Annotated in this window: 39 protein-coding genes and 6 pseudogenes; 17 read left to right on the top strand and 28 right to left on the bottom strand. The window is 69.1% G+C overall.

Annotation, left to right across the window (positions count from 1 at the left end; translation table 11 throughout):
- Positions 1 to 120 (bottom strand): annotated as a pseudogene (locus tag ACFY2Z_RS38470) (DNA-directed RNA polymerase subunit alpha); the annotation flags it as partial.
- Between the two features lie 218 nt (positions 121 to 338).
- On the opposite strand from ACFY2Z_RS38470, the gene ACFY2Z_RS38465 reads away from it, so the two are divergent.
- Both ACFY2Z_RS38465 and ACFY2Z_RS38460 read left to right on the top strand, forming a co-directional pair.
- Positions 339 to 560, top strand: coding sequence for a hypothetical protein (locus ACFY2Z_RS38465; RefSeq protein WP_390748642.1), 222 nt, complete (start codon positions 339 to 341; stop codon positions 558 to 560).
- A 759-nt stretch (positions 561 to 1,319) separates the two neighbouring features.
- Positions 1,320 to 2,027 carry a DUF6597 domain-containing transcriptional factor gene (locus ACFY2Z_RS38460; protein WP_390748641.1) on the top strand — a complete coding sequence of 236 codons (708 nt, stop codon included), beginning with the start codon at positions 1,320 to 1,322 and terminating at the stop codon, positions 2,025 to 2,027.
- A 1-nt stretch (position 2,028) separates the two neighbouring features.
- On the opposite strand, the gene ACFY2Z_RS38455 is transcribed toward ACFY2Z_RS38460, so the two are convergent.
- The 3 genes from ACFY2Z_RS38455 to ACFY2Z_RS38445 form a co-directional block, all read right to left on the bottom strand.
- The gene (locus ACFY2Z_RS38455; protein ID WP_390748646.1) at positions 2,029 to 2,433 is read right to left on the bottom strand and encodes a VOC family protein; all 405 of its coding nucleotides are present in this window, start codon (positions 2,431 to 2,433) and stop codon (positions 2,029 to 2,031) included.
- 773 nt (positions 2,434 to 3,206) lie between these two features.
- Positions 3,207 to 3,704 carry a hypothetical protein gene (locus ACFY2Z_RS38450; RefSeq protein ID WP_390748640.1) on the bottom strand — a complete coding sequence of 166 codons (498 nt, stop codon included), beginning with the start codon at positions 3,702 to 3,704 and terminating at the stop codon, positions 3,207 to 3,209.
- 131 nt (positions 3,705 to 3,835) lie between these two features.
- Positions 3,836 to 5,143 carry a NucA/NucB deoxyribonuclease domain-containing protein gene (locus ACFY2Z_RS38445; RefSeq protein ID WP_390748639.1) on the bottom strand — a complete coding sequence of 436 codons (1,308 nt, stop codon included), beginning with the start codon at positions 5,141 to 5,143 and terminating at the stop codon, positions 3,836 to 3,838.
- 410 nt (positions 5,144 to 5,553) lie between these two features.
- Between ACFY2Z_RS38445 and ACFY2Z_RS38440 the strand changes: the two genes are divergently transcribed.
- Positions 5,554 to 6,666: an aminotransferase class V-fold PLP-dependent enzyme gene (locus tag ACFY2Z_RS38440; RefSeq protein WP_390748638.1), complete on the top strand. Its 1,113-nt coding sequence runs from the start codon at positions 5,554 to 5,556 to the stop codon at positions 6,664 to 6,666.
- Between the two features lie 331 nt (positions 6,667 to 6,997).
- On the opposite strand, the pseudogene ACFY2Z_RS38435 reads toward ACFY2Z_RS38440, so the two are convergent.
- Positions 6,998 to 7,230 (bottom strand): annotated as a pseudogene (locus tag ACFY2Z_RS38435) (hypothetical protein); the annotation flags it as partial.
- A 540-nt stretch (positions 7,231 to 7,770) separates the two neighbouring features.
- Here ACFY2Z_RS38435 and ACFY2Z_RS38430 point away from each other — a divergent pair.
- The 5 genes from ACFY2Z_RS38430 to ACFY2Z_RS38410 all read left to right on the top strand — a co-directional run bounded on the left by ACFY2Z_RS38430 (position 7,771) and on the right by ACFY2Z_RS38410 (position 12,280).
- Positions 7,771 to 8,709, top strand: coding sequence for an ATP-binding cassette domain-containing protein (locus ACFY2Z_RS38430; RefSeq protein ID WP_390748637.1), 939 nt, complete (start codon positions 7,771 to 7,773; stop codon positions 8,707 to 8,709).
- The gene (locus ACFY2Z_RS38425) at positions 8,706 to 9,557 is read left to right on the top strand and encodes an ABC transporter permease (protein ID WP_390748636.1); all 852 of its coding nucleotides are present in this window, start codon (positions 8,706 to 8,708) and stop codon (positions 9,555 to 9,557) included. The genes ACFY2Z_RS38430 and ACFY2Z_RS38425 overlap by 4 nt, the downstream gene beginning before the upstream one ends.
- Before the next feature lie 59 nt (positions 9,558 to 9,616).
- Positions 9,617 to 10,885: a histidine kinase gene (locus ACFY2Z_RS38420; protein WP_390748645.1), complete on the top strand. Its 1,269-nt coding sequence runs from the start codon at positions 9,617 to 9,619 to the stop codon at positions 10,883 to 10,885.
- Positions 10,882 to 11,550, top strand: coding sequence for a response regulator (locus tag ACFY2Z_RS38415; RefSeq protein WP_390748635.1), 669 nt, complete (start codon positions 10,882 to 10,884; stop codon positions 11,548 to 11,550). Before ACFY2Z_RS38420 ends, ACFY2Z_RS38415 begins: the two co-directional genes overlap by 4 nt.
- 193 nt (positions 11,551 to 11,743) lie before the next feature.
- On the top strand, positions 11,744 to 12,280 hold the full coding sequence (locus ACFY2Z_RS38410; RefSeq protein WP_390748634.1) for a hypothetical protein: 537 nt from the start codon (positions 11,744 to 11,746) through the stop codon (positions 12,278 to 12,280).
- Between the two features lie 165 nt (positions 12,281 to 12,445).
- Here ACFY2Z_RS38410 and ACFY2Z_RS38405 read toward each other — a convergent pair whose 3' ends face one another.
- From ACFY2Z_RS38405 to ACFY2Z_RS38390, 4 genes and pseudogenes are all read right to left on the bottom strand, one after another.
- Positions 12,446 to 13,033 (bottom strand): PH domain-containing protein, encoded by a 588-nt coding sequence (locus tag ACFY2Z_RS38405; RefSeq protein WP_390748633.1) that lies wholly within the window; start codon positions 13,031 to 13,033, stop codon positions 12,446 to 12,448.
- Between the two features lie 240 nt (positions 13,034 to 13,273).
- The gene (locus ACFY2Z_RS38400; protein ID WP_390748632.1) at positions 13,274 to 13,816 is read right to left on the bottom strand and encodes a GNAT family N-acetyltransferase; all 543 of its coding nucleotides are present in this window, start codon (positions 13,814 to 13,816) and stop codon (positions 13,274 to 13,276) included.
- 590 nt (positions 13,817 to 14,406) lie between these two features.
- Positions 14,407 to 14,784, bottom strand: a pseudogene (locus ACFY2Z_RS38395) (LysR substrate-binding domain-containing protein); the annotation flags it as partial.
- Positions 14,785 to 14,918: 134 nt separating this feature from the next.
- Positions 14,919 to 15,761, bottom strand: a complete 843-nt coding sequence (locus tag ACFY2Z_RS38390) for an MBL fold metallo-hydrolase (protein ID WP_390748631.1) — start codon at positions 15,759 to 15,761, stop codon at positions 14,919 to 14,921.
- Positions 15,762 to 16,070: 309 nt separating this feature from the next.
- Between ACFY2Z_RS38390 and ligA the strand changes: the two genes are divergently transcribed.
- Together ligA and ACFY2Z_RS38380 are read left to right on the top strand one after the other, a co-directional pair.
- Positions 16,071 to 18,161 (top strand): NAD-dependent DNA ligase LigA, encoded by a 2,091-nt coding sequence (ligA, locus tag ACFY2Z_RS38385; protein WP_390748630.1) that lies wholly within the window; start codon positions 16,071 to 16,073, stop codon positions 18,159 to 18,161.
- Positions 18,162 to 18,485: 324 nt separating this feature from the next.
- Positions 18,486 to 19,364, top strand: coding sequence for an NAD-dependent epimerase/dehydratase family protein (locus ACFY2Z_RS38380; RefSeq protein WP_390748629.1), 879 nt, complete (start codon positions 18,486 to 18,488; stop codon positions 19,362 to 19,364).
- Positions 19,365 to 19,572: 208 nt separating this feature from the next.
- Here ACFY2Z_RS38380 and ACFY2Z_RS38375 read toward each other — a convergent pair whose 3' ends face one another.
- The 9 genes and pseudogenes from ACFY2Z_RS38375 to ACFY2Z_RS38335 form a co-directional block, all read right to left on the bottom strand.
- Entirely contained in the window at positions 19,573 to 20,292 is a 720-nt protein-coding gene (locus ACFY2Z_RS38375) for a hypothetical protein (RefSeq protein ID WP_390748628.1), read from the bottom strand.
- 3 nt (positions 20,293 to 20,295) lie between these two features.
- Complete coding sequence (locus ACFY2Z_RS38370) at positions 20,296 to 20,787, bottom strand: SigE family RNA polymerase sigma factor (RefSeq protein WP_390748627.1); 492 nt, start codon at positions 20,785 to 20,787, stop codon at positions 20,296 to 20,298.
- Between the two features lie 691 nt (positions 20,788 to 21,478).
- Positions 21,479 to 21,635: pseudogene (locus tag ACFY2Z_RS38365) on the bottom strand (transposase); the annotation flags it as partial.
- Between the two features lie 54 nt (positions 21,636 to 21,689).
- Positions 21,690 to 22,936: pseudogene (locus ACFY2Z_RS38360) on the bottom strand (PP2C family protein-serine/threonine phosphatase).
- Positions 22,937 to 23,252: 316 nt separating this feature from the next.
- Positions 23,253 to 23,735, bottom strand: a complete 483-nt coding sequence (locus ACFY2Z_RS38355) for an iron chaperone (protein ID WP_390748626.1) — start codon at positions 23,733 to 23,735, stop codon at positions 23,253 to 23,255.
- Positions 23,736 to 23,794: 59 nt separating this feature from the next.
- A complete protein-coding gene (locus ACFY2Z_RS38350; RefSeq protein WP_390748625.1) occupies positions 23,795 to 24,445 on the bottom strand; it encodes a glyoxalase in 651 nt (216 codons plus the stop codon).
- Between the two features lie 144 nt (positions 24,446 to 24,589).
- Positions 24,590 to 25,792: a cytochrome P450 gene (locus tag ACFY2Z_RS38345; RefSeq protein WP_390748624.1), complete on the bottom strand. Its 1,203-nt coding sequence runs from the start codon at positions 25,790 to 25,792 to the stop codon at positions 24,590 to 24,592.
- Positions 25,793 to 26,270: 478 nt separating this feature from the next.
- On the bottom strand, positions 26,271 to 26,459 hold the full coding sequence (locus ACFY2Z_RS38340; RefSeq protein ID WP_390748623.1) for a ferredoxin: 189 nt from the start codon (positions 26,457 to 26,459) through the stop codon (positions 26,271 to 26,273).
- Positions 26,456 to 26,761, bottom strand: a complete 306-nt coding sequence (locus tag ACFY2Z_RS38335) for an SDR family oxidoreductase (RefSeq protein WP_390748644.1) — start codon at positions 26,759 to 26,761, stop codon at positions 26,456 to 26,458. The genes ACFY2Z_RS38340 and ACFY2Z_RS38335 overlap by 4 nt, the downstream gene beginning before the upstream one ends.
- 56 nt (positions 26,762 to 26,817) lie before the next feature.
- Between ACFY2Z_RS38335 and ACFY2Z_RS38330 the strand changes: the two genes are divergently transcribed.
- Positions 26,818 to 27,639 (top strand): zinc-binding dehydrogenase, encoded by an 822-nt coding sequence (locus ACFY2Z_RS38330; protein ID WP_390748643.1) that lies wholly within the window; start codon positions 26,818 to 26,820, stop codon positions 27,637 to 27,639.
- Between the two features lie 209 nt (positions 27,640 to 27,848).
- Positions 27,849 to 28,151, top strand: coding sequence for a sulfurtransferase TusA family protein (locus ACFY2Z_RS38325; protein ID WP_390748622.1), 303 nt, complete (start codon positions 27,849 to 27,851; stop codon positions 28,149 to 28,151).
- Positions 28,152 to 29,193: 1,042 nt separating this feature from the next.
- Here ACFY2Z_RS38325 and ACFY2Z_RS38320 read toward each other — a convergent pair.
- The 7 genes and pseudogenes from ACFY2Z_RS38320 to ACFY2Z_RS38290 form a co-directional block, all read right to left on the bottom strand.
- A pseudogene (locus ACFY2Z_RS38320) lies at positions 29,194 to 29,379 on the bottom strand (glutamate synthase-related protein); the annotation flags it as partial.
- A gap of 46 nt (positions 29,380 to 29,425) precedes the next feature.
- A complete protein-coding gene (locus tag ACFY2Z_RS38315; protein ID WP_390748647.1) occupies positions 29,426 to 29,797 on the bottom strand; it encodes a hypothetical protein in 372 nt (123 codons plus the stop codon).
- 486 nt (positions 29,798 to 30,283) lie between these two features.
- Complete coding sequence (locus ACFY2Z_RS38310) at positions 30,284 to 30,487, bottom strand: hypothetical protein (RefSeq protein ID WP_390748621.1); 204 nt, start codon at positions 30,485 to 30,487, stop codon at positions 30,284 to 30,286.
- A 429-nt stretch (positions 30,488 to 30,916) separates the two neighbouring features.
- Positions 30,917 to 31,816 carry a virginiamycin B lyase gene (locus ACFY2Z_RS38305; protein WP_390748620.1) on the bottom strand — a complete coding sequence of 300 codons (900 nt, stop codon included), beginning with the start codon at positions 31,814 to 31,816 and terminating at the stop codon, positions 30,917 to 30,919.
- A 688-nt stretch (positions 31,817 to 32,504) separates the two neighbouring features.
- Positions 32,505 to 33,035: a hypothetical protein gene (locus ACFY2Z_RS38300; protein ID WP_390748619.1), complete on the bottom strand. Its 531-nt coding sequence runs from the start codon at positions 33,033 to 33,035 to the stop codon at positions 32,505 to 32,507.
- A 41-nt stretch (positions 33,036 to 33,076) separates the two neighbouring features.
- Entirely contained in the window at positions 33,077 to 34,399 is a 1,323-nt protein-coding gene (locus ACFY2Z_RS38295; protein WP_390748618.1) for a peptidase S8, read from the bottom strand.
- Between the two features lie 528 nt (positions 34,400 to 34,927).
- Positions 34,928 to 36,943, bottom strand: coding sequence for a BTAD domain-containing putative transcriptional regulator (locus ACFY2Z_RS38290; RefSeq protein WP_390748617.1), 2,016 nt, complete (start codon positions 36,941 to 36,943; stop codon positions 34,928 to 34,930).
- Positions 36,944 to 37,145: 202 nt separating this feature from the next.
- Here ACFY2Z_RS38290 and ACFY2Z_RS38285 point away from each other — a divergent pair, with 202 nt between their 5' ends.
- The 4 genes from ACFY2Z_RS38285 (at position 37,146) to ACFY2Z_RS38270 (ending at position 40,344) form a co-directional block, all read left to right on the top strand.
- Positions 37,146 to 38,024 carry an alpha/beta fold hydrolase gene (locus ACFY2Z_RS38285; RefSeq protein ID WP_390748616.1) on the top strand — a complete coding sequence of 293 codons (879 nt, stop codon included), beginning with the start codon at positions 37,146 to 37,148 and terminating at the stop codon, positions 38,022 to 38,024.
- A gap of 326 nt (positions 38,025 to 38,350) precedes the next feature.
- Positions 38,351 to 38,821, top strand: a complete 471-nt coding sequence (locus ACFY2Z_RS38280) for a hypothetical protein (protein ID WP_390748615.1) — start codon at positions 38,351 to 38,353, stop codon at positions 38,819 to 38,821.
- A 58-nt stretch (positions 38,822 to 38,879) separates the two neighbouring features.
- Positions 38,880 to 39,311, top strand: coding sequence for a hypothetical protein (locus ACFY2Z_RS38275; protein ID WP_390748614.1), 432 nt, complete (start codon positions 38,880 to 38,882; stop codon positions 39,309 to 39,311).
- A gap of 310 nt (positions 39,312 to 39,621) precedes the next feature.
- On the top strand, positions 39,622 to 40,344 hold the full coding sequence (locus ACFY2Z_RS38270; RefSeq protein ID WP_390748613.1) for an FAD binding domain-containing protein: 723 nt from the start codon (positions 39,622 to 39,624) through the stop codon (positions 40,342 to 40,344).
- 100 nt (positions 40,345 to 40,444) lie between these two features.
- On the opposite strand, the gene ACFY2Z_RS38265 is transcribed toward ACFY2Z_RS38270, so the two are convergent.
- The 3 genes from ACFY2Z_RS38265 to ACFY2Z_RS38255 all read right to left on the bottom strand — a co-directional run bounded on the left by ACFY2Z_RS38265 (position 40,445) and on the right by ACFY2Z_RS38255 (position 44,502).
- Positions 40,445 to 41,893, bottom strand: a complete 1,449-nt coding sequence (locus tag ACFY2Z_RS38265) for a multicopper oxidase family protein (RefSeq protein ID WP_390748612.1) — start codon at positions 41,891 to 41,893, stop codon at positions 40,445 to 40,447.
- 162 nt (positions 41,894 to 42,055) lie between these two features.
- Positions 42,056 to 43,672 (bottom strand): FAD-dependent oxidoreductase, encoded by a 1,617-nt coding sequence (locus ACFY2Z_RS38260; protein ID WP_390748611.1) that lies wholly within the window; start codon positions 43,670 to 43,672, stop codon positions 42,056 to 42,058.
- A gap of 209 nt (positions 43,673 to 43,881) precedes the next feature.
- Positions 43,882 to 44,502, bottom strand: coding sequence for a TetR/AcrR family transcriptional regulator (locus ACFY2Z_RS38255; protein ID WP_390748610.1), 621 nt, complete (start codon positions 44,500 to 44,502; stop codon positions 43,882 to 43,884).
- 80 nt (positions 44,503 to 44,582) lie between these two features.
- Between ACFY2Z_RS38255 and ACFY2Z_RS38250 the strand changes: the two genes are divergently transcribed.
- Entirely contained in the window at positions 44,583 to 45,524 is a 942-nt protein-coding gene (locus ACFY2Z_RS38250) for an aldo/keto reductase (RefSeq protein ID WP_390748609.1), read from the top strand.
- The last annotated feature ends 91 nt before the right edge of the window (positions 45,525 to 45,615 follow it).

The raw sequence follows: 45,615 nt of genomic DNA, 5'->3' as shown, positions 1-45,615 counted from the left end.
ACGACGCAGGGAGTTGCCGAGGGTGTAGCCGAAGCCCGGCTCCAGCGGCTCGATCACGAACCGGGAGCGGAACTCGTCGACGACCTCTTCGGTCAGTGACGGACGCTGAGCAATCAGCACGAGTGTATTGCCTCCAGTGTTTGGCGCCCGCTATGTGACGCCGTAGACACCACGAAGGGTACGGGCGGTTCGGCCTCCTGTGCGTCCGAACCGCCCGACCCTGCCCGTCTGCCGACCGGTCGGCAGACTCAGCTCTTGCAGGGTGGAGTCTAACGATCAGATACTCATGCCCCTGAGAGGCAGCCACCATCACAGTCCATAGGTGCATACTGGGGGCGATGACAAAGCCTGCTGCACCGAAGCGTCATTTGCCTACCAGCCCCTTCAAGGCCCCGGTCCCACCGACTCCCAAGCACTTCGCCGTGGGCGACCAGGTCACCCACGACGTGTACGGCCTCGGCCGGGTAATCGGCATCGAGGATGGAATCGCGGCGCTCGTGGACTTCGGCTCGGCGCAAATGCGGATCCTGAGCCCGTACACCAAGATGACCAAGCTGTAGGGCCGCTGTGCCCGGTCACGGCACGCCAGGCCCCCTCGGGGACCTGTAACGAAAGAGAGCCTCTCATCGATCCGACGTCGCTGTTCTCCGCCCTGGAAGGGCAACCCCGCTGCTCCACCGCAGCATCGCCGCCTCCGACGACAAACCCCTTCCATGCCCCGGACTTCGGGGAGGACGAGACCTTCCCGCTCGACGATGCACAGGTACCAGCCTTGGGCATGCGTGCCGGGCAACCCAAGGCAGCCTGAAGGCTGCGCCACGACTGGGGGATCAAGCTGAGTCCAGGTCGGTGCCGACGGCGCCGGCCGAACGAAGCGCTCCCCGAGATCTCCCCTGAGGATGCGGGGGTGTCGCCGCCACCACCACAGGTCTGGGACGGGCAACCTGTGGAACAAACTGGCCGAGAGCTCGGCCGTCGTCATCGACGGTCGCGGTCTTGAAGCGGTCGTCGAGGGCTTTGATCTGTGGGGACCACAGCTGGACGATGTAGTCGTCCAGCAGGATCCATGCCTCGTGGAGCCAGTTCCGGCGCAGCCGGCGATGCCCACGACGGTGATCAAGAGGAACCGATCTTGCCGTGGCTGGTGTGATCACGACCTCGGAGCCGTCCCCATCCGGTGACAACGACGGTCGGGAGGGACATGCGTTCCAACGGGGTGACGCGCGTCAAAGCGCACGGTCCCAAGCTCTCCTCGACCGCGGCAAGTTGAAGTATCGGCTCCCAGAGGCATCGCACTAGCGTGCCGTAGCCTTCGTGGCATGTCCGCCGAGTATGCAGAGCGTGCGTCCCGGCTGCCGGGGGCGGTTGTGTGGACGCGGGGAGCCGCCAGGTGTCCGGGAGCCGGTGAGGGGACGGCTGTACTGCCCGATGGCTGCATGGATCTGCTGTGGACCGAGGGCAGGCTCCTGGTTGCCGGGCCCGACACCCGCGCGTACCGCCCCGGCCCCGGTGGGCAGGGTCCGTGGGCGGGCGTCCGCTTCTTCCCCGGCACCGCCCCCGCCCTGCTCGGTGTGCCCGCTCACGAGCTGCGCGACCGACGCGTGGACCTTGTGGACCTCTGGCCCGGTGCCTACTCGCGCCGACTTACGGAACGGGTCGACGAGGCACCGGACCCGGCCACTGCCCTCGAAGATCTGGCGCTGCGTCTTGCGGCCGACGCGGAACCCTTCGACCCGCTCCTGCGGGCGGTCGTGGCATCGCTGACGGCCGGCCGCTCCGTCACGACGACCGCCGAATCGGTGAGCCTGGGCGCGCGTCAGCTGCACCGCCGCTCCCTGACCGCGTTCGGCTACGGTCCCAAGGCCCTGGCCCGGGTCCTGCGTCTGCAACGCGCCCTGGCCCTGGCCCGCGCCGGCGTCCCTTTTGCGAAGACGGCGTCCCTGGCAGGCTTCGCGGACCAGGCTCATCTGTCGCGCGAGGTGCGGGAGCTGGCGGGAGCACCGCTGAGCGAGCTGATGGGACGGTAGCTCAGGCGCTGTCGTCCGCCTGCGGCGCGAACAGGTCGATGCCGTTGCCGTCCGGATCGTTCACCACGGCGTACCGCTGGCCCCAGACGGCGTCCCACGGCTTCAACTCGCCGTGATACCCGGCGCCGACCAGGTCGTCGTACACGGCGTCGACGCGTGCGGGGCTCGCGCACCTGAACGCCAGCCCCACCCGGCCGCCGCCGACCGGCGGACGCCACGACGGGTGGAACGAGCGGACGGTGTCCTCGGTGTCGAGAGCAAGGCGTAGCCCGCCCGGCAGTACGGCCTCGACGTGCGGCTGGTCCTCGGAGCCTTCGGGGAACGCGATTCCAAGGCGCCGGTAGAAGGCGAGCGACGCGGCCAGATCGGAGACGACGATGCCGACGACATCGAATCGGGGTGACAGTTCGGTGTTCATGGCCGGCAGCGTAGGCGCAGGGCGGGCGTCGGGTCTTGAAGGAAACGGACACCCCGCCGGGCACACGGGGGCTACCGGTGACATGCGGCCTGTGGGGTGACGGGATGCAGGCGCGGGGTCAGGAGCTGTGCGAGCGCCCGGCGGACGGCTTGATGGACGGCGGTGCCTCCTGCACACCACCATGCGACTTGTGCGCGTGCTCGGCCCCGGACCGCTCGAGGCTCGGGTCTATGGCCCGGTCCTGCCCGCCGACGAAAACGTGGACCGGCTTGCCCCGCGAGGCCGCTTCGGTGAAGTTGTCGATGAACGCCGACCGGTCCGGTCGTAGAGCTCCCGGCCGTGGAGCGGGACTGACGCCCTTGACGACCACCGGCCTCCACGGGAGAGGACCGGCCCGGGTGACGTTCACCGTCGGCTTCGGGGCCTCGGTGACGACCGTGGCCCTACATCCCGGCCGAATCCTGAGACGTCTGATCACCAGCCAGCCCAACCGCACCTTCCTGCACAACTGGCCCCAGGCGCCGTGCGTGCCCGCCGAGCGTCGTCCGACGCCTTCGACCGGTGCGGCGTTCTCTTTGACACCGCGATGCCCGTCACTCTCGACGACGCGATCGCGCCAAGCGGATCAAAGAGGAGACCTCGCGGTGCCGGCCGGCTTCGCCCGCGCCGGGGACTACCACCGACGCAGCGGCGATCCGCTGCGAGCAGGGCGGGTGAGGTGCTCCCGCCCCCGCGTCCGCCGGGGTTCGGCTCCCGCTCGGCTAACGGTCAGGCCAGAGCCGTACCATCCACCGCTCGACCCCCTGTGGGAACGTGCCGGTGTCGATGGCGTCCAATTCGACGGCGCGGGCCTCGGTGCGGCCCTGGCACCAGACCCCGAGCCGGTACGGGCCCGGCGGGACGGTCAGTTGATGCGGGGCGGGCAGCGCGTTCACGCCGGAGGCGAGGGTGAGCCGGCCGGCCTCCACCGTGAGTCGCTCCTCGGTGTGCACCTCCCACTCGCCCTCGGGCTCCGGCGGCGAGAAGGACCAGTGCTCCAGCTCCACATGCGGCTCGTTGTCCTCCAACTCGCTGCGGAACACGGCGAGTACGACGCCGGCGCCCACGGCGACCAGGCGCCGGTCCGGCGCCGGCGGACGCGTGACGGAGGTGACGGGCGCGGCGGCGTCGACCAGGTTGAACAGGTGGTCCTCGGTGAGGACCAGCCCGTCGGCCCCGGCGATCCGGGACGGCTGCGGGGGCGTCGGGGAGGCAGGCATCGCAGGGCCTTTCTGTGAGGGGCAAAAGTACGGCAGCGGCGCCCGGAAGCCTCCGGGCGCCACCATTCCAGCATCGCCCGGGCACGTGACCGGTCGGCTTTTCCCGGTCCGTGCCCGGCGCGGTGCCGGGGTCAGGGCTGGACGGACACGTAGAAGGGGTCGTGGATGTCGTTGCTGCCCAGGATGCGCTGGTCGGCGTAGAAGTCGCCCAGCTCCCGGCCCGCCTGCTGGTTGTCGTCGCTGTCGATCGGCTTGACGACGTAGTTGCGGAAGCCGCCGATGTCGACCGCCCCCTCCTGCGTAGAGGCGAAGGGGTACTCGTCGCAGTCGGTGTTCGGCGCGGGGTACTTCCCGGGGAAGTACGTGCGGCACGCGGCCCGCGCCGTGTTGCGGTGGGCAGTGATGTTGTCGCGGTCGCGGTGCAGCGGCCGGCCGCTGGCCGGGGAGCCCGGGATGCTCTTGAACGGCATCCCCAGCAGGGCGGACGGCGGCTGTGTGGACAGCGGAGTGTTCTGGGCTTCCCAGATGTTCTGGGCGGACTCGGGTGTGGTGCCTCGGTGGATCACCAGGGTCTGTGGAGCGACCCAGGGGAAGACGCACCCGATGCTGCCACCCGCCTGGATGATGTAGCTCGCGGAGTCACAGCGCAGACCGCTGTCGGGGCCGTCCCGGGTGACCGGGCCGTTCTCGCCGCCGGCGACGGTGATGTGCCAGTTCAGATGGGCGTTGCTGACCTGGTCGGCGCCGGCGCCGGCGGGCTGCTCGAAGGAGTAGTAGAGGAATTCGTCACCGAGCACCCACTGCTCGACCGGTTCCGTGGTCGGCGAGCCCGAGACGGTGTTACAGGGGCCGGATCCGGCGGACGCGGTGCAGGTGGTGTCGACGGTGAGGGTGATCTCGCTCATGTCACCGTCCTGGACCCAGTTGCCCAGGAACTGCACGATGTAGGCGTCACGTGCGCCGTTGCCGGTGTACTGGATGTCGACGAGGTCCGCGTCGGCGGTGCCGACCTGGTCGCAGCCGAACAGCCAGTCGCACACCACGTGCCAGGCGTGCAGATGGTAGGCCTGGCAGGAGGCGAAGCGGTCCTTGCCGTAGCCGTTGCCACTGCGTGAGGAGCTCTGCGCCAGGCACTCGTTCGGGGTGAGGGAGGACACAGGAGTGGTCCGCGCCCCGTCCTTGTGCGCTCCGGACAGGGACGGGGGCTTGATGGGTTTGTCGCCGCCGCGAACGGACTTCGCGGTCTCCGGCGTCACCTTGAGGTACACCTTGCTGGTCTTCTTGTGGTGCTCCGAAGGGCTGGGCGATGGTCCGGCGCCCTGGGCGGTGCCGGTGGCGAGGAAGAGAAGCGCCGCCAGCGCCGCGACCAGCGCCGCGCCCCACCTCCCGGTGCGTCGCGGCCGTTCGCGATTCGTGCCGTGGTTTGCGGTTCTTAACACGCGATTCCCTCTGGTTCGGCCGAGTTGCTATCGATCCCACAGGTATCACCGGCCAGGACGCGCACGCCGCGAACATGACATATTCATCGCCGCACCCGCACATCGGATCCCGTTCGTCGCCAGGCATCCGCATACGGACGATCACGGTCCAGTGCCCTGAACTCCGAGATGATGCGAAGGCGAACCGGCTCGGCAACAGCGCTCAGGAGCCCGCCAAGGTCCACCGCCTGTTCCGATTGCCGGGGGAAAACAGTACGACGCCGCGCGGCATCGGCCACCATCGCCCACGGAACCTGACCCGACAGTCACCGTGGTCTGCCCACCGACCACCCCGGACCACTGGACCTGCCCCACACGGCCCACACGGCCGGCATCCCACGACCCGCACCGCCCCGGAAGGACGAGCCCCATTGCTCACGTCGTACGCAGCCCACTTCGACACGCCCGCCGGGTATCTCGACTTCGCGCGGTTCGGCCCGCCGTCCCGGGACGCCGTCGCCGCCACCGCACGCGCCATGGAGGAGTCCGCCCGCGCCGGACACACCACCGTGGACGATCTGATGCGCGCGGAGAGGGCCGCGCGGGCCACGGCCGCCCGGCTCGCCGGCACCGACGCTCCACACACCGTGCTGCTCCCGAACGCCTCCACCGGCCTGTTCCACGCCGCGCTCGGCATCCAGGACGGCGTGGTCCTCGCGCCGCGCACCGACTTCCCCGCGAACCACTACCCGTGGCGCCGTGCTGCGGAGCTGGGCCGGGTCACGCCGCGGTGGCTCGACCCGGTACCGGGCGGCGGTGTCACCCCCGACCTCGTCCGCGCCGCGCTGACCGCCGACGTTGTCGCCGTGTCCGTCAGCGCCGTCGACTTCCGTACGGGGTTCCGTGTCGATCTGGCGGCGCTGCGGGAGGCGATCGGACCGGACCGACTGTTGATCGTGGACGCGATCCAGGCGTTCGGCGTGGCCACGATGGCCTGGGACGCGGCCGACGTGGTGGTCGCGGGCGGTCAGAAGTGGCTGCGCGCGGGATGGGCCACCGGCTTCGCGACACTGTCCGACCATGCGCTGGAATCCCTCCAGCCGGTCCTCACCGGCTGGACGGGCGTCGAAGACGCCGGCGTCTTCGACGGAACCGGGCATCTGCCCGCCCCGGATGCCCGTCAGTGGTCGATCACCAATCTGAGCCCGGTGACAGCCGCCTCGTTCGCCGCCGCGCTGGATCTCGTGGAACGGCACACGGTCGCGGCGATCGAGACCGCCATCGCCGCCCGGATCACCGAACTCAGCGAGATCGTCAGGGCGTGCGGCGGCCGCGTGCTCTCCCCCACCGATTCGGCACACCGCGCTGGCATCCTCTCCTTCACGATGCCGGACCACGATCCGTCGCTCGTCGCCAAGGCGTTGCACGCCGAGGGGGTCACGCCGACGGTGCGCACCGACTCGCTCCGGCTGTCCCCGCACGCCTCGACCCCGCCGGAGGCGTCCCAACGGGTCGCCGCCGCGCTCTCGTCGCTCGGGAGTTGATCCCGGCCGTCCAGCAACTCGACGATGGCCTCGTCGTGAAGGAGCGCATCGACGATGCCCTGCCGCCGGCGCCGCCCTGCGGTCGAAGATGACTGCGACCAGGACTTCTTCCGTAGAGTTCAGGCGGCGCCCCGGTACGGGGCGCGGTTGCCGATGTACTTGGTCCGGGTGCAACCCATGCGGCTGATGCCGACGAAACGCACGCGCACCCTCACGTCCGTGCCCTGCTGGAATCTCGATCAGTGACAGCTGAGCGTGCGACCCACCCGCCGGTCCGTCTGGGAAAGGCCAGCTCGCGAGGGCTGGCCGAACCTGCCGACACCGCCAGTCACATCAGATGGAGGGCGCGCCGCTGGACGTCGAGCTGCCGGTCTGCGTGCTGAGCGATCAACCACGCCGCGCGTGCGGCCTCCTCGCCGACCAGTTCCGCCGTCGGCCAGCCGTACTCGTCCATGATCTCGCCGCGTCGGTCGCCGTGCCGAGCGGTCAGCCGCCGCCACGCCAGCTCTCGGCCGGATCATCGCTGTTCGCGCGGAAAGAGCACTGGTGATCGGCCGCAGCCATGTCCGTGAGCACCACCTGCGCCGCTGGCCGGCGGTGCGCGAGAGCTAGCCATGGCAGCAGGGCCCCGGACGGCGGCGGGGACGAATCGGTGACCCCGTCGCGTGACAGCGCGGCGGAGTACATCCGCGCCTTCGACGCAGCGGTGGACCCCACCCGCGCTCAGGGCCTGCTCGCGGCCCTGGAACTGCAGGTTCGTCTCCACCGGGTCTCCGGTGATCACCTCCCGCGGCCGGACGTTCTCGGTGTCGCCGCCCTTCCGGCAGATCGTCGTGGCCAGGTTCGCCTGCGTCACCGCCGCAGAGAGCGCACCCGGTGTCCATGTCAGGTCCTTGAGGGGCTCGCCCTGCTCGTCCCGGCAGTGACAGCCGCCCGCGCGCGGCTGCTGCTGCACCGCCTCGCCGCCGACCCCGTAGTACCCCGGTACTACCCGCCCATCGCTGTTCAGCCCCCGGTACTACCGGATCCGGCAGATCGCGGACTTAGCGTGACGGAGGAGGCGTCAGGCGTTTCGGGCGCCGGAGTCCGAAAGAGAGAATGCTAATGATCGAGGCACAGCAGCTCACCAAGCGGTACGGGGAGAAGACAGCCGTCGACGGGCTGGACTTCACCGTGAAGCCGGGCACGGTGACCGGATTCCTGGGGCCCAACGGTGCGGGGAAGTCCACGACGATGCGCATGATCGTCGGGCTGGACGCGCCGACGAGCGGCTCCGTCACGGTGAACGGACAGCGCTATGCCCGACACCAGGCGCCGCTGCAGGAGGTGGGGGCGCTGCTGGAGGCGAAATCGATCCACCCGGGCCGTTCTGCCTACAACCACCTCCGGGCGCTCGCGCTGACCCATGGCATTCCGCGCCGTCGGGTCGACGAAGTCGTCGAACTGGCCGGTCTCGGCAGCGTCGCGAAGAAGCGGGCCGGTGCCTTCTCCCTCGGCATGGGCCAGCGGCTCGGCATCGCGGCGGCCCTGCTCGGCGATCCGCAGACCGTGATGCTGGACGAGCCTGTCAACGGACTGGACCCCGAGGGTGTCCTCTGGATTCGGAACCTGCTCACCTCCTTGGCAGCCGAGGGCCGCACGGTGTTCGTCTCCTCGCATCTGATGAGCGAGGTGTCACTCGTCGCGGATCACCTGATCGTCGTCGGACGTGGCCGGCTGCTGGCCGACACGACCGTGCAGGACCTGGTCCGTGAGGCGGGCGGCGACACCGTGAGGGTCGCGACGGACGACCCCGCACGGATGCGGGACGTGCTGGCTGGGCCGGGCGTGGAGATCACCGGCCGCATCGGCTCCGAGGAACTGCAGGTGACCGGCGTGTCCGCCCGCGAGATCGGGCTGAAGGCGGCCGAGCACGGAATCCCCCTGTTCGAGCTGACCACGAAGGCGGTGTCGCTGGAGGAGGCATTCATGGAACTGACCAGGGACGCCGTGGAGTACCACGGTTCCACGACCGGCACCAAGACCCCCGGGAGCGCGGCATGAGCACCCTCACGGCAACCCCCGAGACCCCTGAGACCGACCAGGCCGCGCCGCCCCGGCCCGCCTACCGGGTGACCGGACGGCGCGTACTGTCCTCGGAGTGGGCCAAACTCTGGTCCCTGCGCTCCACCTGGATCACCCTCGGCCTGGGCCTGCTGTTCCTCGTCGCCTTCGGCGTCATCGCCGCGAGCCACTACAAGTCCAATCTCGACTCCGGTCGGCACATGGACCGCGACTTCGCCACCGCGACGGCTGTGAGCTTGTCCCTCTTCGGCACGAACTTCGCGCAGTTGGCGCTCGGTGTGCTCGGCGTACTGGTCACGGCGGGCGAGTACTCCACCGGCATGATCCGTTCGACCCTGGCCGCGGTGCCGCGCCGACTGCCCGTGCTGTGGTCCAAGGCAGCGGTGTACGGGCTGGTCGCGCTAGTGATCGCCACCGTCGGCGCGTTCGTCGCCTTCCTCGTCGGCAGCCAGATCGTCTCCGGCACGCCCGCCGCCATGGGCCTCGGCCACGCCGGCGTCGTCCGCAGTCTCCTGGGCGCCGGGCTCTACCTGGGCCTCGTCGGCGTGATCGGCACCGCTCTGGGCGCGCTGCTGCGGTCCGTGGCCGGCGGTATCTCGGTCCTGGTCGCCGCCCTCATGCTCGTACCCGGACTGGTCTCCCTGCTGCCCAGCTCGTGGCAGGGCAACATCGACCCCTACCTGCCGAGCCACGCGGGAGAGTCGATCTTCGCCCTGACCCACGACTCGACCACCCTGTCGCCGGGCGGCGGACTCCTGGTCTTCCTCGGCTGGACGGCCCTGGCGCTGGCCGGGGCGGCGTACCGGCTGCTGCGCAGCGACGTCTGAGCAGCAGCCACCCGCATCATGGGTTGGTGACATCCGTGACCACCGAAGATCTCAGCGGGATGGGGCCGCTGGTCGCCCGGCTCGGCCGGGTCGGCCAGCGGCTCAAGCATGCCGACCGGGCCCGCCCATGGGTGCTGGACACCGCGGTGGTGATCCTGGTCTTCCTGCTGTTCGGCCTGCCGGACCTGCTGCACGCCGTCGGCGTGATCGGCGGGGACGGCGACGGCCCGCGCCGCTTCCGCGTGGCGTTCACCCGGTTGCCCGTGACGGGCATGCTGGCCCTCCAGGCCGGGCTGGTGCTTCCGCTGCTGTGGCGACGCCGGGCGCCCGCCGCCGCCTTCGGCGCCGTCACAGCCGTGTTCGTCCTTCAGTGGGCGCTCGGCGCCGCACTTCGTGCGGACGTCGCCCTCTTCGTCGCCCTGTACAGCCTGACCCTGCACGGGCGGCTGCGGCAGCTGCCGTGGGCTTGTGCGGTCACGATGGGTGCGCTGGGCCTTGTCGCGGCGCGGGTGTCGACGGCGGTGTCGGTCTGGGACGCGTTGTTCTTCCTGCTCAGCACGGCAACGGCGGCTCTTGCGCTCGGCCTGATGATTCGGATCCGGCGGGCTCAGCTGGCCGGGCTGCGGGACCGTGCGGCCCGGCTGGAGATCGAACGCGATCAGCGTGGCAGGCTCGCCGTCGCGGCCGAGCGGACGCGGGTTGCCCGGGAGATGCACGACATCGTCGGCCACAACCTGTCCGTCATCATCACGCTCGCCGACGCGGGAGCCTATGCCGCCGACGTCGCTCCGGAACGCGGCCAGGAGTCCCTGCACCTCATCGGAGACACCGGCCGCCAGGCCCTCGGCGAACTGCGCCGGGTGCTCGGCGTGCTGCGCGAGGCGGACGGTCCGCCGACCGAGCCGGAGCTGAGCCCGCAGCCTGGCCTCACGGACATCGACGCGCTGTGCGAGGGAGTGCGCGCCGCCGGTCTGGAGGTCGTCTACCGTACGGCCGGAGACATCGACGCTCTCGACAGCGGGGTGCAGCTGACGGTCTACCGCATCGTGCAGGAGGCCCTGACGAACACCCTGAAACACGCCGGCGCCGGTGCGCGTGCGAACCTGGCGATCGTCGCGGAGGGCACGCGGCTGACCATGACCGTCCAGGACTCCGGCCCGCCCACCCAGGGAGCCGGTCCCCGCACGGCGAATGAGGAAGGACACGGCCTGGTGGGCATGCGAGAACGAGCGGCGCTCTACGGCGGGCACGTCAGCGCGGGCCCCTCAGGCGCCGGCTGGACGGTACGGGTCGACCTCGACCTCACTCCCCGGGAGGGTGCCTCGTGACCACTGTGCTCGTTGTGGACGACCAGCCGCTCCAGCGGTACGGCTTCCGCATGCTCCTCGACTCCGTGCCCGAGACTGAGGTGATCGGCGAGGCCGCGCACGGGGCGGAGGCGGTGCGCAAGGCCGCGGAACTCCGCCCCGACGTCGTCCTCATGGACGTACGCATGCCGGGCATGGACGGTATCGAGGCCACCCGCAGGATCGTCGCCGCCGGCGACCGCTCCCGCGTACTCGTCCTGACCACTTTCGACATCGACGAGTACGTGTATGCAGCCCTCCGCGCCGGAGCCAGCGGCTTCCTCCTCAAGGATGCCCGCCCCGAGGAACTCCTGGCAGGCATCCGCGCGGTGGCCGTCGGAGATGCCGTGATCGCCCCCGCGCTCACCCGGCGTCTCCTCCACGAATTCGCCCGTCTCGTGCCGACCGGCGGTGACGGCTCCGCCGAGGACCCGAGACTGAGCTCCCTCACCGACCGTGAACGCGAGATCCTCGTCGCCATCGGCAAGGGCTGGAGCAACGGCGAGATCGCCAGCCGATTCGTCCTGTCGGAGTCCACGGTGAAGACCCATGTCGGCCGCGTTCTGTCCAAGATCGGCGCCCGCGACCGCATCCAGGCAGTGATCTTCGCCTACGACCACGGTCTGGCCAGGCCCCATGCGAGCTGAGCCGGGCGCGGCCGGGCGGCGCGGTTGTTCGATACGAAGGGCTCGCCCTGTCCCGGTCCACCACGTAGGGAAGGTTGAGGGGCCACTACCGCCAAAAGGCGCACCATCGGGATTCGCCAGACTCCCGTCCGATCAACGGTCTACGGTACGGACATGCCGCGCTGCCCGCCGCGGTCATTTGAGGAGGAGTCCTGTGTCGTCACCCTGTGACCCCGAGTACGCTCCCGTCGGTGATGTAGGCGCAGCGCTCATGATGATCGACTCTCGGCTGAAAGCCGTCTACGACAGCAAGTCCGGGACCGACCCCGAACAGCAGAAGATGGTCGCCCAGTTCGCCGCCTCCTTGGGTCCTGCGGGAGTCGATGCGCTGTTGGACGGCGCGTGCACGCTTATTTACATGTTCATGAAGTGGCTGCGGACGGCCTGCGAGGAACACGACAAGGACGTTATCGAGTACGTGGTGCCGGCCCTTGTGGCCACGATGCGCATGATGCCCAAGACCTTCCGTCCCGAGGTCGTCCCCACCATGGCCGGCCTGCTCATCGCCGCAGCCACCGGCCTGAGCCCCAATTTGTGGCGCGCACAGTACGGACGCTGGACCGAGGCCGAAATGAATCCCCTGGAAGCCACGGCCGTCCTGCTCGCGGAGCACATCAACCGGATTTCCGGCGACCATGACTTCGCCACCCGCTTGATCGCCGAGGCTCTGTCCAGCTCCGAGCAAGACTGACGTGAAGCATCGTCACGCGAGCATGGGCGCCGACTCCTTTGTCCCGAACACGCCCGCCGCACTCGAGTGACCCTTCGGGACGGAGCTTCTGACCGGTGCGCTCAATCCTCTGTGGCGGGAACCCGTGTCCGTCTGTTCGTCGGGACCACACGTCTTCGCGTGCGGTCAGCCCACGGCGAGCAACACCAGCATCAGCACCAGGCCGGCCGCCGCCGGGCCGAGGATCTCGTACGCCCAGCGCACCTCGGGCTGCCCCTGTCCCTCCTTGGTCATGGCCCCTGACTCCTGGAGCGCACGCAGGCTGTCCATGGTTCTGTCGGACCTCGGCCTCAGACGTTCTGCCCCCGCGTTCGGTCGGTCGGGCCGTCCCGCGTCGAAGAGGCCGCGGCGGTCCGGGACGGAGCCACCCGGAAGCAGCGAGGACTCGGCCATCCTGACCCGCTCGCGGTTGACTTGCCTGAGGCCACGCGAGGAGACCGGGATGGCCCACAACTGGTATTTGGTGCCGATCCGGTCGAAGACCTCATTGGAGTGACCAGACCGCAGACCGGAGACGGCGTCCCAGGGCAGTGTGATGGTGCGGAATGGGTTGCGGATGCGCAACCGGTGGTCGTTGGCGAAGACCGCGGGCCGCAAGGTGAAGGCGATGAGCGGCGGAACCACCAGCAGCATCCCCGCCAGCGCTTTCCAGGGCATGCCCCCCTCGGTGCTGACGAACGCGTCGATGCCGAGCCACAGGACGACGACAAGCAATACCGCTCCTGTGGCGATGCCGGCGGGCGACCGGAAGACGTGGTCGGTGGAGCCGGGCTGCGCGGCGCGAGGTGGTGACTGCGGGTCAGGTGTCGAATGCGTGCGATTGTGCCTGACAGGGCGCAGCCTGAACACAGTGCGGCAACCGTGCGCGGTGGCGAAAAGGTAGCCGCCACGACTGCACGGCACGGTAGTTGCCCCGGACGAAAACAGCCCTCGGCAACAGCTACGGACCACGGGTCAGGGGCGGTTCAGACCCCACGTCTGCAGGGCGTAGGGCCGCCCCTTCTCCTCACCTGTGATCAGCGGCACGTCGAGCAACCGGAAGCCCGCCTTGGTGGCCACGGCGACGCTGGCGGCGTTCTCGGCCTCCAGCTCCAGAATCACTTGTCCCGCGCCCAACTGCTCGAAGGCGTACGCAGCCATCACCCGTACCGCCCGCGCCGCCAGCCCCTGGCCGCGATGCGCCGGGCCGACCGCGTAGCCGAGCTCCGTGCCTTCGGGGGCACGTCGCAGCATCACCTCACCTAGCGGTGTGCCGCCGTCGACGGTGACAGCAAGCAGGATGGCCGTGCCCTCCGTCCGAAGCTGCCGGTCCCGGTCCAGCCGCACGCGAGCGGCCGCTTCGTCGAAGGGAGAGACGATCGGTGTCCAGTACGCGATGTCGGGGTGGTCAAACAGCCCCGGCATCACGGCCAGGTCCGCCTCCGTCCAGTCACGGAGGACGAGACCCTCCCCCGAGAGCTCGATCCGCTCGGGAAAGGACGACGTGGAGCTGTTCATGGTGAGTGACCTCCCTGGCCTGTACGGAACGAGGCAGGATAACCGGGCGCAGGCGAAGGCACGCCAGTGCTCTCGGGGTCCCTCGCAGCCCAACCGTGGTGGTGTCCGCCGGCACCGCCAGGCGCCCGCGGGCCACCCGCGGACATCGTCCGCGCCGACGACCGGCCCCTCGCCAAAGTGACCACCGGGCTGGAACTCGGCCGGAGCTCGCGGAGGTCGCGCTCGAAGACCGTCCTTCTCGTCACGGGACCGCACGCTGACCCGCACCGTCGACGAGGCGATCGGCTGGGTGTTCAGCCTGCCTGTCCTACTCCAGGCTCGCCCAGCTCAGTGTGAGTAGTTGCGTACAGGAAGTCCCGGTAAGATTGATCATGGTCGGCCGGCGCACCGGGAGTGGCTGCCGCTGGGATTCGCGGAAAGCTTGCCGGAAGGGCGACGGCGCCATCTACGGGCCGGTCGCGCCCGTGGGGATTCTGACTGGGTAGTAGGCCGAGGCGTACGGACGGTTCGTGGAGAAGCCGACCTGCCGTTTTGTCCGTGCCGCGCCTCCCGGCCGGGGCGTATGCGCGTTTCATCGGCTGGTCCGGCGGCTAAGGAGCGGGTGTGTAACCGCGGGTGCGGACGAGGTCGTGGGTGAGCTGGGTGAAGGCGCGGGTGGCGGCGCTGCGGTAGGCGCCCTCGCGGTGCAGGAAGGTGACGGTGCGGGTGGGCAGGGGCGGGTGGAGGGGGACGGGGGTGAGGTGGGGGTGGTCGTGGGTGATGGCGTCGGGCAGGACGGTGGCCAGGGCGCTGCGTTGGACGATCTCGGTGAGGGCCTGGATGGAGTTGACCTCGACCGTGATGCGTGGGGCGGCCTGGTGGCGGGTGAGGTAGGCGTTGATGTGGCTACGGGTGGCGAAGTCGCCACTGAGCAGCGCGAGTTGTTCGTCCTTGAGGGCGTGGACCGGTAGGGGTTCGGGGCCGGCACGGCCGGCACCGACAGCACGCTTCGCGGGTGGGCCTGTGATCGACACGGGCTCCCGGGGGCGGAGCCCCTCACACAGCCGTGCCGCCGCGGGCCCGAACGCTCCGGCCGGGCACCCGCTCCCCGCCCGCCCGAGGGCTACCGCGTCGCCGTGAACTTGTAACGGTCGCCGTGCGCCAGATAGTGGAACTTGACGGGCGTAGAGGATGCGGCGGCGGCGTTTTTGAAATCGTCGAGCCCGGAGTGGAACACCGAGAAGTCGTTGTAGTGGATCGGGATCGCGGTGTGCGGCCTGACGATCTCCGCGCAGCGAACGGCCTGGGCCCCGGTCATGGTCACCGTGGTGAGGAACAGCGTGGTCCCACCGGCGTGGAACATGCCCAGGTCGATGCCGGGGTAGTGGCGGGGGATGTCGTACAGCCGGTTGTGCAGCATGGTGTCGCCACTGATGTAGACCCGGAACAGCCGCTGGTCGCCGTTGCAGAAGTCCAGCAGGTTGCCGTTGACAGGCATGAGCATGTCCGCCATCTCGAAATCGCTGGTGTGCTCGGCTGGCATGGCCGTCACCACGAGCCGAGCGTCACCCCTTTGGACCGTCTGGCTCTCCCAGGTGTCGAGCGCGTGGCCGTTGGTGAAGCCCAGCGGGTGCAGCTCCTCGATCGCGTGCTTGGTGCTGACGACCGGGATCTCCTTGTTCAGGTCCCGAGCCGCGACATGGTCGAAGTGGTCGGCGTGATAGTGCGACAGGACGATCAGGTCCAGCGGGGGCAGATCGGCGACCTGACAGTCCGGCTCCATCTCGCGCCGGGCGTAGATGCCGTGGCCGAGGTGGAGATGGTCACCCTTGTGCAGGAACGCGGGGTCGGTCAGGATCGTGAACCCCGCGAAACGGATCAACGTCGTGGCGTTGCCGATGAAGTACACCTCACCAGAGTCGAAGTCGGGTTGCTCCCCCTGCGGGAGCGTGAGTGTCGCATTCATCGGAGACCTCCTGTATCAGAGGAACGGATGCGGCCAGGTGAAGACGGCCCGGGCTGTTCACTGTTCCCGGCGTAGGCTGCGCCCTGACACAGGGGTGCCGAAATGTACCATTTCGGATGGCGGACCTTGCGCTGCAGCGCCGCATCCACCCGGCGGGCTGCCTTCGCGACTGCGGCATGCAGCCGCCGCTCCGCGACCGCCCTTGCACCTGCGTCTTCCCGTAGGAAGTGAGACGTCTTTCCCTGGACCGCAGACGTGCGCAATGCGCGCACCGGGGCGTTGTCAGTGGTGGCAGGCAGGATGGCGGACATGACGACACCCGTTGCACAGATCGTGGATGCCGCCGCCTACGCGCAGGCGGTCGAGGAGGCCGTGAAGGCCGCGGCGGCGTACTACGCGGGCGGTACCTCGCCCCTGGACGACGATGCCTACGATCGGCTCGTACGGGGAATCGCCGGGTGGGAGGCCGATCATCCCGACCAGGTGTTGCCCGAGTCGCCGACCGGGAAGGTCGCCGGCGGAGCAGCCGAGGGCGACGTGCCGCACACGGTGGCGATGCTGAGTCTGGACAACGTGTTCTCGCCGGAGCAGTTCACCGCCTGGACGGCCTCGCTGGCACGCCGGATCGGCCATGAGGCCGAACGCTTCAGCGTCGAGCCGAAGCTCGACGGGCTGGCCGTCGCCGCCCGCTACACCCAGGGCCGGCTGGCCCGGCTGATCACCCGTGGCGACGGGACGGCCGGGGAGGACGTCTCACACGCGATAGGCACCATCGAAGGCCTCCCGGACGAGCTGGCCGAGCCGGTCACGGTGGAAGTACGCGGCGAAGTACTGATGACCACCGCCCAGTTCGAGCACGCCAACGAGGTGCGCATCGCACACGGCGGGCAGCCGTTTGCAAATCCGCGCAACGCCGCAGCGGGCACGCTGCGTGCCAAGGACCGTGCGTACACGGTGCCGATGACGTTCTTCGGTTACGGCCTGCTGCCACTGCCCGACACCGACGACGTCCTGGCCGAGAGCCTGGGCGCCCTCGCACACAGCGAGCTGATGACCCTGGCTGCCAAGCTCGGTGTGAACACGACCGCCACCACCCGGGTGTCCGGCGTCACAGCCGTCTCCACCGACGAGGTACTCACCCGTATCAAGGAGATCGCCGCGCTGCGTGCCGAGTTGCCGTTCGGTATCGACGGCATCGTCGTCAAGGCCGATCTCGCCGCCGATCAGCAGGCCGCGGGATTCGGATCGCGAGCCCCGCGCTGGGCGATCGCCTACAAACTGCCCGCCGTCGAGAAGATCACCCGGCTGCTGGCGGTGGAGTGGAACGTGGGCCGCACCGGCATCATCGCCCCACGCGGCGTCCTGGAACCGGTCGAGATCGACGGCTCCACCATCACCTATGCCACGCTGCACAACCCGGCCGACATCACCCGCCGCGACCTGCGCCTGGGCGACCACGTGATGGTCCACCGCGCCGGCGACGTCATCCCCCGCATCGAAGCCCCCGTCGCCCACCTGCGCACGGGGGAAGAGAAGCCGATCGAGTTCCCTGAAGTGTGCCCGCGCTGCGGATCGTTGATCGACACCAGCCAGGAGCGCTGGCGTTGCGAACAGGGCCGCAACTGCCACCTGGTGGCCTCCCTCTCCTACGCGACAGGCCGAGACCAGCTCGACGTCGAGGGCCTGGGCACCACCCGCGTCATCCAGCTCGTCGAGGCGGGCCTAGTCACCGATCTCGCCGACCTGTTCACCCTCACCCGCGACCAGCTTCTCTCCCTGGAGCGGATGGGCGCCACCAGCACCGACAACCTCCTCGCCGCGCTGGCCGCCGCCAAGACACAGGCACTGTCGCGGGTGCTGTGCGCACTCGGCGTCCGCGGCACCGGCCGCTCCATGTCCCGACGCATCGCCCGGCACTTCGCCACCATGGACAACATCCGGGCTGCGGATGCCGAAACACTCCAGCAGGTAGAAGGCATCGGCCCCGAGAAGGCGCCGTCCATCGTCGCCGAGCTCGCCGAGCTCGCCCCGCTGATCGACAAACTCGTCGCAGCCGGGGTGAACATGAGCGAACCCGGCGCCACTCCCCCGCCGGAGACCGCCACAGGCACGGGCACCATCAGTGCCACGACCACCGCCCCAGCCGCCGGCCCGCTCGCCGGGATGACGGTTGTGGTCACCGGCGCAATGACCGGGCCGCTGGAACGGCTCAGCCGCAACCAGATGAACGAGCTGATCGAACGGGCCGGCGGCCGCTCCTCCTCCAGCGTGTCCAAGAAGACCACCCTGGTTGTCGCCGGCGACAACGCCGGGTCCAAACGCGCCAAAGCCGAAGACCTCGGCATCCGCCTCGCCACCCCCGACGAGTTCGCCGCACTCGTGGCCGACCACCTCGGCTGACTTGCTGATGAGCGGCGGAGGGAGGAGGTCCCTCACTGGCGTTGCGGGCCGGCTCCTGCCTCACCTGGGTCTACGGAGAGCCCCTGACATCCGTTCCCGCACGACCGCCTGCGCCGACCCGAGTCCCCTCGCCTGCACATGACCGTGGACCGGTCGGGCATGGCGAGAAAATGCCTCAGGAATCCCGAAGTTACGTCAGCCGAGGGCAAGACACGCTGACGAGGCAGAACTCCGCGGCCAGCAGGCCGGCCGACCAACGAGGCCTGGATCGCTTCCGATCTAAGCCGGACTCACACCAACGAACCCCCTGGAACTGGAGCTCCCATGCGTGTCTTCGTCGCTGGCGCCACCGGCGCCGTCGGCAGTCTGCTCGTCCCGATGCTTGTTGCGGCTGGGCACGAGGTCACCGGGACATCACGGACCCTGGCCGGGATCGAGCGGATCCGAAGCCTCGGAGCAACGGGGGTCCAGGCGGACGCGCTCGACGCGGAGACACTGCGCCAGGCGGTCAGCGCGGCAGCACCGGACATGGTGATCCACCAGCTCACCGACCTCTCCGGCGCGGACGGGGCCGCCAACGGGCGAATGCGCCGCGAGGGCACCCGGAACCTGGTGGAGGCCGCGAAGGCGGCTGGGGTCGGCCGGATCGTCGCGCAGTCGATCTCCTGGGCGTACGCGCCGGGCGAAGGCCCAGCCGAGGAGGTGGTACCGCTCGACGGCACGACCGCTCAACCCCGAGCCCGGATGGTGTCCGCCGTCAGGGTCTTGGAGGAGACGGCGGCCGAGTTGGAGACGGCGGTCGTACTGCGCTACGGCCTGCTGTACGGTCCCGGCACCTGGTACGCACCGGGCGGCGCTTTCGCCGCGGCCCTGACGGGCGACCGGGCGGCGCGGTTCCTGGGCAGCACCGTGGCGAACGACGCGGTGAGCTCCTTCGTCCACGTCGCCGACGCAGCACGCGCGGCGCTGGCCGCGCTGGACTGGCCGGGCGGACCGGTCAACATCGTGGACGACGAGCCCGCCCCGGCCCACGAGTGGCTTCCGGCCCTGGCCAAAGCCCTCAAGGTGCCAGCACCCGGCCCGGTGACGGGTCGGCAGGAGTGGGAGCGCGGAGCTCTCAACGCGCTTGCTCGTAGCAGGGGCTGGCAGCCCGAATGGCCGACCTGGCGGACCGGTTTCGACGCTCAACACGACAACCTGTGAGAGCTCCGGAGCCAGGAACTGAACCACCGCCGCGGAAATGGCCAAGAGAACCGACACGCCTCATCCTGTTAGCCCTAAGGTCTGTCCAGAGGATCTTTGAACCGCCTCGTGATCAACGGCATCCTCTTCCGGAAGCCGCTCGCTTGCGTTCCTCGTCACGCCGGGGTCTGTGAGGCGACGTGGTCAGAGCCACGCCCCTGGGCGGCGTTCAGCGGCCCGCGAGGCGCTGCACCTCGCCGAGCGGGACGGTCTGGAAACCCCCCTGCGCCGCACGCCGAAACGAGTCGCTTCCGGGGATCTCCGCCAGAGGACCGTGGTACGCCCGGGTGGGCCGACCATCTTCCAGCCAGCATCCGGCAGTGCTCAGGACGACCTGCCCCCCGACAACCGGGGCCACCCGCAGGTACAGGCCTGCCGGATCGCCGGGGGACGAGGGCGCAACGATGCCGAAGAGACTGCCATCGGGGGCCCAGAGCGACCCGCTTGGCGTACCAGGCAGCGGGCCGCCGGAACCGCGATCGCTCGACACCCACACCGTGCTTCCCGAGCGGGTCCCGGGACCGCTCAGGGTCCTGACATCGGTGAGGCGCATCTCGGCGTATGCCGACCCATTTCCGGTTGCCGAGCGACCTGTCAAGGCCCCCTTCGCAAGGACAACCGAAAAGCCCTCCTCCCGCGCAACCGCGAGTTGCTGCTGCAGCGGCATGACCGCGCATCCGCCCGCCCCTCCCCCTGTGGCGCCGGTGCCGGGCGCGGCGGAGCCCACAGGCCAGAGCATGATCGCGGCCGCGGCGACAACGGCTGCGCCTCCGGCAGCGAGGACGCGGCGTCGGGCACGCTTGCGGCGTTTGGTCCACAGCGAATCGAGCACGGCTTCCGGATCGGGGGTGTGCGCGGCAAGGGCAGCGGTCAGGTCGTCCACATCCACGGGTCAGCTCCTTTCGGTGAGGGAATGAGCGGAGAGGCGCAGTGAGGCACGCGCCTGGGAGAGATGCGAGCGCACCGTGGCGCTACCGCAACCGAGCACCTGGGCGATTTCCTGGTCGCTCTCGTCGAACAGATAGCGCAGGACGACGGCCACCCTCTGGCGCGGTGTCAGACCCGCCAGCAGACGGTCCACCTCGTCGCGCCGTATCACGGCGTCACTCGCATCGGGATCGACCCGGTCCAGCACAGCGGCGTCACCACTGGGATCGGTACGTCGGCGGTTCGCCCTGCGCCGGTCCGACAGATGCTTGTTGACCACGATCCGGCGCACATAGGCGACGGGGTTCTCCGTCGCGGAGATCCTGCGCCAGCGGGACACGACCACGAGCAGCGCGTCGGAGAGGACGTCCTCGGCCATGTGCGGATCTCCGGTCAGCGCACCCGCGAAGCGGCTGAGCCCCGCAAGCTCAGCACTGAGGAACTCCTCGAGCGTCACGATGTCGATCCCTCCTCGTCGGCGCCGCTCGGTGACGGCGTCTCGGTAGGTAGACGTCACGGCCCCCGTCGTTTGTGCAGGATCGGCGTGGACGAATCTTGACAGCCGGTTCCATGGGTGCCGGTGCCGACCGATCAGCGGTACCGGCTTGCGCCAGTACGTCGGCGTGCACACCCCCATCGCGGGTACGAAGGCCGATGTCGTACATCCTCTTCAGGCTGCTCTCTACTTCGCGACGAGGGGGATCCCCCCATGTCCTTCTTGATCAGCGCCGCAACAGAGTGGTCGGCCTCCGGGAAGGCTTGCCTGCTCCCCCTGTGGTTCGCATGGTCTGGGAGGTGGTGTCACCGCTCCCGGAGGCGCTGGTTGACCGCTGATGAGGGGCATGCCCGCCGACTCTCTCGAGAAGGCAGGGAGGTTGTTGACACGCCACCGCGCTGATCCCGTCCGGCGAGAAGGTCTTCGGCAAACGGCTGCCCAACCGCGAACCCAGGCTCCGCGGAATGTCCGTCAGACCGAACGCGAAGCATGGCGCCGTACTCGTCGTTGCCGACCAGCCCGCCTCGATCGGCACTCGCCGGTGTCGGTGACCTGTGAGGCACGGCTGCGAGGTCTGACGATGTGGCGGATCGCCGGCCTCTACCCCGGCGAGGCCAAGACCGACGCCCGCGACTCGTTCATGATCGCGGTGCTCGGGCAGATCCCGCCATTGCGCCCCGGTCCGCTCCCGGTGCGGGATCCCGTCGATCACGTGCCGGTGATCCCGCCAGCGGCCACAACGCCCGTCGCTGACCGGTAGGAACGGCAGTAGCCGAATCCCACTCCGCATCCGTCAAATCACCCCCCACGCTCACATCAACGATCCGGAGCAGCAGGCAGCCCCACGATCGGCCGGACAAGTCCTAGTGCTGCGGGTGCCATTCGAAGAGCAGGATGGTCGCGTCGTCCCGCAGTTGGTTGCCCTGGCGGTCGAGGATGGCGTCGATGAGGAGCCGCAGCACCTCGGCCGGACGCTGGACGGCCGCGGAGGAACTGATGATGAAGTCAGTGAACGGGTCCAGGCCGAACTCCACTCCGTTCGCGTCGCGTGCCTCCACGACACCGTCGGTGTAGACCAGCACCTGATCGCCGGGTTTCAGTGTCGCCTCATGGACCTGCCGGGCGGCCGGAGCGAGTGGGCCGGCCAGGCCGATCGGAGGCTGCGGGGACTGTCCAGCCCCCCGTCGACCACCTGCTCGGCACGGATCAGCAGCGGCGGCGGGTGACCGCAATTGACCCAGTGCAGCACCCCGGTCTCCGCATCGAGCCGACAGAGCACGCCGGTGCAGAAATGGTCGGGCAGCCATCGGGCGAGCGCCTGGTCGACGGAGTCGACGATTCCCGCGAGGTCGCCACCGCCGCGGCGAGAGGTCCGCGCCGCCGCCATGGCCACCGACGTGGTCAGGCCAGAGGCCAGATCGTGACCCATGGAGTCGAGGATCATGGTGTGCAGCACGTTCTTGACCACCGAGTGGTCGAAGGCGTCGCCGGCGATGTCGTACGCCGGTTCCAGGACCGCGGTCGAGACACACCTGCGGCTGCCGACGGTGTGGGGTGGCAGGAAGGCCCGCAGCATCTCGGCGGGCAACCGCATGGTCATGGTGCGGGTGCGGGCGGCGAGCCAGTCGCTGTAGGCGCGCTTGGAGGTGATCAGCATGGCGAACAGGTGGCCCAGCATGCGGCTACGGCGCAACCGCACCCCGTCCAACGAGGCTGTCCGCACCGCCAGGACACCCAATCGCTCCGCGCCGTCCACCAGAGGCATCCAGACGATCACGCCGCCGTCGGCATCGACCACCCGCGGGGAGACGGTGCGGTAGGCCCAACCGGCCAACGAGCCCTCCACCGGCAGTGGCTCCAAAGCCTCGTCGAGCGGGATGAGCAGCCGTTGTTGCAGGTCGACGAGGTAGATCAACGCGGCGTCCAGGCCGAGAGCTGAAGCGCACCGATTCGCCAGGGCGGACAGTTCGAACGGCAGGGCCGTCTGCGCCTCGATGATCAGTTCTTCCAGCTGACTCTCGTCGACGACGGCATCGGGACCGGCGGACGCGTGTTGTGGGTCCGACACGGGGATCACCCCTTCCGCGCCCAGTCTCACACCGATCCCCATCTCTCTCACGTCAGGCACGATCACCCTGAGTGCGGCCGCGGCGAGGACCGCTCGTTGCACCAGGTGCCAGTCCGCTCGCACTGAGCGTGCTATACGTGCGGTCGGCCGGTTGGACTCGATGAGTGTCAGGAGCCGCCGGGGCGCCAATCACTGTCCGACGGCGCGAGCTCAGTGATCACCAACCTTCGCCGGCGACGATCAATCGTCACCGGCACGGGACAGCGAATACGCGAGGGCAGTCGCGGCGATCACCAGTCTGGAATCAGGATTTGTTCGATGACTTGCTGTCTGACCTGGGCGGCAGTCGCGGCTGGCCTCAGCCCAGTGCCTTCTTGACGAGCGCGATGATGCGCTGTTCGTCGGCCGGCGTCAGCTGCTTCAGGGCGTAGGCGGTCGGCCACATGGCGCCGTCGTCGAGTGCCGCCTGGTCGCTGAAGCCGAGCGTGGCATACCTCGACTTGAACTTCTCCGCGCTCTGGAAGTGGCAGAGGACCTTGCCGTTTCTGGCGTACGCGGGCATCCCGTACCAGAGCTTGGGTGTCAGGTCCGGGGCCGCGGTCTTGATGATGTCGTGGATCCGCTCGGCGAGGACCCGGTCCGCTTCCGCCATATCGGCGATCTTCGCGAGCACGTCCCGCTCCGCTGCCGCCTCCTTCTCCGCCCGCGAACCGCGTTGCGCCGCCGCCTTCTTCTGCTCCTGCGCGTGCTCCTTCATCGCGGCCCGCTCCTCGGCGGTGAAGCCGTTGTACTGCTCGGCGGACGTACCGGAGCTCTCGGTGGACGACTTCGTGGGCTGCATGGCAGGTTCCTCTCGTAAAGGGACGAGGCAGGTCGGGTGGGAGAGTGCGGGGCCGCGCGTCAGGACGATGCGGGGGTGAGCGACGGGTTGGCCTCCCAGGCGAATCCGTCCGGGTCGGTGAAGGGGCCGGCGGTGCTGCCGAGGACGATGCCGTGCGAACCGGCGCCGTCGGCGGGGACGCCGAGGTCCTTGGCCAGGCCGCCGCGCTTGTACAGCGCCAGCTTGACGGGGCTGGACTCGCCGGAGGTGAACTCGGCGTACTTGCCGCCGAAGCTCTTGGCCACTGTCAGGCCCCGGTCCACGTAGAACTGCTTGCTGGCCTTCACATCCTCGACGCCGAGCAGGAGGACCATCTCGTCGATCTCGCGGGTGGCCGGGCCGGTGTCCTTCTTCGCCGAGGTCGCCACCTTCCAGATCGTCCCGTCCGGGGCCTGGACGACGCCGCCGTAGCCCCAGAGCGACTTCGCGGCGGGCTTCAGCACCGTGGCGCCGGCGTCCACGGCGGTGCCGACGAAGCTGTCGACGGTGGCAGGCCGGGACACCGTGAGGGCGAGGGTGAAGCCACGGAATCCGGTGGAGTGTGCCTCGGACGTCCGCAGGCGTATGTACGTGTCCACTCCGAAGGCGGTGTAGAAGCGGTGGGCGGTCTCGGTGTCGGGCACCTCGAGGGTGACGGACGCGATGGACGTGTGGGATGCGGTGGTTGCCATGGCCACCACGCTAGGGGCTGCTGGGCGGCCGGGGCTTCTCGATTCCTGACCGGTCTTCCTGCCTGCTTCGCCACCGTCGCGGGCATCCCCTCCACCGTGACCGGAGAGCCCGCATCGTGAGCCGTGCCCGCAGCCCCCGGGTGCTCAGGCGGTGAGGCCCTCGATCGCCACGGGAAGGTGGCGCGGGCCGCGCAGAACGGCGTTGGCACGGTACGGCGGCGGGTCCTGGAGCAGTCCGGAGAACTTGACCCGGCGGAACAGTTCAGGCACAGCCAGATGTAGTTCCATACGGGCGAGCGGGGCGCCGAAGCAGTAGTGGATGCCGGTGTAGAAACCCAGGTGCTCGTTGTCCTTGCGGTCGGGATCGAACCGGTCAGGGTCCGTGAAGCGTCTTGGATCGCGGTTGGCCGCGGCGAGCATGAGCCAGACCGGCGAGCCCTTGGGGATCGTGGTGCCGGCGACGTCGATGTCGGCCAGGGCGGTGGTCCACGGGACGAACTGGACCGGAGGCTCGTACCGCAGCACTTCCTCGACGAGCGGGGCGGCCAGGTCCGGCTCCCTCTGGAACCGCTGGAGGACGTCGGGGTGGCGCAGCAGGGTGAGGGTCGTATTGGTGATCGCGTTCACGGTGGTCTCGTGGCCGGCGACCAGGAGCAGCACCGCGGTGGCCTCCAGGTCTGCCGGAGTCATGTCGGGGACGAGCGCGCTGAGAATCCCGGGGCCGGGGTGGCGACGTTTGGTCTCGATCAGGTCGGACAGGTAGGCGCCCAGTTCCCGGCGTGCCCGCTGCCCCTTTTCCTGGCCGTCTTCGCCGGATTGGGGATCGAGTGACGACGCCAGGGCATCGGCCCAGCCGTGGAAGCGTGATTCGTCCTCGCGCGGCACCCCGAGGACCTTGCAGATGGCGGTGACGGGCAGGGGGTAGGCGAAGTCCTCGACGATGTCGACCTGGTCCTTGCCTTCGAAGGCGTCGAGCAGCTCGGTGACGACCTTGGCCAGTTCCCCGCGCAGGCCGTCTAGGAACCTGGGGCTGTGCGGGGGACCGAACGGCCGATTGATGGTGTCGCGCAACTGGTCGTGTAGCGGCGGGTCGGTGAAGATGAAGCTCGGTGGCAGGCCTGTGTCCTCCGCTTCCGCCGTGCGGGCGTAGCCGGATGAACGGTTCCTCGTGTCGTTGCTCAGCCGCGGGTCGTTGGCCAGGCTCCGCACCTCGTAGTAGGTGCTGACCAGGAAGGTGCCGTCGTCCTCCCGCCTGACCGGTGTCCTGCGCAGTTCCTCGTAGAGCGGGTATGGATCCGCCCGATTGGCGTAGTCGGTGATCTGCGCGGAGATGGTGTCGGGCGTCATGGTGTCTCCTGAGGGCTCCGGGCGGCACAAGGCCGGCGAGCAGGCATGTGACGGAGCGAACTCGACATGCCGCTCGCTCGGTGCGTGACCCGTGAGCGTGACGGTTGGGCCCGTGGGCGGGCACGTGAGGGTCGGGGAAGGCCGGGTCGGCCGGCTGCAGCGTCTCGGGTCGGCCGTCGACCGAGTGGTACTCCGGCGGGAAAGGCGCTCCGGCCGCGATCTGCTGCTCGTAGAACCCCAGCCACTTGCCCCCGTCGAAGGAGGCCACGGCGAAGACGCGGCCGGGGTACCCGTACACCGCGACGAACCCGACTCGTCGCCGATCATGGTCAGCGATCCGGTGAAGCCCTGGTCGCCCAAGGTCTCCACCGCGCGCAGGCCTGCCGGCGAGGCGTCGACGACGACAATGCGGCACTGGCGCCGCAGGACCTCGACATCCGTGTCAGCCGACATGGGGCACGCCACACCCTTCGTCGGCTCATCGGAGTTCGAGTATGGTCTGCACCGGGCAGACGGCGGCTGCCTCCTCCACCCGGTCACCTTTCGCCTCGTCGAAGCGAAAGCGGAACAGGAGCGCTTCGTACCCGCGCAGGGAGAAGACGTCCGGGGCGAGAAAGACGCACTGCGTGAATCCCTGGCACCGATTGAGATCGACGACAAGCCTCATGTGGGACCCGCTCCCTGCACGGGCCGCGGTGGCCGAGCCCCGCAGCCGTCTGCGCTCGGTCCATGTGGTCGGTGGGCATGCCTCACCCTCACCATCGACCCCCCGGACGGTTCTCGCAAGGCGAAGGGGTGCTGGGCCATGCCGCCGCCGTCGATGTCCCAGACGGCGCCGGTGCCCCAGTCGGTCTGGTCCGACAGGAGGAAGGCGATGGTTGCCGCGACGTCGTCAGCGGTGCCGGTCCGGCCGAGAGGGTGGAAGGTGTTGAACCCGTCGAGGGCGCAGTCGACATCCGTCGGCCGCAGCCACCGATCCCGACACCGCCTTCCCCGTCACTCCCGGGCACGAGGTCGCCGGTGTCATCGCCGAACTGGGCGACGAGGTCCAAGGCTGGGCGGTCGGGGATCGCGTGGCCGTCGGGTGGTTCGGCGGCAGCTGCGGGCACTGCGCGTTCTGCCGGGCGGGCGACGTGGTCCACTGCCCCGAACGCAAGGTGCCCGGTCTGTCCTACCCGGGTGGTTGGGCCCAGAGCATCAACGTGCCCGCTGACGCGCTCGCGCGCATCCCCGACGAGCTCGGCCTCTTCGACGCGGCCCCGTTCGGCTGCGCGGGCGTGACGACCTTCAACGCCGTGCGCAAGGCGGGCACCAGTGCGGGCGGGCGGGTCGCCGCGTTCGGGGTCGGCGGACTGGGGCACCTCGCCCTCCAGTTCGCGGCCGAGCTCGGCTACGAAACCATCGCGGTCGCCCGCGGCGACGACCGCGAGGAACTCGCCCGCGACCTCGGCGCCCACCACTACGTCGACAGCACCGGCCGGGCGTCCGGAGCCGCCCTGAAGGAACTCGGCGGCGCGGACCTCATCGTCTGCACCGCCTCTTCCACCGCCCCCGTCGATGAACTCCTCACCGGCCTCAACGTCCACGGACAGCTCACCCTCGTCGGCGTCGACGCCGGATCGCCGACCGTTCCGGCAGCCCAGCTCGTCATGAACGGCCACACCGTCACCGGGCACCTCACCGGCGGCGCGCGCGAGACCCAGGAGGCGATGGAGTTCGCCGTCACCAACAACGTGCGCCCCATGATCGAGCGGATGCCGCTGGGGCAGGCCGGTGAGGCCGTGACCCGGCTACGCTCCGGGGCTCCCCGCTTCCGCATCGTTCTGGACCCCGCGGGCGGCAAATGATCAGGCCCGCCAGGCCGTCGCCCCGGATTCTCCCTGTCACTGCGGGCGGGCCACGGGATTCGCACACGCCCGCACCGCTCGCCCAGGATTCGACAAGGCCGTCACCACCCAGCTCGCGCAGCTCTTCGGGCCGGCCGCGGCCACTCCCGACATCCTGTACGTGCAGAACTGGAACACTGAGCTGCCGTCGCCGCCACCGCCTACCGCCGATGAAGCCCGTGAACCACGAGACCTCCGTGCCGGACATCACCGTCGACGGCACCGGCCTGCTCTGCGTCACCCTCCTGATGCGCCTGGGCAAGGAGATCGACGGCGCCGAGCCGGGCAGCGTGGTCCACGTCGTGGCCACTGACCCGGCCGCCCCGCTCGACCTGCCCGCCTGGTGCCACCTGACCGGACACCACTACCTCGGTCCTGCTCCCGGCGACGATCGGCCCGTCTACGCCCTTCGGCTCTCGGTCAACGCCCGCCCAACCAAGGCCGACGCCCCTTGGTGGCCCACCGACGCGTGAAGGTCGTACGCGAGGGTTCGGGTCCGCGTCGCCCGCTCATTCGCTGTTCGGCGATGGTGGCCGGGGCCGAACCGGCGCCCTTCGCTCTTCCGGCGATCCGCGGCTTCTCCGGAGTGGGGTACCGGCCGGGAGTGAGGACAGCACACGTCCGTCCTTGGATGCTGTTGTCTGCTGACGCGCTGATGTCAGTATTGATGACACGTCGTTACGCCCTCCGAGACCGGTTCCGGCTTTGCACCGCGGGTCGTTTCCTCGCTGGTTGGCCCCGCCCTTCTTGTGTCCTGCAGCGCGCACCTACGGCGTGAAACCGCAGCTGATGTCGAGCCGTCACCCAATACGACACGAAGAGTTCAACCTCGTCAATTGCATTTGCATGTTGACACGGCCGTATACGGTGACACCTGCCCGCATCGCAGCAAGCAATCGCTACCAGGAAGGAAACAGCTGTGCCCATTTCAAGGTGGTGCCTGATGGCCGCTGCTCCGGTGCTCGGACTGTCAATTGCCGGATGCCAAGCCTCCGCGTCCCCAAGTTCCCAGTCTCAGGGCAACGAGGGAGGGGGCAGCTATGAAGTCATCCATCTCCACGGGGAGATGACACAGAGCAAGAGGCTCGAGAACGGAGATCATGCAACCGGAGTAGGCAACCAGGTTCTCATCACCGAAAAACTCGTCCGCAACGGGAGCAAGGACGGCTTCTCCGCGACAAGGTGCACCCAGGTCGGGGGGTCGTTGAATCCCAGCGCAGAGAAACCGAACACCCAGCTGTGTTCAGGGGTTTACAGCCTCGGGAGCGGGCAGCTCAGCTGGCAAAATACGCTCGCGGTTACGAGCCAGGGGACTCCACCGCCATGGAAAACCGCTATCACCGGTGGCACGGGCGCGTACGCAAATGCTCGCGGCTATGTTCTTGTCAACGGGGCTGCGCGAGACTACACCGTTTATCTCGTTCGAGCGTCCTCCTGAAAGCGCGAGGCCAATTGTTCCTGACCTTCAGAGCGTCGGCACGGCGTGAGCGTGTAGCGGGCGCCCGATGAGGGAGTCGTGGCCACCTTTCCGCTGGCACCGATCTTGATCCGGTCCCGCAGGCCGGCACCGACCAGAGCGTTGTGAACGGTGATGAGTCCCTCGGTGAGCGGACTGCCCAGGTGGTCGGAGAACTCCAGCGGTGCGGAGCCGGTGCCACCCTCCGCTCCGTCCACGATGATGAAGTCCGGTGCGGTGCCCTCTTCGAAACCGCAGCCTGAACCCGGCGAACCTATGTGGCCACAGCGCCTAGCCGAGGGGATTCCAGTTGAACCAGCCTCGGGAAGTGTCGTAGACGTTCGTGGGTTCGTCGCAAGTCTGGGATGTCGAGATCTGCAAGGCGACGGCATCCGCGCGCGCCGCATAGTCGTCCGACAGAACCACCAAGATCAGAACCGAAGACAGCATGAGCACGGGAAGAACTCGTCCCCGTCGTACGCGTGAGATGACCAGTGCTGCCACGGACAGCACGAGGCCGGCCATCAGGAGCCACCGGTTCACGCCTGCTTCCCGGTCGAGTCGTTTGGACAGCTCTACAAGGTCATCGCAGAGTATGTACGTCTCCGGTCCACCGAACAGCGACAGACAGCGTTCCAGTACTGCGGCCAGCACGATGAACATCCCAAGGGCCGGCAGCAGACTCGGATCTCTCTCCGACGCCGACTCCGTCCTGACCTGCCGCGCAACCCCCATTGCCCCTACCCTTCGACTGTCCGGCGGAACATCCGGCCGAGCGCAGAGATTACCGCCCCATGTGCGTCGGGGCGCGGTTGCCCAACTCGGTGAACCTGGGCGGTCAGAGCGCTACTGGACTTGATTGGGTGATGTCGGGTGCGCAGGTCGCGCGGACACCTGATGGGAATGCGCTGGCCCAGCTCTTTTCAGCCTGCGAGAAGATGATCCTTGAGGTCATGGCATGGACGACAGCGAGTGCTGCTGACACGTGAGCGTCAGGGCGAACAGCGCGCCCCCGCCGGGCGGTGGCGCGACCGCCGTGGATGGCGCATCCCACATCCGCTACGGATGTCAGACCAAGCGGACGCAGGACCGCCGGGCGGCCCCACCCTCACGGGAGTGCCGCCCGGCGGTCGACGGTGTGGCCTGGGGCTACCGCACGTCGTAGGCCCGGGTCACGATCTGGGTGAGGGAGTTGCCGTTCGCATCGGTCAGTTCGGTCTTCAGGGTGACCTGCTTGCCGGAGGCACCGGCGTGGTTCACCGTCGCCGCCCAGGTGCTGTCGTGCTCGGCGATGGCTGCCTCGGTCCAGGTGGTGGCGCCGTCGTAGGGGTACGAGAGCTTGGCGCACCGCAATCGCCGGGTGCGTATCCGGCGTGGCCGATGATGGCCAGAGTGCGATCCTCGGCGGGCCGGTCGGTACGCACGGTCGATCGGTGTGCCTCGCGCGCGTCGAGGAGGACCGTGGTGTCCTTGGCGATCTCCAGCTGCGGACGGGCGGCGTACGTCGAGGAGTTCACCATGGGGCTGTCGCTGTCCGGCGTGGTGATGAAGGAGGACAGGAAACAAGGCGGTGGGCTTCCGGCCGATGCCAGAACACACCGCAGCGTCCTCCGCCGGGGTGGACAAGGGGAGTGGGCTGGGTTTGTCCAGTCGTTACGGGCGTAGGTGTCCGGTGCCGATGAAGTCGGTCCGGTGCGATCCGCTCACCTGGGGGACTGGATCGGATGGCAATCAGGCTGTGGCGAGGAGCGCGCTGATGTCACCTGCCGGGGAGGTTCCGTCTCAGAGCGCGGTGAGGCGGGCGATCGTTCCGATCTCGAGCGCGGTCCAGATTGCGCCGTCGGGTCCTTGGGCGATGCCGTGGGGTTCCGAGGCCGGGCTGGGGAGGTCGTGTTCGTCGATACGGCCGTCGGGGGTGATCCGGCCTATACGGTTGGCGCCCCACTCGGTGAACCAGCAGTTTCCGTCGGCGCCGGTGGCGATGGCGTGGGGGCGTGACGCGCGGTCCGGCAGGGCGAATTCGTCGATCTTTCCGTCCGGCGCGATCCGTCCGATCTGACCGACTCCGATCTCGACGAACCACATGGCGCCATCGGCGCCCGCGGTGATGCCTACTGGGGCGCCGGCCGAGGTGGGCAGCGGGTGGACGGTGACGTCGCCGTCGACTCCGATGGCGCCGATCGCGTTCGCCTGGTTCATGGTGAACCACAGTCTGCCGTCCGAGCCGGCGGCGATGGCCGACGGGAAAGCTCCCGAGAGCGGGAGAGGGAACTCGGTGACATGACCGTCGGGTGTGATGCGGCCGATGCGGTCGGCGTTGGCTTCGGTGAACCACAGCGCGTCATCGGGGCCCGTGACGATCCCGAACGGCCCGGCGTCCGGGGTCGGCAGCGGGAACGAGACGACGTCTCCGGTCGTGGTGATACGGCCGATCCGGTGGCTGCGGAACTCGGTGAACCACAGCGCGCCGTCGGGCCCGGCCGTGATGGTCGACGGTCCGCTGGCAGCCGATTCAAGCCGGTAGGAGGTGACATGACCGTCGAGGGTGATCCGGCCGATCCGCCCGTGGTGGACCATGGTGAACCACAGTGCGCCGTCCGGTCCGGCGGTGATTCCGTAGGGTCCGGCCTCCCGGTCGGAGACGGAGAACTCTGCGATCGCAACGGTCGGACGCCGGGGCATGGGCGGACTCCTTGATCGGTGGAGGGGGGAAGCGCGACTGCGGATGCTATCCGGGCCGCGGCGCCCGCGCCCTCGAATATCCCCGGCCGGAAGGGGACTCAGCCTCCCCGGGACGAGGCAGTCGCCGTCGTCCGCGTACGGAATCCACGAAGGACAACTCGACGTAGACCGGGGCCAACCCCATCGATACAGCCTCGCTCCCAGCCATCAACTCTCCCAGCCGGCTCGCCTCGCAGGGCTAGTTGCGAGGGCACGTGACCCCGGCGGACTGAGTTCGCTCTCAAACGACTCGATCGGATGACGACGAACGGTGGGCAGATACAGGTCTGGTCCCTGGGGCACGAAGGCCGACCGTTGTCTCGGACGATCTGGTCGACGCAGGTCAGCGAGGGGCTGACCGCGCCCGGAGGATGAAGGGAACCCCTTCTCAGAGCACAGGGCGTCGAGCCCCCGAGGGACGTCGCTGATGTCGATGCCCGTGACTCGGTGCCCGACCGCGGTCAGCGCGCAGGCCGCCGGGACGCCGGTCCCGCAGCCCACGTCGAGGACCGTGCTCGAACCGGGGATCCCCAGCCGGCCCGACGCCAACGCGACGGGGCCCCTGAGCGTCGTACGGCTCAGTGCGCCGAGCCGTACGACGTCACGGTCCCTGTTCCTTCAGGGCGTCAGATGCCCGCCGTCAGCGTTTTCAGCGCTGCTCGCCCTGGCCCATGCCGATACCGGTCTTCCAGGACGTGACGAACACACCGGACTTGTAGATGTCGGTCGTGCCGGGGAAGAGGAAGCTTGTCGCGCGGTTGGTCCCGTCGGGCATGGCGAGCGTGAGGCCGTTGACCTCCCGCTTGTCCGCTTGTGTATCGGGTGCCGAATAGAAGATGGTCGCGTGCAGCGGCGAGTCGGAGCGCAGCACGAGAGTGCCGCCGCGGCCGTTGATGGAAACGGGGACCTTCTTGGTCTCGTCCGGCGGAGTACTGACGGTGATCAGCGGGGTGTCGCTGAGGCTGCAGGTGATTCCGTCGTGGGCGAGCAGCGTGAGGTCGAAGCTGCGCTGGCCGAGCCCGTAGGAGTAGCCACCGAAGTAGAACGACACATTGTTGGTGGTGCAGGGCTGGACCGCCGCCTTGGTGGCGGTGGTGGTGGCGCTGGCCATGCCGGAGCCGGCCAGGAGCGTGGCGGACAGCGCCGCCGCGACAGCCGTTGCCCGAGTCCTTCGACGCATGGGGACGGGTCCTCTCTTTTCTCGTCGGTGGAAGAAGCGGATCAGAACGCGCCGAGGCCGTGGGGCATGCCGATTCCGGTCAGCCCGTCCCAGCCTGCGGCGGCGTTGCACAGCGAGTGCCTGATGCCGGGGTACTCGGCGCACTGGTGGAAGTCCTCGTTGTTCCCGCTGGTGATGTCCGTGAAGTCGGACGACGGGGCCTTGTAGAGCGTGCTCGGGCCCTGCACGGAGGCCAGGTGTCCGGCACGGGCGTACAGGCCCGCGATGTACGGTGCGGAGGCGCTCGTACCGCCGACGATCGTCCAGTCGTTGGGCTCGCCGCTGCTCGGGGCGTCGGTGTCGTAAACGGCCAGGCCGGTCGCCGGGTCGGCGTCCGCGGACACGTCGGCGGCAGCCCGGTGGTGGCCGCATGCCGCGGTCACTGAGGCGGGCTGCCCGTTGGCGGCGGCGAAGTCGGTCTCGCATCCGCTGCCGGCGGCCCACCAGCCAGTCGCCGGGCCGGTGGCGGGCAGAGTGACGCCGCCCACGGCGATCACTGAGGGCAGGTTGGACGGCCACATCTGATGGATGCCGCCGTTGAAGCCCTCGTCCCCGGTGGAGGCGGTGATCGCAACGCCCTTGTGCTTGAACGCCTTGAGGTCGGCACCGCTCGTGTTGGTCACGTCCGCCGTGTAGCCGTAACTGATGCTGACGGCCGAGGCGTTGGCGGCCACCGCAGTGTTGACTGCCTTGGCGAAGTCGCCGGTGGAGACGTCGTTGTCGTCCTCGCCGTCCTGCCAGGGCACGGAGATTTCCACCAGGTGGCAGGTGGGGCACGCTGCGGAGGCCGCGTCGAGGTCGAGTGAGGTCTCGAGGGCGAGATCCTCTTCGAGGGCCGCTCCGGCGCCCTTCTTCTGCGGCGCCGGCTGTTTGCCGCCGGTGTAGTTCTCCAGGGTGAGGCAGCCGGACGCCGTGTCGCAGGCCGGCAGACCGTAGGCGGAGCGGTAGGTGGCCAGGTCGGAGGCGAGGGTGGCGTCGACGCCCGCGTCGATGATCGCGATGGTCGCCGTGCTCTTCGACGTGGCGGGCAAGCCGTACGCCTTGGCCAGGTCGCCCGGACCGTAACCCGCGGGCGCGGCCGCGCGCAGGGGCGTAGCGCTGCCGGTCTTCTCGGTGACGACCCGGGCCCCGCACTGTGGGCAGACGGTGCGCACGCCGTGCCCGGCCAGCAACGACCCGGACCGCACCTCCTGGCGCAGCCGGGCGACCGGTTCGCCACTGTCGGCGACAGCGGCCGACTTGGCGGTCACGCCGCCCGACGGCGCAACGGCGACGGCGTAGGAGGAGGCCAGTGCTCCGACCACCAGGGTGGAGGCCACCGCCACGACCGCCAGTTGGCCGGCCAGTCGGCCCCCATCGGCCGTGCGTATGACCGGCCGTCTCCCTCTTGCTCTTGTTCGATCCACAGATTCCCAAATCCTCTCTGCGTCCGGCTTGTTGGGCGCGGACGCTGCCCACAGCGGCCCCGGCGTCCGCTGACGCGGAGTGCCGGGACAGCCGTGATGCGATGCATCACACGAGTGGGATCACTCCCCCGCATCGAACAGTTCTTCGAATGGCTGAAAATTTACCTGACGCCAAGTCATGGATGGCCGGGCATGTCTGCCGCTGGCCAGGGTTACGCAGTCGAAGGAGGCGACCAGGAGTGACTCAAACGGGCCCGGGCGGCCTCGACTTCGCCCATGCAGTCGTCGCCGGTCCCATGAGCATCGTCGCCGAACCTGGCCCGCTCGTCCCCGCCACCGGAGATCACCCGGGCCGACGGCAGCACGCACATCCTCGGGGTCGGCGCTTTCCGGCACTGCGACCCCCTCCACCGCACCTGGCGGCGGATCTGGGACGGCCCCACCTAGCTACTTGTCGCGGGGCTGGACGTTGTCGGCGCAAGACGACGGGCGGGGGCTCGGTTCGAGGGGTGGGCGGTATCTCCGATCGAGGTACTGATCGAGGGTGGCCAGGATGTCGTTGACTGGGCCGAAGCTGATCATGGCGGTTGTGCCACCCGCGATCTCGCCGCGCAGGGGGAAGAGGGCGTCGTGCGCTTGTGTGGCGAGTGATTCGTCCTGGACCAGGATCGCTGTATGTGCGTTGACGGCCCAGAGCGAGTCATACAGGTGGTCAGCAGGGGGTCTGGGCAGGATGGCGGCCGCCTCACGGGCCGCTGCGAGGTTGCCGCAGGCGAGGTGGAGGAGGGGCTGGACCCAGGGACGGTAGGGGCCCCAGTCGAGGTCGGGGTCCGTTGGCACGGGACGCTGGTGGCGCAGCCGGAGTGAGAGGAGCGCGAGCGGGAGGATGCCGGCTTCCACCCCGGGCATGCCGGCGCCGGCGAGGTCGGTGGCTACGGTGCGATAGGCATGAGCGACCTCGGCGGGGTCGTCCGAGCGTTCTGCCAGCTGCATGGCCCGGAAAGCGGCGGTGAGAACGTGCACGAGCGGGGTCTCGTGCGTGGCGGCGAGCCGCTCGGCCGCCACGACGTGCCGTTGCGCGGTCTCGGTGTCGCCGCGGGCCGCGCAGACCTGGATCTTGATCAGACGGCCGAGGATCTCGAACATCGGGAGATCATGCCGGGTGGAGAGATCGATGAGCTCGCCGGCGATCACGTCGCGTTCTCCGGTGCGCCCGGGGCGCTGGAAGGACTGTACGAATCGGGCGTTGAGCGCGAGTACCAGCACGCTGGGGTCGTGGAGGTCTCGGGCAAGCCGCTCGGCCTCGGTCGCAGCCTCGGCGGCCCAGCGGTCTCGGGTTCCACGATGCTCCAGCCCGATGGTGGCGAGGAGGCGTGCTCGAAGCGCGACCGGAGCACATGGCCCCAGTCGGTCCAGAGTGCGCCGGGTGGTCGCGACCAGGGCCTCGGACCGTCCGGGATCGTCGGCGCGCGTCCAGATGGTGGGGACGTCGTACGCCGCGATCACGCGGGCCGTGAGGCCGGGGTCTTCGGTCCCTTCTGCTTCCGCGGCGGCCGCGGCGCGTTGCTCTTGGGCAAGTACCAGGTTGGTGCCGCCTGTGACCGCGGCGGCCCGGGCGACGGTGCTCATCGAACGCAGCCGGGTGTAGGTCCCCGTCGCTTCTGTGCGCGTGAGGAGGCGCAGCCGGTCCTCGCCGCGAGGGGCGGGCGTGAGGTGCGGAGCGCGCCGGAGGATGTCACGTTCGAGATGGTCGAGGCTGTCCGCCGATTGCAGTCCGAACCGATCCAGCAGCCTGGCACGCGCGTCACGCAGCGAGGCCAGCGCGTCGACCTGGCGGCCGGCTTGGCAGAGAGCATGGGCGAGCAGAACCCAGGCATGCTCCCGCCAAGGGTGTGCGGTGGCGAACGCCTCCAGCTCCGGGACGAGGGGCCCGCCGCGTCCGAGGTCGAGCATCGCTCGGGCGCGCAGCTCGACGGCTTGACGGTGCAGTTCTGTCAGCCGGGCGCGCTCTGGCGCCAGCCAGGGCGAGGCGTCGAGGTCTGCGTACGGCTCGCCCCGCCACGACGACAGCGCTTCGCTCAGCGCACAGGCGGCCTGGCCGCTGGGGCCGTCGTGCTTGGCCCGAAGGGTGTCCTCGAACCGGTGGGCGTCGACGTGTTCCCGTGGAATCCGCAAGGCGTATCCGGTGCCGACGGTCTCGATGGTGTGCGACCGGGTTCGCGGAAGACGATCGGGTTCGAGGGCGCGGCGGAGCTCGGCGACGAAGGTGCGGACCGTCCCGGCCGCTGCGGGCGGGGGGTCCTCCCAGAGATCATCGACCAGCACCGGAAGCGGGACGGCCCGGCCGCCGGCCGCCACCAGCCGTCCCAGAAGCTCGCGGCGACGCCGGCTGCCCACCAGTACCGGGTGGCCCTCGGCATCCGTGACCTCGATCGGCCCGAGCACCTTGACGAGGATCTCCATGTCGTCATTGTCGTCGGTTTCGGTCTGCTGCTGATCCACTGCTGATCCGGCTCTCGGATCATCCCTGTCGTGCATGCATCCGTGCATGCATCCGTGCATGCATCCGTGCATGCATCCGTGCATGCATCCGTGCATGCATCCGTGCATGCATCCGTGCATGTGCGGCAGCGACTCACGAGTCTGGCAGAAGGAGACGACAACAATGGGCATCAGCATTCCGGGGTTCGATACCCGGTCGATCGGTGTGGGTGACGGCGTCGAGCTGAACGCGGCAGTCGGTGGAGAAGGAACGGCCGTTGTGCTCCTCCACGGCTTTCCCGAGACCCACCTGATGTGGCGGCATGTCGCTCCCGTCCTGGCCGAGCACCACACTGTGATCTGCCCCGATCTTCGCGGTTATGGCGCCAGCAGCAAGCCGGAAGCGGTCACCGAGGACACCTACTCGAAGCGGACGATGGCCGCAGACATCGTCGGCCTGGCCGACGCACTCGGGTTCGACCGATTCGCGCTGGTCGGGCACGACCGGGGTGCGCATGTTGCCTTCCGGGCCGGCCTTGATCACCCGAGTCGGATCAGCCACCTGGGAATCCTGGACATCGTTCCCACTCTGGACACCTGGAACGTCCTCCGCGGGGTCAGCGCGGCGGTGGCCTTCCACCTGTATCTGATGGCTCAGCCGCCCGGCCTGCCCGAGCGGCTGATCACGGGCAGCGCCGACGCGTTCTTCGGCCACTTCCTCGACGTCTGGTCGAGGAGCTCCGACGCGATCCCGGCGGAAGTGCGCGCCCAGTACCTTCGCGCATGCCGGGACGCCGTTCCGTCGATCGTTGCCGACTATCGTGCCACCGCGACCGTCGACATCGAACATGACCAGGCCGATCTCGACGCCGGCAACCGGCTCACCATGCCGGTGACGGTCGTCCAGCAGGACTGGGGCCGACAGCTGGGCTTCGACGCCACCGCGACCTGGCGGCCGTGGAGCACCGACCTTCAGCACTTCACCACCCAGGCGGGCCACTTCATGGCCGAGGAGGCTCCGGAGGACATCGCCACGCTGATCCTGAACCTGGTGAAGCGGTGATCCTCCCGGACAGGCCGGTATCGGCCGCAACTCACCGAAGGCTCTGACGCGCTCCGCGCGACGGGCCGCCGTGACCCAATCCAACGCCCCGGTGACCGTGGACGGACGACGAAGACTCATCGAGCGGGCGGTGTCCCGCGGCACCGTCATGGAGCGGTCCCTCTTCGCAGGTCAGAGCATGAGACGTCCCAGGATTCCTGCACCGGACTCCGAACGCTGGATTCGGCAAGTGCTCCTGTCGCAGCCTCAATTGCACGCAGACAGCGGCCTGGTCCCATCCGATGCCGCTCTCACCACACCGTGACCGAAGACCGGGAGGCATTCCCATGACAAGTGCGCGCAAGATCATTGCTGCAGCCGCCGCCGTACTGGCGATCAGCGCAGGAACCACCGCAGCGGCCGGTGCCGCCTCCGCTCAGGTGGCGCCGACTCAGGACTCCATCCACGACAGTCAGGCGGCCGGCTGGCACCATCTGTGGGGCCCGACGAAGATCACCGCTTCCTACCTCAACGACCATGGCAAGAAGTGGGTGTCCAGGTCGTTCGACGCCCACTCGGCGCGGGTCATCGGCGCCTTCCGCTGCTGGAACGGCGGCGACCACAGCAAGGCAAGGCTGCGGATCTACAACGTCGAGACGCACAAGTGGATCGGCGACAGCGGCGCTCAGCCCTGCGACTGGACGATGAACTACGTCCAGAACGTGGGCGGCTACCGGGACGGTCAGCCGCTGCGGTTCGTCGTCACGTCGGTCGGCAAGGCGCACACCACCGAGGTCGGGGCGTTCGGCGCGCAGTGACCTTCCATGCCGTGCCCGTCAGAAAAACATGCAGCCCATATGGGAGAAAGGACAGATCATGAACGCGCGCAAGCGTGCCGCCATCGCAGCCGCCGGAGCGGCAGTGGCACTCGGAGCCGGCATCACCTGCGCGGGCGTCTCGCCGCTCGCCCAGGCCCAGACCGCACAGCCGACCGCACCGGCTTCGGCCTCCGGTCCGTTTCGGATCCACTCCTACGCCGGAGGCGGCAACAAGCAGACGCCGATCATGTGGGCGAACCACTCCGCTCAGATCTGCTACAACGCATGGGGGTCGCACCTGAAGGACGGCTACAACCTGTACCTGCACGCCAGTTCGGGTATCAAGTGGACAAGCCCGAGGTACTACGGCCCGAAGCACAAGACGTGCAGCCCCTGGAAGTCTTTCCGAGGCAACTTCACCGGGATGCTGCTCGCCCGTCCGAACGGAGGGGCCAGCGTCTACGCCGACGTATGGCTCTACTACAACTGATCACCCCCTGCCCGCGGTCCACGTCCGGGTCCGCACGAACGAGAGTTCCGTGACGCCGCACGGCGCGCAGGATCGGGTGGCCCAGGTGGAGTACACCCCCCGGGCCACCCGACACCATGGCCGGTCGAGGACCACTGGGCCAGGCTGTGCCGGCTCGACGGCGGCCGCGAGGACGCTCGCGGCACGGCGTGCTCGTGTGAGCCCTGTACGCGCCCCCGGCCCGGCGGGAAGACTTCCTTGCCACGGGCATGTGGCCAGAACGTCACCCTCCGCCTTTGCCCGGCTTCTTCAGGAAGGCAGGTCGGTCGCTGTGCTGTTGCGTCTGCCCACGTCGTTGTCCGAAGCGCGGGAATGTCTGGCCGAGGGGGCCCTGCCCATCGGCGGGGCAACGCTCCTGTGGGCCACCTTTCAGCGGGACGGCTTCCCCGAACTCGCGATGTCTCTGCGCGACCTGCCGGAGGCCAACGTTCTGGGGCCCGAGACCGTAGGCGGCGCGGTCGTCCTGAACCGCGTCGACGACCGCGTACCCGATGTGCTGCGTCTGGCGGCCGGTACGGTGGGCACCGGGGCCGTTCGGCGGACGGCGACGGTGGGCGGCAACCTCGCCGGCAGCACGCTGCGCTGCCTGCTGCCCGCGGCACTTGTCCTGAACGCCAGAGCGACCGTCCTGGAGTCCGACGGTGTCCACGAGACGGATCTGGCCGAGGTGACCGCCAAGCGTCCCCTGCTGCTCAGCCTCCGCTGGCGCACTCCTATCGCCTCCGCCTATCGCAAACTGCCCTCTCAAGCCGGCGGACCGCCACCCCTCGTCGTAGCCTCGGCGTTGCACGCCGACGAGGACACGGGCGTCCGCCTCCGTGTCGCCGTACGCGATGGCTACGACGTGCTGAGCGGTGTCACCGCCGCTGATGCCGACACCGAACAGACCTTGCGCGCATTGCACGGAACGGCTCTCGGCGACCTGCCGGCCGCCGCCTGGGAAGCCGTCCGCCCACAGATCATCGGCCTGCTGGGGGCGTACGGTCACCTCTGAGGGAGCGGGCGCAGCGACGGGCGGCCAAACCGCTGCTCACCGCCTGCCAGGACGAGCGCAGGCTGCCGGACGCCGAGCCCATGCGCTGCCTTCACGAGCTTCACATGGCGGAGTCGAGGGTGTGCCCCCATGCGTCCACGGTGGTGATCACCTGGAAGTGGTTGAGGTGGAGGTGAACGGGATGGTGGAAGTCGGTGACGAACCGCCACAGCTCGGTGGTGCCGAGCCGGACGGTGGCCAGGGGCCTGCCGGGCTCGTACGGGCGGCCGTTGATGGTCCAGCCGGTGGACCGGCCCGCCGCTGAAAGTGGAACGGTCGGATCGCCGCTGCCCGCTCCGGCCGCGGGGCGGGTATCGCGGACAGCCGGTCCGGTATGCGCGAGTCGCCGGCCGGTGGCCGCGCGGTGGAGACGGCGAAGCACATGATGTCCGCCGTGCTGCCACTGCCCAACCGGTTCACAAGCCGCACGCGGGTGCCGGGCCGGTAGCGGGAGAAGTCGACGATCACGTCGAAGCGTTCGGCGGGGGCGATGTCCAGGGTGTCGTGCGCGAGGGGGCCTTTCCAGCAGGCCGCCGTCGCCGCCGATCTGCACGAGACCGCCACCGCCCGGCGGCTGGGGGTCAAGTGCCAGACGGTAGCGGCGGGCGTTGGAGGCGTTGAGCAGGCGGAGGCGGTAGCGCAGCCGCTGTGTCTCCAGCACCGGCCAGGGTGCCCCGTTGACGAGGAGGACGTCGCCGAGGACGCCGTCCATGTACGGGCCGGTGACACCAGGTGTGTGTTGGACCGCGTCCAGGGCGGGGTACCGGAAGGACCCGTCGGCGGCGAAGGTCCGGTCGGTGATCATCAAGGGGATGTCTCGTTCACCGCGAGGCAGCGGCAGTGCCTCTTCCTCGTCGTCGTGGACGAGGTGGAAGCCGGCAAGGCCGTGCCAGACGTTCGGGCCTGTGAAGCCCATGCGGTGGTCGTGGTACCACAGGGTGGCGGCCCGCTGCTCCATCGGATAGGTGTACGTCCGCTCGACCGGGGCGTCGTCCCGCGATCGGGCCGCCTCGGACATGCCCGGCATCCCTGCCATGCCGTCGCCGTGGGAGGCCGTGCCGCTGCGCGGCAGGATCAGCGCGGTCGGATAGCCGTCGCTGCCGTAGGGGGTGTGACCGCCGTGCAGGTGGACCACGGTCGGATGCGGCAGTTCGTTGCGGTGCCGCACCACCGTCCTTCGGCCCGATCGGGAGACCAGGGTCGGCCCGGGGAAGGTGCCGCCGTAGGTCCACGCGGTGGTCTCGAGCCCGGGAAGGATCCGCAGACGCGCCGTCTGCTGGATGATTTCGTACACATCAGTCGTGCCGCTGGAGCGCGCGGGCGCGAGCACCGACGGGACGGGCAGCGGCACCGCGTACGGCCGCGGCAGGGGTGCCTGGCTGCGCAACAGCAGCCCTGGCTGACCCGGCGTCAGCACCCCTCCGGCCATGGCCCATCCGCCCGCGGCGAGCGCGCCACCGCCCAGGGCAGCAGCGGCGAGCAGGCGACGCCTGGCGATGCCCCCGGTCATACGCGCTCCTCAAGGGCACGGTTCGGGCCTGCTGAAGGGCGCCAGGCCCAGACGAGCATGAGCACGGTGCAGGCGATGATCGGCACGCCCAGCGGGACGTGTACGGCCAGCACCCGCGCGTACCCCATGGCGATCCGGACCCGCGCACGCGCGCAGCACTGTTCAACGTCCGAGAATTCGGCGGAGGACGCCGGTCAGTTCCTCTTCCCCGTCTGTTGGCCCGCTGTCCGTCCGCCAAGCGACGAAGCCGTCCGGGCGTACGAGGACGGCACCGTCCGGTGTCGTGCCGTGCACGGTTGACCAGTGGGGGCCGTCGCCGGTGTCGAGATCGTACGCGGCGCCGCTGCCGATCAGGTAGCCATCGAGCGGCACGTTCAGTTGTCCGCCCGCCGTCCGGGCAGCCTCGCGCCAGTCCGGACGTCCGCAGAGCAGGACGAAGGAGCGCTCGTACAGATCGATGGTGGAGACTGTCGCTCCGTTGCGTGTCACCCACATGTGAGGTGCGCGAGTGCCGGGGTCGGCGGACAGGTGCAGACGATCGGGGATGGTCGGTGCGCCGGCGTCAGCACCGACCACCGCTGCGGAGACGTACCGGTATCCCAGCGCCACCGTCATCGGATCGATGGAGCTGTCCGCCGAGGGCCTGGCGGTGTAGCCGGAGCGCTCTTCACCGGGGGCCCGCAGGATTGCCTGCACACTGGTGGCCTGTGCCACCGGACGGCGTTCGGATTCGTAGCTGTCCAACAGCCTGTGGCCCGCCCAGCCACGCAATACCGCAGCGAGCTTCCAGACGAGGTTGTGTGCATCCTGGATACCGGTGTTGGCGCCGAATGCCCCAGTCGGCGGCATTTCGTGTGCCGAGTCACCGATGAGGAACACCCGTCCGTCTCGGTAGCTGTCCGCCAGCCGCTCCGACGCACGCCACGGTGCCTTGCCGGTGATCTCGACATCCAGATCACGCACTCCGGCCGCTGTCCGGATGTGCTCGGCACACCGGTCGTCGGTGAGGTGTTCCACTGTCTGTCCACGCTCGGGAAACCATGGCAGCTGGAAGACCCACTGCTCTTTGTTGTCCACGGGCTGCAGCAAACCCTCGCCCGACGGGTTGGTGATGTAGCACAGGATGAAGCGCTCCTCCCCGACCACCTCGCGAAGCTTCCTGCTGCGGAAGGTGATGCTGACGCGGTGGAACAGATCTCCTGCTCCCGACTGCCGGATGCCGAGCCGCTCACGCACGGGGCTGCGGGGGCCGTCAGCAGCGAGCAGGTAATCCGCGCGCACCGTACGGGTCTCACCGGAATCCGCGCTCCGCACGACGGCGTCCACACCATGGCGGTCCTGTGAGAAGGACACCAGCTCTGTACTGAAGCGCACGTCCCCACCGAGATCCCGGGTGCCTTGGAGCAGTACGGGTTCGAGATCGTACTGGCTGCAGTCACACCGGACCGTCGAACACAGATCGGCCTCGGGCGGCCTGCCGGTTATCGGCGTCTGGAGCCATTCCCGGTGTTCCCCGTGCAGGGTGTCCACGCGCAGAATCCCGCGGTTGTGAGACAACGCGCCCGCCGCTTTCCGGATCTCGGGCTCAAGGGCCGCGGTCCGGAACAGTTCCATCGTCCGCATGTTGTTGCGGCGGCCGCGCGGATGCGTCGACAGTGCGGCATGGCGTTCAACGACACGGTGCTGAATCCCAAGACGCCCGAGGAACAGGGATGCGGACAACCCAACGAGCGACCCCCCAGCAATCAGCACAGGCACATACTCATCTCCATCGTTCATCGCGTGTTCTCCTCTGCGGTCTGCAGCGCTGCGCCCCTGCCGAGGTCTGCCTGCAACCCTTTCTTTTCCTTTTGCCGCATGTTGGCTGGAAATACCCGAGCAATCACCTGGATGCCGCAGTAGAGCCGGAGTCAACGATCCCTGGGGTGTGCCGACCGCTTACAGACAGACCCCGGACACCTGGGACGGTGCGCTGCAGTCGATCAGCGTCACCGCTCCTTCCGTTCGAGGGCCGGGCGCAGTGCGTCGACGATCAGGTCGAGGAGCCGGTCGACCTTCTCCGGCGAGTCGATCGCCATGGTCGAGAGGAACACGCCGAGGAGCATCATCGTGACGTCCTCAGGATCGACGTCCGAGCGCAGCGAACCAGTCTCTGCGCCACGGCGCAGCATCATGGCGATGGCGGCCGTGATGCGTTCCCGCGTCGCGGGCGTGGCGATGCTGCCCGACGCCCAGCCCGCACGCAGCGTGTCGGACAGGCCGCGCTTGATCTTGAAGAACGCCGCGTACCGGGTCATCCATGCGCGCAGTGCGGCTGCGGGCTCATGTTCGCCGAGAAGCGCCGGCGCGCTGGACACGACCTCGTCGAGCTCGGCGGAGTAGACGGCCTCCACGAGCGCCTCACGGGTCGGGAAGTGCCGGTACAGCGTGCCGATCCCGACGCCGGCCGCGCGCGCGATCGCGTCCAGCGGAACGGCATCCGGTGTCGCGGCGAAGGCGTTCCTGGCGGCGGCGAGGAGTCGGTCGCGGTTCCGCCGTGCGTCGGCACGTTCCGGCCGACCGGGCGCTGCCGCGCTGCGGCCGGTGGCCGCGGGTTCGGTCTCAGACAAAACGGAGGGCCTCCGGTTAGTGCTACGGTGAAACGGAGAGACTCCGCTTCGCCCATGGTCCCACGTGAAGGAGAGAGCCGATGGCTTCCCCCGCCCGATCTCCTCAGGTCACCGCCTCCGGCGCGGTGCGCGCCGGCGGCTCCGGACGGCTCGCGGGCCGTACCGTCTCCCGGATCGGCTTCGGTGCGATGCAGCTGGAGCGCCTGCGAAGCGACCGCAAGGCCGCGATCGCGATACTGCGTCGCTGCATCGAGCTGGGGATCGACCACATCGACACCGCCCAGTTCTACGGCCACGGCTTCGTGAACGAGGTGATCCACGAAGCCGTCCGCCCCGAGGACGATGTCATCGTGGTCAGCAAGGTCGGCGCCGAACCCGACCCCGACGGCCCGCTCCCCCTCCGCCTCGCGCAGCGCCCCGAGCAGCTGCGGGCCGGCGTCGAGGACAACCTCGCGGCCCTCGGGATGGAGCAGATCCCCCTGGTCAACCTGCGCCGTACGGACACCGGCCCCGGCCTGCGTGCCGAAGGGGACCAGGTCGTCGCCCTCGACGACCAGCTCGCCGTGATGACCGCCCTTCGCGACGAAGGCAAGATCGGCGCGATCGGCCTCAGCAGCGTCTCCCTCGACGTCCTGCGCAGCGCCCTGCCCGCGGGCATCGCATGTGTGCAGAACGCCTACAGCCTCTTGGCCCGCGACGATGAGGAGATGCTCCGCCTGTGCCTGGAGGAAGGCATCGCCTGGGTGCCGTACTTCCCGCTCGGCAGCGCCTTCGACGGCATGCCGAAGGTGACCGACGAGCCCGCCGTCATCACCGCCGCGCGTGAGCTGGGCGTCACACCCGCCCAGGTCGGACTGGCCTGGCTGCTGCACCACGCCCCGAACGTGTTGCTGATCCCCGGCACGGCCGACCCCGATCACCTGGAGGCGAACGTGAGGGCGGGAGCGGTCACGCTCGACAAGGCAACGCTCTCCGTCTTGGACGCCGTCCCGTCCCGCTCAGGAGACATCGCGCTCGACTAGAAGGTCGATGAAGATCTTGGTGAGGGGTTGTCTGGTCGTGCGGCCGGATGGCCCCTACGGTCATGTGCCGGCCGGCGCGAGGTGCCAGGTG

This window comes from Streptomyces sp. NPDC001222, assembly GCF_042896945.1.
GTDB classification, from domain to species: Bacteria; Actinomycetota; Actinomycetes; order Streptomycetales; family Streptomycetaceae; genus Streptomyces; species Streptomyces gibsoniae.
The sequence above is the reverse complement of the archived record's forward strand: the minus strand, read 5'-3'. Positions and strand labels throughout refer to the sequence as shown.

Coding starts and splice junctions, on each gene's coding strand:
- ACFY2Z_RS38465 (WP_390748642.1), top strand. CDS start 339: ATGACAAAGCCTGCTGCACCGAAGCGTCATTTGCCTACCAGCCCCTTC.
- ACFY2Z_RS38460 (WP_390748641.1), top strand. CDS start 1,320: ATGTCCGCCGAGTATGCAGAGCGTGCGTCCCGGCTGCCGGGGGCGGTT.
- ACFY2Z_RS38450 (WP_390748640.1), bottom strand. CDS start 3,704: ATGCCTGCCTCCCCGACGCCCCCGCAGCCGTCCCGGATCGCCGGGGCC.
- ACFY2Z_RS38430 (WP_390748637.1), top strand. CDS start 7,771: ATGATCGAGGCACAGCAGCTCACCAAGCGGTACGGGGAGAAGACAGCC.
- ACFY2Z_RS38425 (WP_390748636.1), top strand. CDS start 8,706: ATGAGCACCCTCACGGCAACCCCCGAGACCCCTGAGACCGACCAGGCC.
- ACFY2Z_RS38420 (WP_390748645.1), top strand. CDS start 9,617: ATGGGGCCGCTGGTCGCCCGGCTCGGCCGGGTCGGCCAGCGGCTCAAG.
- ACFY2Z_RS38400 (WP_390748632.1), bottom strand. CDS start 13,816: ATGAACAGCTCCACGTCGTCCTTTCCCGAGCGGATCGAGCTCTCGGGG.
- ACFY2Z_RS38390 (WP_390748631.1), bottom strand. CDS start 15,761: ATGAATGCGACACTCACGCTCCCGCAGGGGGAGCAACCCGACTTCGAC.
- ligA (WP_390748630.1), top strand. CDS start 16,071: ATGACGACACCCGTTGCACAGATCGTGGATGCCGCCGCCTACGCGCAG.
- ACFY2Z_RS38380 (WP_390748629.1), top strand. CDS start 18,486: ATGCGTGTCTTCGTCGCTGGCGCCACCGGCGCCGTCGGCAGTCTGCTC.
- ACFY2Z_RS38355 (WP_390748626.1), bottom strand. CDS start 23,735: ATGCAGCCCACGAAGTCGTCCACCGAGAGCTCCGGTACGTCCGCCGAG.
- ACFY2Z_RS38350 (WP_390748625.1), bottom strand. CDS start 24,445: ATGGCAACCACCGCATCCCACACGTCCATCGCGTCCGTCACCCTCGAG.
- ACFY2Z_RS38345 (WP_390748624.1), bottom strand. CDS start 25,792: ATGACGCCCGACACCATCTCCGCGCAGATCACCGACTACGCCAATCGG.
- ACFY2Z_RS38340 (WP_390748623.1), bottom strand. CDS start 26,459: ATGAGGCTTGTCGTCGATCTCAATCGGTGCCAGGGATTCACGCAGTGC.
- ACFY2Z_RS38325 (WP_390748622.1), top strand. CDS start 27,849: ATGAAGCCCGTGAACCACGAGACCTCCGTGCCGGACATCACCGTCGAC.
- ACFY2Z_RS38315 (WP_390748647.1), bottom strand. CDS start 29,797: ATGTTCATCGTGCTGGCCGCAGTACTGGAACGCTGTCTGTCGCTGTTC.
- ACFY2Z_RS38305 (WP_390748620.1), bottom strand. CDS start 31,816: ATGCCCCGGCGTCCGACCGTTGCGATCGCAGAGTTCTCCGTCTCCGAC.
- ACFY2Z_RS38300 (WP_390748619.1), bottom strand. CDS start 33,035: ATGCGTCGAAGGACTCGGGCAACGGCTGTCGCGGCGGCGCTGTCCGCC.
- ACFY2Z_RS38290 (WP_390748617.1), bottom strand. CDS start 36,943: ATGGAGATCCTCGTCAAGGTGCTCGGGCCGATCGAGGTCACGGATGCC.
- ACFY2Z_RS38285 (WP_390748616.1), top strand. CDS start 37,146: ATGGGCATCAGCATTCCGGGGTTCGATACCCGGTCGATCGGTGTGGGT.
- ACFY2Z_RS38280 (WP_390748615.1), top strand. CDS start 38,351: ATGACAAGTGCGCGCAAGATCATTGCTGCAGCCGCCGCCGTACTGGCG.
- ACFY2Z_RS38275 (WP_390748614.1), top strand. CDS start 38,880: ATGAACGCGCGCAAGCGTGCCGCCATCGCAGCCGCCGGAGCGGCAGTG.
- ACFY2Z_RS38265 (WP_390748612.1), bottom strand. CDS start 41,893: ATGACCGGGGGCATCGCCAGGCGTCGCCTGCTCGCCGCTGCTGCCCTG.
- ACFY2Z_RS38260 (WP_390748611.1), bottom strand. CDS start 43,672: ATGAACGATGGAGATGAGTATGTGCCTGTGCTGATTGCTGGGGGGTCG.
- ACFY2Z_RS38250 (WP_390748609.1), top strand. CDS start 44,583: ATGGCTTCCCCCGCCCGATCTCCTCAGGTCACCGCCTCCGGCGCGGTG.